Source organism: Chlamydia buteonis (assembly GCF_900634605.1).
Classification (GTDB): Bacteria; Chlamydiota; Chlamydiia; order Chlamydiales; family Chlamydiaceae; genus Chlamydia; species Chlamydia buteonis.
The window spans coordinates 1-57671 of record NZ_CAAAFM010000002.1 but is presented as its reverse complement, the minus strand read 5'-3'; the positions used below and the strand labels follow the sequence as shown (position 1 = coordinate 57671).

The window sequence follows — 57671 nt, the reverse complement described above, 5'->3', positions numbered from 1 at the left end:
AATAAAAGAGAATAATGTTAGTGCAAAAATACCCGTAATACCAAAACATAAAAGATACCTTGACCACGGCCGATCTATTTCAGCAGTAGTGCAACTCCGGTAAACTTGCCTACGGTCTTCCATTTGCTTGATCATATGCTCAATTCAAGATATATCTATTATTTTTTAGCTATCACACCAAAGAACAAAACGCTATTTTTTATTCAAAACTAACTTTTCATTCTCTTCACAAACAAACTCTGTCACTTGCAAATAAGAAAACTCTAAAAATCTTATAACAAATGACATCACTTAAAGTGTATTATCTAAGTCGTGAACTTTGCTCTATTTCAATTAAGGATTTCATACTATTGACCATAGCTTAATATATAACAAAGAAAAATGACGCCTATTGACGGGATCCTGCTTTTTACCTAGAAAATATTATCTTCATATCTAATCGACAAATATCTTTATTAAAGAGGGACAATTTCCACCCCTTATACTATAGTGAACGTTAAAATGATCTCTTCCAACTGTGAATTTGTTAATATGTGGATTTTTGGGATATCCAGTCTAGAAATCCTAGAAAAAATAGTCACCCGAATTAAATAAAAAAACTCCTCGCAATCATTTTTAGAGGCACAACAAATGATATCAGCAACATACCAAGTTTCTTCTAGAAAATATCGCCCTCAAACATTTTCCGAAATTCTGGGGCAAGATGCCGTGGTCACTGTTTTAAAAAATGCTTTGCAGTTTCAACGTGTTGCGCATGCTTATTTATTTTCAGGAATTCGCGGAACAGGAAAAACAACTTTAGCAAGAATCTTTGCAAAAGCCTTAAACTGTAAAGAACTTACTCCTGAACATGAACCTTGCAACCAGTGTTGTGTTTGTAAAGAAATCTCTTTAGGAACCTCCTTAGACGTAATCGAAATCGATGGCGCCTCACACCGAGGTATTGAAGATATCCGTCAAATCAATGAAACAGTTCTCTTTACTCCTGCCAAATCACAATATAAAATCTATATCATAGATGAAGTCCATATGCTGACTAAGGAGGCATTTAATTCCTTACTAAAAACTTTAGAAGAGCCTCCGAGCCATGTAAAATTCTTCTTAGCCACTACAGAAAATTATAAAATACCAGGCACAATTTTAAGTCGTTGTCAAAAAATGCACCTAAAAAGAATTCCTGAGACAATGATCATAGATAAGCTAGAATCTATATCTCAAGCAGGTGGTATAGAAACCTCTCGAGAAGCTCTTCTCCCTATTGCAAGGGCAGCTCAGGGAAGCCTACGGGACGCTGAATCCCTTTATGATTATGTCATAGGGCTATTCCCTAAATCTTTATCCCCAGAATTGGTTGCAGACGCATTAGGTTTATTATCTCAAGACACCTTAGCTACATTATCAGAATGTATTCGCACGCAAAAATATGCTGAAGCTTTGCTTCCTGTAACTACAGCGATCAATTCTGGAGTAGCTCCAATCACCTTTCTCCATGATCTCACTGTTTTTTATCGCGATGTACTTCTTAATAAAGATCAGGGAAATTCTCCTCTATCCACAATAGCTATGCACTATTCCAGTGAATGTTTATTAGAAATCATTGATTTCCTTGGCGAAGCAGCCAAACATCTACAACAAACTATTTTTGAAAAAACATTTTTAGAAACAGTAATAATCCATCTCATTCGGATATGCCAGCGTCCCTCTTTAGAAACTCTATTTTCTCAACTTAAAACATCAACTTTTGATACACCAAGAAACATACCTCAGCAGCAAGAACCCTCAAAGCCCATTATAAAACCTGAAAAACACTATCAAGATCAAAGTTTCTTAACTTCACCATCTTCCACTCCAAAAGTTCAGCATCAAAAAGAAGCTTCCCCTTCTTTAGTAGGATCAGCTACTATAGATACGCTTTTACAATTTGCTGTTGTTGAGTTTGCAGGAATTTTAACCAAGGAGTAAACGCATGGGAAGCGGGTATGCAAAAAAGAAAAAAGAAGCAAAAATCATGGAGCAACAATTTTTAGAAATGGAAGCTTCTCTAGAGAAAAAGCAATATGAAGGACAAGCCGGTAATGGACTTGTCTCCGTAGTGATCAATGGTAAATGTGATATTGTCTCTGTAAAAGTAAAGCCTACCTGCCTTGATCCTGAAGATCCCGAAGTTATTGAAGATCTTTTCCGTTCAGCGTTTAAAGAGGCTAAAGATGCTATGGACAAAGAATTGTCTGTAATGCGTGCCGGCATGCCTTTTTAAGCTAACAGGGCCTGAACTTCTGCACAGGTCCTGGCTCTTAATAACTTTTCAGTATGTTCTACACAATCACTGAAATTTAGAGATGCTATTCTTTCTCGCAGTTCTACAATTGCTGGCATAGCCACTGATAGTTCTTGGACTCCTAAGCCTAAGAAAAATGGTGTTAAGGAAAGATTTGCTGCAGCCTCTCCACAAATAGATACGTGAACATCGCGATGTTTCGCGCTAGAAACTACATGACGAATCATGCGCATCACCGAAGGATGCAGTGGATTATCAAGATAATGAGGCAGTATAGTTTCTCGATTATTCCCTAAGGTATATTGCATGAGATCATTCGTTCCTATGGAAATAAAATCACATTCCTGAAGAATCTCATCAATCATCAGTACTGCTGAAGGAAGTTCTATCATGCTTCCCCAGGCAATATTTTCTATGGCATGATCTTTGTTAAAAGAACGACGTATATTCTCTAACCGACGTTTCACTTCTATAATTTCTATAACATCAGCAGTTCCAGGAATTAACACTTTCAAAGAACCTGATACCGAAGCTGTTAAAATAGCACAAAGCTGATCATCAAGCATATGCGAGTTTTTCAATAAATAACGTATTGAGCGCTCTTTAATCGGCCCTTGACCAGGGCAGAGCTTATCTTCACCAAAATCAAATAAACGTAATACAGAGACCCGTTCAGGAAACAATGCTAAAGATTTATAAACTATTGCTTGTTCTTCTACTGTAGGTAAACGATCTTCAGCTATAGCAAGAAACTCAGAACGAAATAACCCGATAGAAGTTTGTGGAAAGAACTCCGAAAGCATGCGAAGCTCTTCAAGGCTTGCAGCATGAGAAGATACTATCGCGTGTGGGGACGGTTGAGGATACGATTTTACACTATATGAGGTACTCTTTTGTTTATAACAATTTTCAAGAGTTTTTGATTTAGGATTAAAAATAATCTCACCACGAATACCGTCTATCAAGACAAGTTTCCCGGTATATCCTTGAATACGTTCCCAGTTTTCCTGAGAAAAATTCGCTAAATAGGGAATATTTTTCGCTCTAGAAACGATAGCTGTATGCGAGGTCGGCGCCCCAATAAAAGAAACAAATCCACGAATATATGAAGGATTCGCACTAGCGACTTCTGAAGGAGTAAGTTCTTTAGAGAAAACTATGATATTTTGATCTGCATCACCTAAAGAACTCTTATGCTGACAGCACAAATGACCAATCACACGATTAGAAATATCATGGATATCCTGAACACGATCTACAGCTAGAGAAGTCCCTTGAACTGCTGTTAATGACTCCTCTATTTTTTCCATAACAGAAGAAAAGACGTATTCGGCGTTTTTACGATCTTTTCTGATAGTATTTACAACCTCTTCTGTCAAAATAGGATCTTTAATTATCTCCAGATGTGCTTGGAGTATTGAAGAGATTTCTTGTTGACCTTGCTTACCCTGAGCTTCTTGTTCTAAGGCAACGATATCAGATTTAGAACGGTTTAATGCTTTATAATAACGGTGTATTTCGTGTTCCACCTCTTCTTGAGGCAAGGTAAGTTCATGAATTTGCAGAGGAGAGGTGCCTAAGAAAAAAGCTTTTCCTATAGCTACCCCAGGAACTAAAGTCATTCCAGGAACTCGCCATTCCTTATTTTGCTCTAGAGAAGGCGTGGGTGTGTTCATTTATAACTCTCCAAAACCTGAGTCAAAGGCATTCTGCACTTTTTGCAATACCCGACCTGCATCTTTCCCTTTAATACGCACTAAAATCTCTCCATTTTGTGGAGCCCCTAGTATAAGTATGCTCATGATACTTTTGGCATTTACCGTCTTCCCCGCATAGGTAAAATTTACTTCACATTCTTCACCATCAAACAACTTTACAATAGCCCCCGCAGGACGCACATGGATTCCAGAAGTGTTTTTTACAACACATATGCATGTTAATTCTTCTTCTTCATTATCAAAATCCACAGGCTCTTCCGGATTCTCGATATCTAAAATACAGCCTCTACATTCATCCACTATACACCTCTTCGCTATGCAAGTAATTTTCTAGCCAAGCCATGAAAGAAGGATAGTGACTTGTAGTTAAATGTAAAAGTTCAATACTTCCTAAAGTTCTATGCTGTAGGCTTTCCTCACTTAACAATATGTTGGGAGAAGGAAAATCCCTACGCACTTCTGGATCAAAAAGAAAACACTGGTAAGTCAAAGGCTCTTCATAACCATAAAAAGGAAAAATCCCCAAAGACGCACAACTGTCTTCATGAAGAATCTTGCCCAAACGGATGAGTAGCTGCCGCAATTTATGTTGTACCTTAGCTAGAGAACGGTAAGAAAAAATCCCCTCATCTTCCCATTTACCAAATCCATTGTGAATGGTAAAAAATTTGCGATAACCGTCATCCCCTAAACTAGGGAAACAATACCCCTCCATATCTAACAAGGGGGGCTCACCTTGAAATCCACAACGCCCATCACTAAAAGTGTAAAGCATTTTGACTCCATAGGGCTCATTAGCAGAGCGATAAATATATACATCTAAACTGTCTAAAAGAGAAAAAAAACGACAAATACCTGGGAATTGATTATCATCTATTCCTAAAATAGTAAGCCAATACTCTTGGCAAAAGTCTAATCTATCTTTTTTCGATAGTCCCATTAGCTCGTACCAGCCTCGGGGCAAGCGCGGAGCCTTCTTGGAAATTGCTTCCCAAGACATTTCCTCTCGTAATTGTTCTATAGAATATACTTCGAGCTGAGGGAAAGAATGAGTTGATGCTAATACGTTTTGAAACTTTTTCATCCTCTGTCCTTGTTCACACCTTACACTCCCTATGGATACAGCTAATCCATTCTTGCCGATACTTTCAACAACAACATCCTTTATTGATTAGTGCATTATATTGGATAACGGGGATAATATCGCGTCCTTACCCTCTATGTGGGGCTATACTCCTTGTAGCTCTTCATCCATTTATCCCCAAACAACCGAAACAACAACTTTTTATAGGGGCTTGCTGGTTTATCCCTCTAATCATTCTATCGGAACCTTCTTCTATTATTCATGGAGGAGTAGCTTCGGGGAGCTTTGTCATTAAATCGGGGAAAGAAAATAGATATTTTGGAGAAGCTATTCACCTGTCGTATCCCTGTGGACAAAAACACCGTCATGTTTCCTGTACTATTCTTATAGATGCGCACTTAGAACTATATAAAAAATACCATCTACAAGGAACGACGTTAAATCATACATCCCAAATTATTTTTAAGTCTAATGGTTGCTATAAAGAAATACAGCCTTCGAGAATAGCACTACTGCACCATAAACTAAGAGAAACATGTCATCGACGTATTCTAAACCTTTTTTCTTCTGGAGAATCAGGAACTTTTGCATCCAGTCTTCTTCTTGGCACTCCCTTACCCAAACACTTAAAAGAAATTTTCAAAAAGAAGGGTTTGGCTCATATTTTTGCTATTTCTGGGTGGCATTTTTCCCTATGCACTTCATTTTTGTTTTTCTTTTTCTATATCTTTCCAACAAGAATAAAATATTTTCTTACCTTTGTTATACTTCTGGGATTAACCCTATTGTTTCCAGGGACTCCTTCAGTATGGCGAGCTTGGATTTCCTTATCTTTACTTTGCCTCTCTCCTTTTTCTTCTGGTGTATGCTCAAGCCTCAATCGTTTAGGTATAGGCTGTATTCTCTGCACATTAATCTTCTCCCCTCTCTCTCCTGCATTCGCTTTAAGCTTCTTAGCTACCTCGGGTATTTTACTTTTCTTTTCTCACCTTTTCCGTTTCTTCTATACACCGTGGAAGCAAATAGCACCAAAATACTCTCTTCCTTTCCTTCGCTATATTTGGGGAGCCTTATCCCTAGGACTATCCTCACAAATCTTTCTCTTTTTCCCTACTGTAAACTTTTTCGGGTCCCTACCTTTAGACGGTCTTATCTTTAACCTCTTCTTTCCTCTGTTCGTGCTTCCTATCTTCTTTCTTATTCTCCTTTCTCTTGCCCTACCATTCCTCTCGCCTATAACAGAATTATGTATCTCCTGGCTAATTGGACATCCATGTCTTCATGGTCACAATTTCCTAATATCTTTCGCACCTTCACCACTATGCCCTTGGCAACTCACTCTATTTCTCATTTTCTTATTCCATATCGGAGTTAACTTAGAAAAAACAAAAACCCCCGAAAATCAATCTCTACGCTCAATTTCTGAGTTATAAAAAATGTGTAAACTCTGCTTTCTATCAAAACTTTATTGTGAATAAAGAGTCCTTATTTCATCATTTTTGGATAAATCTTTTGTGTTGTTAAGCCTAGGTTATATCCATGCCCGTGGTGCATGACACTGATAGAAATCATAATATTCCTTCATTAAATTATGAGTACTCGCTTAGTTGCAAGGTAACGCAGTCGCGTATTCCACAATGGATTGCTACCTTGAGTATGGCATGTTTGCTGGGAGGGATACTAACAATAGCTATAGAACCATTATTTATCTTTTCTCTACCCTTATTTATTGCGGGTGTACTTTTTATGGTTCTTAGCGGGATTATTTTAATAGTATTAAGCAAAAGTCAGTCTATCCCCTCGATTCAATTTGCAGACTTGACTTTATCAAGCGTTGCCCATCGTTTGAGGAATACTTTTACACTGGAACAAGTCTTACCCCGAGCAAATAAAATAAATAGAAATACGGAGTGTGTATATCTACATAATAAAAATACACATCTGCAACTCTGCTTTCATAAAGGCCACCCTCTAACCGATCCTCTATTAAAGCATAAAGACTCTGCTATACTTCTATGCATAAATTCAGAAAGAAATTTCAGCTACGCGATTAACAGAACACTAGCTTTAATCGGGCGCATAGAAAAAGATTGTTGGGATGAGATCACACAACCAGGTTCCAGAACATTCCCTCCCGGAGCGATAGCCTATGGACCCTGGGTAAATAAATCACAAATAACAGCTCCCGCTTCTTATCTGATCTTCATCAATCCCCCCACCATAGAAACACTTATTCATACTAATAAACAATTGTCCAAAGTAATTACTTGGCAAGATTCTACCTACAAGAAAGCTTTTGAAAATATGGTGGATGCGTACCTAAAATGTTTCGATATCTGTCGCAAAAACGGCATTTCCTTCATACAGATAGAGCTTGTAGGACTCAGCGATATTAGATCTTCTCAAGAAGAATACGAACTCTGGTATTCTCAATGTGCTCTAGCCTTATTAGAAGCCATAGACATAGAAGAAAAACGCAAAGAAAAGACATTATTACAAATTACTGTAAACCACCTGAAAGAACTTCCACTATTGTTAGTCCTACAGAAAGCATTTAATGAAAATCCGCAATTAAAACTCTGCTAAACTTTTTGCTGCTTGAAAGATTTTCTCCTTCTGGGGAAGAACTTCATTTTCCAGTATTTTTGAATAAGGAACCGGGGCATGTAATCCCGCAACACGCCTAATAGGTGCATCGAGATATGCATATGCTTGCTCTGCTACAGTTGCAGCAATCTCCCCACCAAATCCACAAAACTCTGACGCCTCATGAGCTATAAGTAACTTACTAGTTTTCTTAACTGACTCTATAACAGTAGAAAAATCACAAGGTACTATCGTACGTAAATCTATAACCTCTACAGAAATATCTAAAGCTGCCAATTCCTTAGCTACTTCCATACTCATAACTAAAGACATTCCCCAAGAAACAATGGTCAAATCTGAACCTACTTGAGTGATAGCTGCTTTACCAAAAGGCAAAACATAATCCGAAGAAAATACCGGACATGCACTAAAAATACGTCGTTGATACAACGCCTTATGTTCTAAAAAAACTACAGGATTAGGATCGCGAATAGCCGCCTTTAACAAAGCTTTTGCATCTGCAGCATTAGATGGATAAGCCACCTTTATGCCCGGGCAATGTGCTAAGAATGCTTCTATACTTTGTGAATGGTAGGGGCCACCTTGTATGTAACCTCCACAAGGAGCTCGAATAACTAAAGGCACTTCCCACTCACCAGCAGAACGGTAGTAAATACTTGAAGCTTCAGAAAATAATTGATTAATACCGGGCCAGATATAATCTGCAAACTGAATCTCAGCAACAGGCTTATGGATCCCATCCATTGCCATACCAATAGCTGTTCCTATAATGGTGGCCTCTGCTAATGGTGTATTAAAACAACGTTCAATTCCGAACTTGTCTGTAAGATTTCTAGTAACACCAAAAACTCCACCTTTATCTCCAGCCACATCTTCACCGAAAACAACAACACCAGAATCTCGGCTCATTTCTTCAATTAGCGCTTCTGTAATGGCATCACGCATAACTTTTGGTTGAGTATCGCGCAAACGCTGAGCTTCTAAAGAATTTTCGTAATCAATTAAAGAAATTGTATGTGGAGAAAATACATCATGGCTCGTAGAACCTTTACTAGGGAAGGGCATGCCCTCAGCGATTTCACAAGCACGAGCGACTTCGGATTCAGCCTCTGCTTTTATTTCTAAAATCTCCGCAGGTGAAATGCCACATTCGTCTATCATCAGCCGTTCTAACCGGACTAAAGGATCATTACTCTTACAATGATCTAAATCTTCACGACTACGATATTTCTCATGATTATCAGAGTTGCTATGCGGCTCTAAACGCATAACATTGACTAGAATTAACGCGGGAACCAGGGCATGTCTAGCTTGATCTACAGCTTTAGAAAAAGTATCTACAAGCTCAAAGTAATCACCACCATCTACTTCATAAACAGACAGACCTTGATAACTCTCCCCTAAACGCACTAAATCTGTAGAACACTGATCTTTAAAAGGAACAGAGATCGCCCAAGCATTATTCTGTACGACTGTAACTAAAGGTAGCTTATGCAATGCAACATAGTTTAACATCTCGTGAAATTCACCCTGAGAAGTTGATCCATCCCCCCCAGAGACATAAACTACTTCGTTAGATTTGGTATGTTTTACAGCCCATGCGCGTCCTGCTGCCTGAAGAAATTGAGAACCTACCACACTCGATTGGCAACAAATGCGGAGTTTTTTATGGGAATAGTGGTAAGGCATCATCCTACCAGAAGAATGATTCGGAGCTAATCGAGCAAGAAACGAAGCAAAAATCTCAGAAAGATCACACCCTAGACCTATAGGGAATCCTTGATCCCTATAATATGGAAAAGACCAATCCTTACCTGGAATGAGGCTTCTCCCGGCAACTACTCCAACAAGCTCGTGACCAGCACAAGACAACTGGAAGGTCCCTCCAGAATCGCTCTGGCGAGAAAGAAGGAGCATCTTGTTTTCAGCAAATCTTAAACTCCAGACTAATTTCAGAACTTCTTTAATAGAAGATCCTAATTCATGCTGTATTGCTACCATATTTGCTCCTCGGATAGACCCGTGCTATCCTTATCTATACGGTGAAGTCAGAAAAAAAACCCTTTATTTTATCCAAGAAACTACGTTTCTTAGGGAAATTTTCTGCTTTTTCCGTAGCTGCAAACTTGCGAAGTAATTCCTTCTGTTCTTCCGAAAGATTTTGTGGAGTTTCCACAGAAACGCGCACAAGCAAGTCTCCACGTCCTCTGCCGTGGACATTAGGGAATCCTTGATTTTTAATCTTAAGAATTGTTCCGCTTTGAATCCCTTCAGGCACTGTGAGGCGACAAGCACCCTCCTTTAATAAAGTGGGTATTTCTTTCTTCATTCCTAAAGCAGCGTCAACAAAGCCGATGGGCAATTCTAAAATTAAATCATCCCCTCGCCGCTCGAAAACAGGATGTGTTTCTACATCAATGAAAACATAAAGATCTCCGGCAGGGGCACCATTTTGTCCAGCATCTCCATAGCCTTCCATCTTTAAACGCATTCCAGAATCTACTCCCGCAGGGATTTGCACATGAACACTGCGTTTATCCTTGATTCTTCCTTGCCCTCGACAATTTGAACAAGGATCTGTAATAATACGGCCTTCTCCGCCACATTCAGGACATGTCGAGGCCATAGAAAAGAAACCGCGACTCTGAACAATTTGCCCAGAACCTTTACAACGGTCACAACATTTGATTCCCTGCTTACTAGCGGCACCGCTACCGGAACAAGTGTCACAAGTCTTGTATCCAGAAACAAGAAGTTCTTTTTCTACACCGCGAGCGGCTTCTTCAAATGTTAAAGTGATGTGAACCTTCTTACTAGCTCCCTGACGAGCTCCTGCTGGATCTCCTCGCATACCGAAAGCTTCACCTAGACCACCAAATAGGCCTTCGAAAAAGCTTCCGCCACCGCCAAACTCTCCGCCAAAAGCCCCCATAAAAGTGCGCAAAGCATCTTCCATATTGCCCATGCCCGCACCACCGAAACCCCCGGCTCCGGCAAAAGGCCCATCCTTACCGTAACGGTCATAGGACTCCCGCTTTTGAGGGTCGCTTAATACTTCATAAGCTTCTGAAACTTCTTTAAAACGTTTCTCGGCTTCAGTATCCCCTGGGTTTTTGTCAGGATGATACTTAACAGCCAACTTACGATATGATTTTTTAATCTCCTCAGGAGAGGCAGTTTTAGAAACACCTAAAACATCATAGTAATCCATAAATCAAACACCACTAGAGAGGATATTTTCTAACGACTGCGGTATTTAGCTGCGGCTTTAGATTTCGCACGCTTCTTTACTGAAGGTTTATCATAAAACCTATGAGCTTTAGCAGCCTTTAAGATCCCTTCTTTATCGACTTTCTTTTTCAAAATTCTCAGAGCTCGATCTACTGGCTCACCAACTCTAACTTTAACACTGGGCATGCATTACCTTATTTTGCATAATAATCACTGTTAAGCCTAAAACAACACAGGCATACGTCTCACTCTGATATGTTAGAGGCGCCTCGATTGTATCATCAGATCTATTACCCTTCAAGAGTTAGTTGACTCACAACGTGCTGAAAAACTGGGTTATTGATTGTATCCACTCGCCCTGCCAACGAAAATTATGTTGAGGCTAAAAAAAACAAGAACAACTGCGGTAATCTGGAGTCAGCTGCTGACTACACTCTAAAATCATAAGTTGAGAAACTACATTTCTTCTAATGTGGTCTATAGAGGGTGCAGCTTTTTCTATACGAATTCTATTTGAAAAACTATCAACAAAAAGTTGTGGATTAGGAGAGATAACGTGGTAGCAGTTATTTGCTAAACAATACTTAGAGGCCTCTCCGTAAGGCAATAAAATTCCGGGACCCACCCCATTCTTTTCATGAATAAACCCATCCTCTGAGAGATCTGAACTAAGAGTTAACACTCCACCTTTTTTCCCTAAAGGAAGCATCAAAGCTTTCCCCCTATCCTTAGGAGTCAAATATCCCTCTAAAGAACTGTAGCCTATCATCGGCACTTTTCTAGATAACGCCAACCCCTGAGCAAAGGATAATCCAACACGGGTTGCAGAAAAGTTCCCAGGCCCTGCAGCCACTCCGATTCCTTGGAAACTTAAAGAACTATTTTTAAAAATAAATTCTAAAACCAGTCCTTGGTCTGGACCGACGGGTAGATCCCATTGTTTTAATACCTTCTGATGATCTACATAAGCTAAAAATGGTTGATACCCTGATGTATCAATAATAACGTATCTATGAAAATGCATAATCCAAATTAGAATCGAACAGAAAAACTATATCAACTAAAAAACTTTTAATCAAAAAAAATAACAAATAAGTAACTTTTAAAGATTTAGAATTATTTAAATTCTGAATATAAACACAGGATAGATTGGTTATACTCACAAAAAGTTAAAAACTTTTTATCTATAAAAGACCATTATTTTTGATTGAAAGATCGCGCATTCTCTTTGTAGAGAAAATTCAGCAACACCATGCACCCGCTAGAAAACCGATAAAAAATTCGTGAATTATCAAAAAACTTTTTACGAGCCCCCACAATCCAAGTAATTAGTAACGAAGGTGATCCCGATAATCTGTGAATCATTCTAAATTAAAATATGATAAAAAAACATGAGAAATTATTTAATATGGAACATATAGAAAGAAATATTCAGCGATTATTTTTGTTTAAATCAGGAAAAACGATTTGCGTTAAACCCTCGTCTTTTTTAATTCTTATTCCTTAGCTCTGCTATTTCCCTTAGTGGTTGTGTAGGTGCACGAATTTCGATTATTTTGTAATATATCGAAAAGAGGATCTTTATTGTTGAAAGTGCTACTATCAATAAGTTATCAGAGCAACTTAGATAAAAGTATCCGACGATTTTAGTATAAGGACAATTGTGGACTCTACAATAAATAACGACTCTCAGATCTTGGATCCTAATCCTGAAGAAGTAGAAAAACTCTTAGATGAATCCGAGGAAGTCGAGGAAAAATCAGATGATCGCTCCTTGCCTTCCGATTTATTTATTCTCCCGCTAAACAAGCGTCCTTTTTTCCCGGGTATGGCGGCTCCGATTCTTATAGAATCGGGACCTTATTATGAAGTTCTAAAACTTCTCGCTAAATCCTCACAAAAATACATAGGTTTAGTTCTTACTAAAAAAGAAGACGCCGATATTTTAAAAGTAGGTTTCAACCAACTTTATCGTGTAGGCGTTGCCGCGCGTATTCTTCGTATTATGCCTATAGAAGGAGGCAGCGCACAAATATTATTAAGTATAGAAGAGCGTATCCGCATTGTAGAGCCCCTTAAAGATAAATATCTCAAAGCACGCGTCTCCTACCATAAAGATAACAAAGAGCTAACTGAAGAATTAAAAGCGTATTCTATTAGCATTGTTTCAGTAATTAAGGATCTTTTAAAACTCAACCCTCTATTTAAAGAAGAACTTCAAATCTTTCTTGGCCACTCCGATTTTACAGAACCGGGGAAGCTTGCAGATTTTTCTGTAGCTCTAACTACTGCAACAAGGGAAGAACTCCAAGAAGTCCTTGAAACAACAAATATGCACGATCGTATTGACAAAGCTCTGATTCTTCTAAAAAAGGAACTAGATCTTAGTCGTCTGCAAAGTAGCATCAATCAAAAAATCGAAGCTACAATCACAAAAAGCCAGAAAGAGTTCTTCTTAAAAGAACAGTTAAAAACGATCAAAAAGGAGCTAGGATTAGAAAAAGAAGATCGCGCTATTGACTTAGAGAAATTCATGAACCGGTTAAAAAAACGTCAGGTTCCTGATTACGCGATGGAAGTTATACAAGACGAAATAGAGAAGCTTCAAACCTTAGAAACATCGTCCGCTGAATATACTGTTTGCCGCAACTATCTAGACTGGTTAACCATTATTCCTTGGGGCATCCAAAGTAAGGAGTATCACGATCTCAAAAAAGCTGAGATTATTCTTAACAAGGATCACTATGGTTTAGAAGATATTAAGCAACGCATCTTAGAACTGATCAGTGTTGGTAAATTATCCAAAGGTCTTAAAGGAAGTATCATTTGCCTAGTAGGCCCTCCAGGGGTAGGTAAAACAAGCATTGGTCGCAGCATAGCAAAAGTCTTACATCGTAAATTTTTCCGTTTTTCAGTAGGCGGAATGCGAGATGAAGCTGAAATCAAAGGGCATCGACGCACGTATATTGGTGCTATGCCTGGGAAAATGGTGCAAGCTTTAAAGCAAAGTCAAGCGATGAACCCGGTTATTATGATAGACGAGGTTGATAAAATTGGAACAAGCTATCACGGTGATCCCGCATCAGCTTTGTTAGAAGTTTTAGACCCAGAACAAAATAAAGATTTTTTAGATCATTACCTAGATGTACGTGTTGACCTATCGAATGTTTTATTCATTCTAACTGCAAACGTTTTAGATACTATTCCCGATCCACTTTTGGATCGTATGGAAATATTACGTCTTTCTGGTTATATCCTTGAAGAAAAATTACAAATAGCCACGAAATATCTGGTGCCTAGAGCACGTAAGGAAATGGGATTAACAGCTCGAGAGATTGTCTTCCAACCCGAAGCTTTAAAGCATATGATTAACAACTATGCTCGAGAAGCTGGTGTGCGCACATTGAATGGCAATATTAAAAAAGTTCTAAGAAAAGTGGCGCTTAAGATAGTTAAAAACCAGGAAAAAGCACATCCAAAACACACGCAATATAAAATTAATGTAAGAAACCTTCAGGACTACCTAGGCAAGCCTATTTTTTCTAGTGACCGTTTTTATGATCATACACCTGTAGGTGTTGCTACTGGGTTAGCCTGGACATCACTAGGCGGAGCAACTTTATATATCGAAAGTGTTCAAGTTCCCTCAATGAAAACAGACATGCATCTCACGGGGCAGGCTGGAGATGTTATGAAAGAGTCTTCTCAAATTGCATGGACATATCTTCATAGTGCATTAGAGCGCTACGCTCCAGGTTATAGCTTTTTCTCAAAATCTCAGGTACATATTCACATTCCTGAGGGAGCAACTCCTAAAGATGGACCTTCAGCAGGTGTAACAATGGTCACATCGTTACTTTCCTTGCTTTTAGATACACCTATTTTGGAAAACTTAGGTATGACAGGAGAAATTACCCTAACTGGTCGCGTATTAGGAGTCGGGGGTATTCGAGAGAAACTCATTGCCGCTCGTCGATCCCGACTTAACGTGTTAATTTTCCCAGAAGATAACCGTCGTGACTATGAGGAACTTCCAGCCTATCTAAAAAAAGGACTGAAAATTCATTTTGTGGCTCATTACGATGATGTTTTCAAAGTGGCCTTTCCACATGTTAATTAACTCTCACAAGATAATTTAGAACCGTTTTTTTTTAATTAATGGCTCTAAATTATCATTACAAAAAAAACTGTATATTTACAAATGTCTTTAAAATTTCTAAACTACGCACCCTTAAAATAAACCTGCGTTATAGCTTTCATGACTTCGTCTAGACTAGTCCCCGATGCCACTGTTCCCAAAAATCAAACTAGCTATGCTATAACCCAAAATTCAGCACAAAAAACAGAAAGCACAAAAAGAAACAGCCTTGTTACTTTGATCTCTATGCTCGTCATAGCTTTACTAACTGTGATAATGATAGGAGGATTTCTAGCCACCCCATTCTTTCCTGAAGGAATCTATATTGGCATCTCTGCCCTAGTCTCCCTTCTTATTAGCTTGGTCCTCTTTCCTTTAATAATAAGCTGCTTATCCAAACCACCTGCTCATGTACGGCCTAGAGATTTAGATCTCTCTAAATTAGATGCACGACACAATCGCTTACTTCATGAAATCATCAAAGAAGATGAAAAAAAATATACTCAAGAACAAGAAGTAAAACTACAAAGAAGACAAAGAAGAAGTTTAAGATCCCTTCCCCAACGGAGGCAAGTAGAGGTAACTTCATCTGATGAAATACAAAAACGTCGCAGAAAAACATCCCCAATCTTAAATCTGATTCGTCCTAGCAACTCTTCATCTGCATCTTCTAATTCATCTTCTCTTGATTCAGATTCAAGTTCCAGTGATCACCAAACTCCACAACCCGTTGTAGTAACTCGACCCGTGTTCCCTAAAAAATACCCAAATTACATGGATTGCGCAGATTAAATTAAAAAGAAAATTCACCACGCCCTCAGGCAAGTTCTAGTAGAGTATTTTTACTAGATTGGTTTATTCTATTTCTTTTCCCGAACACTTTCTCCTAAATTTATGAGCTGTAGAGAATTAGTTATTTTAGGTTGTTCCAGTCAACAACCGACGCGAACTCGCAATCAAGGAGCCTACTTATTTCGATGGAATAACGAAGGTTTGCTTTTTGATCCTGGCGAAGGAACACAAAGACAATTCATTTTTGCTAATATTGCTCCCACGGTTGTCTCAAGGATCTTTATTAGCCATTTTCATGGTGATCATTGTCTAGGTTTAGGCTCTATGCTGATGAGGTTAAACTTGGATAAGGTTACCCACCCGATACATTGTTATTATCCAGCTTCGGGGAAAAAGTATTTCGATAGATTGCGCTACGGCACTATTTATCACGAGACTATCAATGTTATTGAACATCCTATAGATAAAGAAGGGATTGTTGAGGATTTTGGAAATTTCCGTATCGAAGTGCGTAAGCTCAATCATCTTGTTGATACTTTAGGATGGCGAATCACCGAACCCGACACTATAAAATTCATTCCAGAAAAGATCAAAGCTGCGGGATTGCGTGGCCCTATTATGCAAGACCTTCTTCGTAATGAACAAGTCACAGTAAACGGAAAAACCTTATATCTCAAAGACCTAAGCTATATTAGAAAGGGTGATAGCATTGCTGTTATAGCAGATACACTTCCCTGCCAATCCATTGTAGATTTAGCTAAAAATGCAAGAATTATGTTGTGTGAAAGTACTTATCTTGAAGAGCATTGCCATTTAGCAGAAAGTCACTACCACATGACAGCCAAGCAAGCAGCTACGCAAGCCTTAGCTGCTGGAGCACAACAGCTCGTGCTTACACACTTTTCTGCACGCTACTTAAATTCTAAAGAGTTTGAAATAGAAGCAGGGAAAATTTTCCCTAATGTTGCTGCAGCTGAAGAATTCCGTAGTTATCCCTTCCCTAAAAACCCTTCTTCTAAATAAATCCCTATATAAGGATACTTCAGAAAAAGTGTTTAGGAACATTATGGTCTCAGCTTTTTATGCTTTTCTTGATTATCTAAAAAATATAAAAACTGCCTCCCCTCATACTTTAAGAAACTATTGTATCGATTTAAATAGTTTTAAAAACTTTTTAGAAAAACACGGTGAGCTCACCCCATCCCCTCCAATCTGTTTACTCACAAAAGAAAGACAGGGAGCTGAGCTTCCTTTTTCTCTACTAACAAAAGATACTGTGCGTCTCTACATTTTAAAACTAATGCAAGAAAACAAAGCAAAACGCACAATAAAACGTCGACTTTCAGCAATTAAAAGCTTCTCACAGTATTGTGTGAAAAATCGTATTCTTCCTGAAGATCCTACCGAAACCATTCAAGGACCTAGATTACCTAAAGAACTGCCCTCACCCATCACTTATGAGCAAGTAGAAATACTCATGGCAACTCCGGATCTATCGAAATACACAGGATTTCGTGATCGCTGCTTATTAGAATTATTCTATAGCTCAGGATTACGTATTAGCGAAATTGTTGCTATAAACCACTGGGATATTGACTTTACCTCCCATCTCATTCGCATCCGAGGGAAAGGAAAAAAAGAACGTCTTGTTCCTATCACTCCTCATGCAGCTCAATGGCTACAACAATACCTAACTCATCCTGCGAGAACAGGCATTGAAAAAGATTCGCAAGCAATTTTTTTAAATCGTTTTGGGCAAAGATTAACTACTCGCTCTATTGATAGAAAATTTCAAAAATACCTTCGCCAGTCAGGTTTATCAGGGAACATTACCCCCCATACAATCCGCCATACAATTGCCACGCATTGGCTAGAGAATGGCATGGATTTAAAAACCATTCAAGCTCTTCTCGGTCATAGTTCTTTAGAAACCACAACTATTTATACTCATGTATCTATGAAGCTTAAAAAGCAAACACATAATGAGTCCCACCCCCATAGCTAAACCTTAGGCAAACCTCTTGTGCTCTAAGCTCCTCTTTGTTATGCTATGCGCTATGAGCATTGTACTTGACAAAATTGGCAAAACCTTAGGCACACGCGTACTGTTCGACGACGTTTCTGTCGTCTTTAACCCAGGCAATCGCTATGGGCTAACAGGACCCAATGGTGCAGGAAAATCTACCTTATTAAAAATTATCACAGGCTTTGTAGAACCTACTCGTGGCTCTATTTCTTTACCTAAGAAAGTAGGTATCCTACGCCAAAATATAGATAGCTTTGGTGACGTTTCCGTTTTAGATTGCGTAATCATGGGTAACGCACGGTTGTGGGATGCTTTGCAAAAAAGAGATGCTTTGTATCTTGAAGAGTTTACTGATGCTATTGGCATTAAACTCGGTGAAATAGAAGAAATCATTGGCGAAGAAAATGGTTACCGAGCGGAATCTGAGGCTGAAGAACTGCTTACAGGAATTGGAATTCCAGAAGCATTATTTAACAATAAAATGTCCACGATTCCTATAGACCTACAATTTCGTGTGCTTTTATGTCAGTCTTTGTTTGGTCACCCTGAAGCTCTTCTTCTTGACGAGCCTACCAACCACTTGGATATTCATTCTATCAACTGGCTGGGAAATTTTTTAAAGGATTATGATGGGACTGTGATTGTTGTTAGCCACGACCGGCACTTTTTAAATACCATTACTACCCATATTGCTGATATTGACTATGACACTGTCATTATCTATCCTGGAAATTACGACGCTATGGTAGAAATGAAAACAGCTTCTCGAGATCAAGAGAAAGCTGATATCAAATCCAAAGAAAAGAAAATAGCCCAGCTTAAAGAGTTTGTGGCTAAATTCGGAGCAGGCTCTCGAGCAAGTCAAGTACAATCGCGCTTACGAGAAATTAAAAAACTCCAGCCTCAAGAATTAAAGAAATCAAATATTCAGCGTCCTTACATACGTTTCCCTTTATCAGAAAAAGCTTCTGGTAAGATTGTCTTTTCTCTAGAAGGCATTACCAAAAATTATAATGACGGAAATCCCCTATTCCAACCTTTCTCTCTAGAGATATATCAAGGAGATAAGTTAGGAATTATTGGTAACAACGGCCTTGGGAAAACAACATTAATGAAACTGTTAGCCGGTGTAGAGTCCCCTACTCAAGGATCTATAAAAACTGGTCATCAAGTTGCTTATTCCTATTTTCCTCAAAATCACTATGACGTCTTAAAAGATTGTGGGGATGAAACTCTATTCGAATGGTTGCGTAATCGTAAAACGGGAATTAACGACCAAGAGATCCGTAGCGTTTTAGGTAAGATGTTATTTGGTGGCGATGACGCTTTTAAGCAGATTAAGGCTTTATCCGGAGGGGAAACAGCTCGTTTGCTTATGGCTGGAATGATGTTGGAAAACCACAATACACTTATTCTTGACGAAGCCAATAACCATTTAGATTTAGAGTCTGTTTCTGCACTAGCTTGGGCTATCAATGATTACAAAGGGACATCCATATTTGTTTCTCATGACAGAACCCTCATCGAAGAATGCGCTACGAAATTATTAATTTTTGAAAAAGGTAAGATTACTTTCTTTGATGGGACAATGGTGGACTATACAAGCAGCAGCAAGCTATAGCCTAAGTAATGTAAGTCTAGGATATATTTTATTGAGGGCGTATGGAACCAAAGTTCATCCTGGGTTCTTCTTCTCCACGAAGAAAATCGATACTAGAATACTTTCGTATTCCTTTTACCTGCATCTCCTCAAATTTTGAAGAACATTCGGTTCCTTATCATGGTGATCCTATAGCGTATTCTCGAGAATTGGCTATAGGCAAAGCCGAGTCTATAGTAAAGGAACACAATCCTGAAGGTCTTATTCTTACTGCTGATACAGTTGTGGCGTATAAAGGGAAAATTTTCAATAAGCCGGGTTCTTACGATGAGGCTATTGAAATGTTAAAAACATTAAGCGGTCAAACCCATTCCGTAATTACAAGCATCGCGCTTCTGCAAGATAGGAAATTAGTAACCGGAGAAGAGACCACATGGGTAACATTTACCCAACTACCCGAAGCGTACCTGGGGAGGTATGTCAAAGCATTTTCTACCCTAGATAAATGCGGAGGCTACAGTATTCAAGAAGGCGGTGGATTGATTATTCATAATATCCAAGGATGTGCATATAATGTCCAAGGTCTTCCGATTAAAACACTGAAACACCTCTTGTTGGAGTTCAACGTTAACTTATGGGATTATCTCGTTTAATCATACCCCTAGGACTATGTTTAAGTTTTCCTAGTTTGGTTTTTAGTAGTTTCCCAGATCCTGTAAGTCATAAGATCCTTTATACCAGCCAAAAATCTGTAGAACAAGCTCTTACCGCCTATCTAGACGCCTTAGAAACGCAAGGAGACCATGATTTTGCGTTATTAAGAAAAATCTCTGAGAACTGTTTAAAACAGGGTTTACGTTCTGATGATCCCTATATTCGAAAAAGCACGATTATTGGGGCTGGTATTGTAGGTTCTGCAGAAGCGTTTGAGATTCTTTCGCAAGCAATGGAAACCAACGATCCTTTGCAACAATTGTTGGTATTATCAGCGTTATCTTCACATTTAGGGAAAAGCTCTGACGAACTTTTATTCAAAGCTCTGGCCTCAGCCTATCCTGTAATTCGTTTAGAAGCTGCTTACCGTTTGGCGGGATTAAAAAATATTAAAGTCATTGATCATCTCCATTCTTTTATTCATAAGCTTCCTGAAGAAATCCAATGTCTCTCAGCTGCTATTTTCCTAAGATTAGAAACTGAAGAATCGGATACGTATATCCGTCAGCTGCTCTCTTCACCAAAAAGTACTACAAGAAACTATGCAGCTCTGTTGATAGGGGAATACCAACAAAAACGGTTCTTACCAACACTACGACATTTATTAACAAGCGCTTCCCCTTTAGATCGTGAAGCTGCTGTATATGCTCTAGGAATGTTAAAAGATGGTCAGAGTTACAACGCTATAAAAAAGCTGTCGGAGAAACACGATCCCGACTTATCTTTAGCCTCTGCTCAAGCGTTGCTTGCTATTGGTAAAGAAGAGGATGCGCTTCCTATTTTCGAAAAGCAGATACAAGAAGAACACTGTAGAGCTTTATACACAGCACGATTACTATCTAAAGAGATAGGGATTCCTTTAGTACTTCCTGTATTTTTAAATACTAAAAACAGCGAAGCAAAGTTAAATGCAGCTCTAGCTTTGATACATTTAGGCTGCGATCATCCAGAACTTCTTGAATACATTACAGAATGGTTAGTTCAGCGACAATATACCCGAGCATTAGTGCCTACATTTTCCAAAGGGCGTGCAACACAAGCGTGGAAATGCCGAGCAGTAATCCTCCCTCAAAATCCTACAGAACGTGCCAAAGCCTTATCCGCCATTCAACATTCTGAAGAACAGATCCTTGTTTCTCTTTTACAACTACCTAAAGAGGCGTATCTTCCTTATATAGAAAAAATACTCTTAAGTCAGAAAACAGCACTTGCTTCTAAAGCAATCTCTTTTTTAGCACATTCTTCTCATCAACAAGCTTTAGATATCCTTTCACGAGCGTCCCAACTTCCTGGAGAGCCTGTAATCCGTGCTTATGCCGATTTAGCATTATACAACCTTACTAAAGACCCTGAGAAAAAATTATCCCTACATCGTTATGCTCAGGAGCTCATCCAAGAAACGTTATTGTTTATTGATACAGAAGATAGACAACCACACCCTGATTCTCCTTATCTTCGTTATCAAATTACTCCAGAAATACGAGCAAAACTCATGTTAGACATTCTTGAAACTCTTGTGGTATCAAAGACACATGAGGATATTCGTTTACTTATTCAGCTGATGACACAAACAAAAGCAAAAAATTGTCATATCTTAGCTGGGTTATTGATGAAAATGATAGAATAGTGGAAGACATATGAAACGTTGTTTCCCCTATTTCCTTCTATCAGCACTACTGTTGTGTTCATTTTCTGCAGAAGCGTTAACTCATAAAGAAGCTGCAAAGAAAAAAGTATCCTATCTAAGCCATTTTAAAGGGCTATCCGGAACTTTAGATATCGAAGATGGCGTCCTCAATATTCATAATAATCTGCGTATACAGGCAAATCGTGCCTACGTAGACAATGTTCCCGAACGTGGTATGAAATTAATTGCTCATGGAAATGTCATGGTCAATTATCGAGGAAAGACATTAGTTTGCGATTACTTAGAATACTATGAAGATACTGATTCGTGTCTTTTGACCAATGGTAGATTTGCAATGTATCCTTGGTTTTTAGGCGGGTCTATGATGACATTGACTCCTGAAACTTTAATTATCCACAAAGGATATATATCCACCTCAGAAGGTCCTAAAAAACATATTTGTCTTTCCGGAGACTACTTAGAATACTCTTCAGACAGTGTACTTTCTATAGGGAAAACAACATTCAGTATTTGTAATATTCCTTTATTATTCCTCCCGCAATTTTCTATTATGCCAATGGAAATTCCTAAACCTCCAATTAATTTCCGAGGAGGTACGGGAGGATTTTTAGGTTCTTACTTAGGGATTAGTTACTCACCTATTTCTAAAAAGCATTTTTTATCTACATTTTTTTTAGATAGCTTTTTCAAGCATGGCATAGGGGTTGGCTATAACATGCACTTTTCGCAAAAAGAGAAACCTGAAAATGTCTTTAATATGAAAAGTTACTATGCCCACCGCTTAGCGATTGATATGGCAGAACCTCGAGATCGCTACCGCTTCCATGGAAATTTTTCTCTAGCACATAAACAGACAAAATTATCCGGGGAGTATCATTTAAGCGACAGCTGGGAAACGGTTGCTGATATTTTTCCTAATAATTTCTCTTTAAAAAATACTGGTCCTACACAAGTTCGCCTTACCTGGCATGATGCGTTATTAGACGGCCGACTATCTTCTTCCGTGAAGGTAAATCCGTTCCAGAATGTGAATCAAGAACTTCCCTATCTCTCTTTGAAACAACACCCTGTGAATATTAAAAATACAGGGATTTTCATTGAGAATCTGTTTGAATGTGGCTATTTAAACTTTGCTTTTAGCAATAACATTGCTGGTTCCAATTTTTCTTCACTGCGAGCTGCGGCCTCTCCTAAGGTATACCGTGCTATTCCCCTACTTATAGGGACGCTGACACCCACGGTATCAGCATCAGCGATTTATTACAGCAACGTCCCAAAAACATCTCAACGTCATTGCCAAGCTTCTGCGCAAATAAATTTAGATTATCGTTTTTCAGCGTATAAGAATTATCTACACACTAAGCATATTGTAGAGCCTTTTGTTTCATTTACATCGGCAACACATCCATTAGCAAAGAACCACGAACACTATATCTTTTCTATCAATGATGCTTTCTCTTCTCTACATTTATGTAAGATAGGTATTGAATCTTTTATATTAAATCGTGTTTCTCCTAGTGCTCCACGAGCTTCCGCCAAAGTTTGGACAACACAAATTTTTAAAAATACATTTGCAAGATCGACATTTCCCAAAACAGCATGCATGATCTCCTTACCTTTAGATCGTAAAAATACCTTATCTCTAGATGCTGAATGGATATGGAAAAAACATTGCTGGGATCATATGAATCTGCTTTGGCAATGGGTAGGAAGTGATAATATCGGTTTAACTTTAGAATTCCTGCATAGAAGCAAGTATAGCCTTCTTAAATGTGATAAGGAAAACTATATTCTAGATGTTAGTCGCTCTCCTGAAGAACTTTTTAATTCTCCTTTATCAGATCGTCGGAATCTCATTTTAGGGAAGGTCTTTGTTCGTCCGCATCCCTGTTGGAATTATCATCTGACACTACGATATGGCTGGCATAGAACCCAGACACCTAGTTATCTAGAATATCAAATGATTTTAGGAACCAAAGTATTTGAGCACTGGCAGTTATACTCGGTATATGAGAAAAGAGAAGCGGATAACCGCTTCTTCTTTTACCTCAAACTAGATAAGCCAAAACATCTAAGTAATCAGTAATCTTTTACTAAAATGGTTAGGGCTTCTTTTGAACTTGAAGAAATCAATAAGACAAGCAAGTTTTAGACAATAACACACGACTAAGAAGCTTTGTCTGTTATATGGTTATTATAACGACGGCGAATTTTTTCTAGGGCAGACTTAAACTTCTTATAATCCTTAGGCTCTTCCATCTTATCAATGTATAAAATTCCATGGAGATGGTCATTTTCATGCATGATAATACGCGCAGGAAACCCTTCTAAATGTTCTGTGAATTCCTGACCATCGAGATTGATCGCTTTTACGGTAATGCGACGCGGACGGTAAACATCAGCTCGCAACCCGGGAATCGATAAACATCCTTCCCTACCTAAAACAAGATCCTCAGAAACATCAGAAAGTACAGGATTAATATACACCTTGGGGAAGTCACAAAAAATCAGATCCCCATCCTCTGTTTCTCCCTCAACACACATAACAAAAAGACTTACGCTTTCCCCTACTTGAGGAGCTGCTAAACCCACCCCCTTATGAGCTACCATAGTCTCATACATATCTTGAGCCAACTGACGAATCTCGTCAGTAATTTCAAGAATAGCATCAGCCTTTCTACGTAATGTAGGGCTACCGTAATATTCTAATTCTCTAATCATGATTTATCACCCCGCAGATTAGCTACTAATCGCGTCTTCTATTAAATAAAAGGGACAGAGACTGTAGGCAATGGCGAAGGGTACTCCATCTCTTCTTGAACTTTTTCTACTGAAAATATTGTAGAGCCAGGTAGTAGACCATAGAGACAAAATATATAAAAGACTTTTTTCATAAGATGATGACTGTTTTAATTTTATTTCCAAGAAATAGATGGGGTACTTTAGGTAAAAGTCGATAACCTCTAGCGAAGCTTTCTATTCGCTAGAGATTTCTTCTCCATCTGAAGAAACTTGTTCTAGAACATGTACAGGAGGTTCTTGAGAACTTTTCCCCAAGTATGTTGTCGCAAAAGATAGAAACAAACAACTAAAACAGAAAACTACTGCCAGCCAAGCGGTGACTTTCTTTAAAATATCCGGGGTAGATACACCAAAAACGGAATCTCCTGAATCCACGCCAAAAGAAGAACCGAGTCCCATACTCTTGCTTTCTTGAATCAAAATCAGTCCGCAAAGAATTACGCACAAAAGAAGAAAGATAAATAAAAACGAATAAAACAAGGCGGTCACAATGCTTCTCCTAAATCAACAAACCTATCTGAGGTGAATTCCTAGCCCTTTAATTTATTAGGATTTTAAAAATTTCTTTCTAATCCAGTGTCTCTATAGACTGTAAAAATCCCTAAAAGGCCCTGGGGATATTCTCGTATAAAACTAAATTAATCACCATATTGAAAAACATTTTATTGCTTTGGAACACTGTTCTCAAACAAAACCTTAGTGTAAATTCTATGAAAATATTTCACACAACATAGCCAAAAAGCTAATATAATTTTTACTAGCTAACGATTAAAATTCGTGACAACATCGGCAAAAACTTTAGGATCTAAAGAAGCGCCTCCTACTAACAAACCGTCTACATCAGGACAACTAGCAAATCCTTCAGCATTGTCCGCCTTTACAGATCCTCCATAAAGAATAGAAATTGCCTCTGCTTTCTCTTTGGAAAATATATTGCCAAGAACCTCTCGACAAAAAGCATGCGCCTCTTGCACATCAATGGCTGAAGCTACTTTCCCCGTACCAATTGCCCATACCGGTTCATAAGCAATGATTACAGAGGCAGTTTCAGGAAGTTGAGCAAGCCCCAATATCAACTGGTTAGATAACATATCTTTCGTCGCACCCTTTTCTCTAACTTCTAAAGTTTCTCCAATACACAAAACGGGAATAATTCCTTCACGAGATGCGGCGCCAACCTTAAGCGCAATTGTATTGTCTTCTTCATGAAAAATGTGACGGCATTCGGAATGACCTACAAGTACAAAATTAACATTAAATTCTTCTAGCATAGGCAAGGAAATCTCACCTGTAAAGGCTCCAGAGGTATCCTGATGGACATTCTGCGCTCCCAGCCAAATAGGGCTGTGAAAAAATTTTATAGATTCACAGCAAGCATATAAGGCTGTAAATGCGGGAGTTATACCCACACGAGATATAGGAGCAACTTCTTCAAGGAGAGGGCATAAAACAGACAAATAATCTTTAGCCTCTTTAGCTGTCTTATGCATTTTCCAATTACCAAAAATATAACGCTTACGTGCCATCTACGTCCTCAATTTGTTAGCTCGTTCATCTCCCACTATAGACATGATTTCACGATTCTTGCTAGTTTTTTACTAGGAAGGTACTTTATTTTAAAATAATAGAACTTGAAACCTTTCTGTATTCTAGGGCATGGCAATTTCATCTCCTCCTCAAGCAGTAACGGCTCTTACCGAGTCTATAAAAAATCTACTCGAGTCAAATTTTTGTCATATTGTGGTCAAAGGAGAGTTAAGTAACGTCTCTTTACAGCCTAGTGGGCATCTATATTTTGGTATTAAAGATAGTAAATCTTTTTTAAACGGTGCTTTTTTTCATTTTAAAAGTAAGTATTTTGACCGTTGCCCTAAAGATGGAGACTCTGTGATCATTCACGGGAAACTTACTGTTTATGCACCAAGGGGTCAATACCAAATCGTAGCCCACGCCTTAGTTTATGCAGGGGAAGGCGATCTCTTGCAAAAATTCGAAGAAACTAAGAAGCGTCTCGCAGCCGAAGGGTATTTCTCTATAGAAAAAAAACAGCCCCTTAAGAGAATTCCAAAATGTATTGGCGTTATTACTAGCCCAACAGGAGCAGTAATTCAAGACATCTTACGTATTCTTTCTCGTCGTTGTCATCAATACAAGCTCCTAATTTATCCTGTTACAGTACAAGGAGCTACGGCAGCAAAAGAAATATCTCAAGCTATTGAAGTAATGAATAGAGATAAGCTTGTTGATGTTCTTGTCATAGCTCGCGGTGGTGGCAGTATTGAAGATCTTTGGGCTTTTAATGAAGAAATCGTGGTCAAGGCCATAGATGCAAGCAGAATCCCTGTTATTTCTGCTGTTGGACATGAAACAGATTATACATTATGTGATTTTGCTGCTGACGTGCGTGCTCCCACCCCCTCAGCTGCTGCAGAAATCGTCTGTCAAAGTAGTCAGGAACAAATTCAAATATTTAAAAGTCATTTACGCTATCTGAATGCTCATGCACAGCAACTGCTTGCAGGGAAAGCAAAGCAAATTCAGCAATGGAAGCGTTACTTAGATCACGTAGATTTTTTCCGTCCTCCCCACCAGTCTTTAGACTATCTTCGTGTATCTATAGAACGGTCAATACAAACAAAACTTTCACAAAGCAAGCAACGCTATATGCAATACACGCGCTGGTTGCAAAGCGATATTTTAAAACGTGTGACTTACCGTCTCCAAGATCTTTGGAAAATGATCAATCTAGCTTTCCAAAATCGTTTGCTCGCTTTAAAACACCACTGTGTACATATTAAAAAAAATCTTATCATTCACAACACACAGCAGTATAGGCAGAGATTAGATCCTTGGAGAGATCAAATTCACAGAGCTTTATCTCAGCGTTTAGGATATTTTCATCAATCTTTAGCCCACAAGCAAACGTTATTAAAACATTTTACAACCAAAATTAATCAATTATTTATTAAAGAAAAATATACCCTTAACCTCTTAAAAAAGCGGTTAAATAAAGCTTTCGTTTATACAGTATGCGAACGTAGGGAGCATTTTTTATACTCTAAAGAAAATCTCTTACTTTCCCTAAACCACCTTGTGGAAAGACATCGAGAAAAATACCACACTATTTCTAAACAGTTGATTTCATTAAATCCTAAAAATGTTTTAAAACGCGGGTATGCTATGCTCTTTGACTTTAATGAAAATTTGGCTATCATTTCGGCGAAAAGTTTACATAAACATAGTTGTGTAAGGGTAAGACTACAGGATGGAGAAGCCACTCTTACTGTGACGGATGTTCAGAATTTTGAAACTCAAGAGTTCTAAACTATGGAAGAAATTCCCTTTGAAAAGGCTATGGAAAGGTTAGAAGAGATCGTGGATCTTATGAATCAACCTTCAACATCTTTAGATGCCTCTTTAAAATTTTATGAAGAAGCAGATGCCCTAATGCGTATATGTGAATCACGGATCCGTAAAGCGGAAGAACGTGTACGTGAGTTATCTGAAAAACGAAATGAAGATTTTCTTGCAGAAGAAGAGTCTTTCGTACATTAACTGTAGAGAGCGCGATGCCTTGTAATGATGTAGATACCATAATTCAAGAACTTAGTTCGTTACAAAATCAGTTAAGCGCTCTCGACTCTCTTGATGTTATTTTAGTTGTATATGAAAAAATGTTTTCCCTGATACATCAGGGTTTAGATAAGATCTTAGTCAAAGATCAACAATGTTATCTCCTTTCTGTTCAGCCTAATGGAACTCTTCTAAAAGATACATTAGATCAGCCTGTTCTACAAACATTCTCTATGACTACACAACCATGACTTCTCACACTTCCTCTATTTTAAGTCAAATTTCATCTCCAGAAGATCTTAAGAAGCTTTCTTTTGCTGAGCTTTCTCTTCTTGCTGAGCAAATACGTCATAAAATTATTTCTGTCCTTATTAAAACAGGGGGGCATTTAGCTTCCAATTTAGGAATTATTGAATTAACAATAGCTTTACATTATGTCTTTTCTTCTCCAGAAGATAAATTTATCTTTGATGTTGGGCATCAAACGTACCCTCATAAACTGCTTACAGGGAGAAACATAGAAGAATTTGAACGCATTCGTCATGATGGAGGATTAAGTGGATTTACCTCACCTTTAGAAAGTGCTCATGATTTATTCTTTTCAGGTCATGCAGGCAACGCTTTATCTTTAGCTTTAGGTATGGCAAAAGCTACTGAGAAGTCTAGAACACACGTACTTCCTATTCTTGGTGACGCAGCTTTTTCCTGTGGATTGACTTTAGAAGCTTTAAATAATATTCATGCCGATCTATCCAAATTTATTGTCATTTTAAATGACAATAACATGTCGATTTCTCAAAACGTGGGTGTAATGTCCAAAAGCCTATCACAATGGATTCACCACCCCAAATTTAGTTTGCTTTCACGCAAACTAGAAAGGTCATTATCAAAGATTCCCCGCTACGGCAAAAGTATCGCTAGGTGCTCGCATAAGGTTTCCACTTGTTTAAGGTCTTTATTTTGTCCGATTCCTATTTTTGAGCAGTTTAACTTAGCATATATGGGTCCTGTGGACGGTCACAACATAAAAGAATTAGTATCTTTATTTCAGAAGGTACGTGATTTACCCTTCCCTATTCTTATTCATGTCTGTACAAAAAAAGGAAAAGGTTTAGAGGTAGCTCAGGAAAATCCTACAAAATACCATGGAGTAAAGGCCAATTTTAAACTTACAGCGGAAGATAAATTACTTCCAATGATTAAACCGCAGCTTACTTATCCTGATATTTTTGGGAAAACTATATGCAAACTTGGAGAAACCTCTCCGAATTTGCATGTGATTACACCGGCGATGTCCTTAGGATCACGGTTAGAAACATTTAAAGAAACATTTCCTGAGCGTTTTATCGATGTAGGCATTGCTGAAGGTCATGCTGTGACGTTTTCAGCTGGAATTGCTAAAACCAATACTCCTGTAATTTGTTCTATTTATTCGACATTTTTGCATCGTGCTATGGATAATGTTTTCCATGATGTATGTTTACAGAATCTCCCGGTGATCTTTGCTATAGATCGTGCAGGTTTAGCATATGGAGATGGTTGTAGCCACCATGGTATTTATGATTTGAGTTTTCTTCGTGCTATGCCCAACATGATTATCTGTCAGCCGAGAAGCTCTATAGTTTTCCAGCAACTGCTTCAATCTTCTCTACATTGGAAAAGGCCTTCAGCAATTCGTTACCCCAATATTACAGCGCTTCAAGGTGACCCTATCACTACCGATATAACGATGTATCGAGATCCAGGATTAGGAGAAATATTGAGTCAGGGTGAAGATGTTTTGATCGTAGGTCTGGGGCACATGTGTAGTGCGGCGTTGTCTATAAAATTGCAGTTACTTACCCATGGAATTTCTGCATCTGTCGTAGACCCTATATTCATCAAGCCATTTGACAACAATCTCTTTAGCATCTTATTGATGCACCATTCCAAAGTCATCATTATAGAAGAACATTCTATTCGTGGAGGATTGGCATCAGAATTTAACGATTTTCTAGCTACCTATAACTTCAAAGTTGACATCTTACACTTTGGGATTCCCGATAGTATCTTTTCTCATGGAGATAAAGAGAATTTATTAAAAAGAGTGGGACTAGATGTAGACAGTATGGTTAAACGTATTCTCACATACTTTAACTTCCGCACAAAGAAAGCTCCGTCTAACAAGTTGAGTATTGTCTAGTCCTTCATCAGGGGATTATGTACTATTTTTTCCCTACTTAACCTGTTACAGAAGCTACAAATTTAGTTTCCCTGCAGCAACGACTAAAAGGTGATAGGTATAACGTAGGAAGACACTGATCCGCTTGCAAAATAACTGGCGACAACACCGGAAGGCAGGGAATATAATTACGTGTACGCACTTTGCAATAGTATAACCAAGTCTCCATGAAAGATTCCTAGAGTATGTATTCTGAATATTTACTGACCAACAGAATTTAAGGAAGTAAACCCCTCTCTTCTATTAATCTTGATGAGAAATAATACCATATTAGACTTTCAATTTCTTCATTAAAAAAAACGCCTTTATAAAAATAAAAAATCTCTTATAAAAACATATAAATTAAAATCTTGTGAGTTTAATTTATATTTTTCTCTTGTATAGAAAAAGTCTGCTTTAACGATAGCCTGAGATTGACTCAGGCATGCAATGAGAGAAGGTCAAATAGTTTGAGATAGTCATCGAGAGACAGGGTCTCTGGACGAGTTTTGTCAGAAAAATTTAGTTGGCTTAAAGCCTCAAAAACGCGTTCTTTAGGATAAAGATCTTTAAGAGCATTCGCTAATAGTTTTCGTCTCTGCCCAAATGCAGCTCTAGTTAAAGAAAAGAATTTCGTACGAAGAGGTTCTTCAAGAGGAAAGCTATCTTTTACTGTCATATGAACAACCGCTGAGGATACCTTCGGTTTTGGTAAAAAGCATCCTGGACTAACTTTAAAAGCGTAGCGCACATCCACGAAAAATTGTAAAAAGATAGTTAACGATCCGTATTCTTTACCTCCGGGTTGCGCTGTAATACGTCGCGCGACTTCATCTTGGATCATTACCGTAACAGTTTTCCACTGGTTAGGAACTTCTAAAAATAACTTTGTTAATAAAGGTGTGGTAATATGATAGGGCAGGTTAGCAACAACTCGTCCTTTTCCTTGCCAGCCTTTATCTTGAAGTTGTGATAAAGGATATTTACAAGCATCTGTGATTTCGAGATTTATGGGAAGTTGCTTTAATGTTTCCTCAAACATAGGATCCTTTTCTAAAGCAACGACATGAGCTCCTTGATTAATGAGTACTTCGGTAAGAGCTCCAAATCCGGGGCCTATTTCTAATACCCAATCCCCATCCTGTACACAAGAAACAGCAAGGATCTTCCTTAGAATATTCCCATCTATCAAAAAGTTCTGTGAAAGGCCTTTTTTAGGATGGCCATGAACTTCAGCTAAAAAGCGGCTAAGTTGTTCAGGAGAACTGCGTGACAAACGATCTCCTAAAGTAATGAAAATAGAGGTGGGGCTTCTTCAGAAAGCAACTTAGCAATCATCGATGAGTCAAAGCCATAGCGCGCACGCAATTTCCTTTTATACTGACTTTCTATACTCTCAGCATAGTTCATAAATAACGTTTGCTTAATCTGAGTTTCTATTTCTTCCAAAGGCTGCATAGGCATTGTAGATTTCTCAAGAAGCACATAGAGCTTATGCCCTGATTTATGAGCTTTAGGTTGACTACACATAGCCAGGGGATAGTTCACACTAGATAATTCCATTTTATGAGCATCTGACAATTCTTTATCATTACGTATGAACTCTTCAGAACAGACAAATTGTCCCCCTTGAGATAGAGCCAGAGCAGATAAGCGCTCTTTATTCCAACTTTGTGTTTCATTTAAACGCGCGCATATCTTATCGGCAATTTGACTAGACAAGGATTCTGTGGCGGCTTTAATCGTAACTACTCGGTATTTCCATAGTGTAGTTTTTGCAGCTTCTTCAGCCAACTGGTTGTAATGCTCTCGGATTTTCCCTGGAGTAATTTTAAGCATTACCTTAGAGCGAACCATCATTCCCATCACTCTTTGAGCTATCAATGTACGATGAACTACTTTAAATATATCGTCAGGGGTCATATCGAAATGAACGTAAAAGAAAGATAAATCTCTACCAAACATAGCTTCGACTTCCTGATTAACTGCAGTAGGGTCTACTTGGATTTTTTTAGCTTTAGCGTCGGCAACCATAAGAAATTCGTCAATTACAGATTCTAAAACTACCGGCCACATAGCTGTGTAGTACTGCGAACGTGCAGGGTAAGACTCTATAAGTTGAGGGTAGGAAGAAGCAAAAAGAAGATTTAATTTCTGGATAACATCTAAAGTAGTAACAACAGTATCGTCATCTATTTTAAATAACACACGATCATGAATAGCTATTCCTGCGGGTTCCTCAGGGATCTTTTCATTAGGGTAGGGGTACTCGCGCTGTTTAGTAGGAAGAGAACCTTCATGCCCTATTAAAAATCCCGGTAAACAAACCAAACCGACCAAAGAGAAAACGCTTAGTGTTTTGTTCTTCATGATTTGCTACTCCCTACTGGTTGACATGTCTAGGGACTAACTATAAGAAATTAACCAAATTTTGACCACTTCGAGAAGAAATCTTCTCACAAATAAATGGAAGGTAAAGAGTTATTTTGAATTCATATAGGTGCGAAACTCTTCAATGTTGGAGAATTTCCTCCCTACCCCCGACTCTAATAAGCAAATAACTGTAGATGTTTGCCCTTCCTTAGGGATCAGACAGTGTTCATATTCAGGAAGAATCTCTTCTAATGATTCACGCTCTTTTTCCCGCATCCAAACAATAGAGATATGAGGAAGAAACAATCCTGCTAAGCAGGATAAAATTGCCTCACAATCATGATCATTGGCTAAAGAAATAAGGATTTTTTGATGATTACGTGAAAAATATGCTTGTGCGGCCATGAGATTCCCTAAAGAAGAAAACTTATGGGTATGCCATCGAGCTTGCGCAATCTGTAGGATATCTTCCGCATAGGTAAGGTAATGTTTTTTTTCTGTAAGCATATGCAATTTGATTAAAGCTTGGCAAACAAGAGCATTTCCCGAAATGGCTTCACCATCAGAGAGGTTTTCCTGTTTTAACAGTAATGCAGAGTCTCTACCATCCGTGGTGTAAAATCCCCCACTTTCCGAACGGAAGGATACAATTACCTCTTTCATAAGATCTTCAGCTAACAATAACCACTGAGCTCCACAACCAGTTTCATAAAGAGCTATGGCTCCTAAAATCACCCCGGCGTAGTCTTCCAATCCTCCTGAGTATTTTGCGTCGCCATCTCGCCACCTACGCAATAAAATGGAATGCTTGCATAAATTTTTACAAATAAACTCGCCACACTTTTTAGCAATACCGATGTAAGAAAAATCACCGAGGATTCTCCCTGCATACGCTAGTGTGTAGACCATCCAACCATTTTGAAAGGCAAGAGATTGGTCATCTTTGAAAGGCCGTGCTTTCTTATTTCTATGTATGAACAATTTTTCTTTAAGCCTATCGATAATCTCATGGAATTCTTCTATTGTGCAACCATACTTATCCGCAATCTCTTCGATATCAATATGAGAAGGAATATGAAGAATGTTTCTTCCATTACAAAACCCCTCTCTAGAAATCCCATAGTATTCACAAAAGATCTCGGCATTTTCTCCAAGCACTTCGCGGATTTCCTCTCCGGACCAAGTGGCGTATCCTCCCTCAGTATCCCCCCAACGTTCTCCATGTTCTGAAGTATAGAATGCTCCCACCTCAGGATTATAGAGTTCAGAAAGAATATAATGGAGCGTTTGCTTAGCTATAGAACGATACTCAGGTTTTTTCATACATACCCAAGCATCCAAATAATCTAATAACAAGAAAGAGTTATCGATCAGACGTTTTTCAAAACATGGAATTAACCATTTATCATCAATGGTATAGCAATAAAATCCCCCACCCAAATGATCGAAAATCCCTCCTTTTGCCATCATTTGCAAAGAACGATCTACAAAAAATAAACTTCTATTATCTTGATACTCTACACCATAACGCAAGAGAAACTGGCTCAACAAAGCCGGTGGGGTTTTTGGAAACGCTTTTACTCCTCCATAATGGGGATCAATATCGTGATATATTGCCTCTACTGTTTTTCGGAGGATACCTTCTTCTAATATTTCTTTTCTTGCGCATCTCTCTATAAATGAAGCAATCTCAAGAATCTTATGAGCTTGACGAACAAGCACATCTCTTTCCTCAGGATTCTCCCACATCAAATTCAGCCTCTCTATCGTCTGTGAAAACGACGGTAGCCCTAATTTCCCTTCTGCCGCCAAATAATTTGCGGAGAAAAAAGGCAGAAGATCTGGAGTTAAAAATACATTTAGTGGCCAAGAAGGAGAACTCTGATGCTCTTCTGATATCGAAAGCATTTGTGCAAGATCAAAATAAAGATTCGCCACATGAGGCAATTCTTCTTTATCTACCTTAATATTAATAAAATGCTCGTTGAGTATTGCAGCAATTTCAGGATTTTTGAAGCTTTCCTGAAGCATAACCTGACACCATCGAGAGTGTGCACAACCAATAGAAAGGAAAATTGGCTTATCCTCTTTCATAGCCAGGTCAAAAGCCTCGCTACACCAAGGATACCAGTTTACCGGTGTATGAGCATAAAGAAGCAAATACGGTGATTTTTCAGTAATAAGTCTGTTAGTATATAGAGGCTGCGACATGATAAAATAAAAAAACCAAAAGTCTATACTCCATTTTAGATCAAACAACGTACTTTTAATATGATTTTTATCATTCGATTTTTATTAAATTATTTATACATAAAGCCATAATTCTAATTAATTTCATTTCTATTTAAACAAATAATAATAAAAGATTCCTATCTCATTTATTTTCAATAAAATCGCTCTTGAGATTACTGTAGGACTTCTCCAACAACATTACAAGATAGCAAGGCACATTAGCTTGTTTTTAGCGTTTTAAGAATACGAGAAAATTATGGTTGGGCTTGATTTCCTAGCGAGGAATGCCTAAACTAGTCCTCTCAAGGAAGAGTGGCAGAGTGGTCGAATGCATCTGATTCGAAATCAGAAGTTCTCTTAAAGGAACCGGGGGTTCGAATCCCTTCTCTTCCGTTATCTATTTCTTTCTAAAGAATTAAATTTTAGGGAATGAGCCCTCCATTTTATCCTAAGGGCTTTTCCCTAACTTTTTTAAAATACTATCCTTGACCCTCTGGACCAATGACATAGGTCAGCAAAGACTGAAAGTACCTATCGGATAGTTGGTTACATAATTGCAACCACTGTAGGTTAGCAACTTCAGATTTATAGCTCTTGACGCGTTTTACAGCTGGATTATAGAGCATCCCTATAAAATAAATATTTGCTCGTTTGCATGCTGCTTCTGCAGAAATCAGGTTCTCCTTATTCTGATCCAAATATATCACTTGTTGTGGCAACGTTTCTAAAGTTGAAAATAAAGTAGAGAGAACTTCTTCCATAGAGATTCCGTTAACAAGCCCTCCAGTAAAGAGGATTTGCTCTTCTATAAACATCACATGTTGAGGTCTACCAAGTGTTTTTAGATGTGGCATCCACCCATCACTACGGGCTGGTAAGCATGAAGAAAACACTACACCTAAAGCTTGGGCAGAACGAAGAAAATGATTCGCCATAGGGATAGGAAATTGAGACACTCCCATTACCCAAGCTTCAGATAAAGCTAAAGTTTCTATAGCTTTAGGAACTTCAGGATGAATAAGCTCATACTCTACCGCAAATGACACAGCAATTCTTTCGCAAAAAGCCTTTGCAATAGGATCATAATCAGACTGTTCTTTTTTTAGATTTTCTAAACGCTCGTTAAACCAAGAGCTGGTTCCAAGCATTTGTTTAGGGAAGACGAGAGTTTCGTCCAAGCCTAATAAAACTAACGAACCTTTTCTTGCGTATTTATTCACAGCTTGTATATCAGACACTTTGATAATACTTGCTTCTAAGGAAAATACTGAAAAGAAAACTGAGATAAAAAATATTACCTTCATAGCAATGCTCTCAAAGACAAAAAATTGTTTTATTGTACGGAGCATCTCTTTAGGAAGAAATATTTTTTTATATAAAGCTACCCAAGGATTAAATATGTTAGCAAAACTAAAAAAGGGCCCCAAGCACCCTCTCAGGGGGACAGAGAGGATACTATAAGGCTTGTTTCAAATAAATAATATTAACTCTTTTGATTAAGAGAATCTAGCGATAATTGCGCTGTAACATCGGAGATAACTGCAAACGCATGTTCTTCTTGAATCTCGACCGCTGCCGAATAAGGGTAAACATAGGAAAATATGCTTTCTGCAGCAGGATAATATACTAAGCCAAAAAATTTGATCCCCAAATCTATACATTCTCGTCCTAAAGTTTTGATTTCTTCAGGATTATCAGTTAAAAATACTATGTTCTTTGGCATTTTATTTTCATAGATAAACAACAACTTCATAGCTTCTGGAAACTCTAAAGTACTACAAAATAAAACACCCTCTTGTACTAATGCAGATGCACTACACCTCTGTGTAGTTTCCAAAAAAAAGTCTTCTGTAGGAAATGCTCGCGAATGCAATTCTATACCGCATTCTTTTAGGCTCTTTAATGTTGAAGAAACGGATTCGATTCCTAATGAAGAAATTCCCAATAAAGAACATGAACATTCAGAAAGTATCTGAGAAAACCGATCCGCCACATTTAACTCTAAACATTCTTTGCTTACTAATGTATCTATGAGCACCTGTTCTTCAGCCACCCGTTTTTTTGCCTTAAAAAAATCTCCAAAACGCTTAGAAAGCCTTGACAACCTGTTTTGATACCAGCCCGGAGAACCTATATATTTATGCTGAATTACACTATCTACGTTAATACAAAATAAAGTATCCTCTTTGTTTTTTTCTAAATGTGTAAAAACCTCGTCAAAAGAATACGCCATTGTCATCGGCACATGCTTTTTCTTTGCTGCCTCAGCTGTAGTCAATGTACCTAAGATAGCTACTGTAAGTATGGACACCTTAGGGAGATATTTCAGCAGACTTGTCACGTTTATCACATCTTGGTTATATAAGTGGGGAAGTCATAAGAATTTTTTGAAATAAAATCAACAAGAAAGATTTTATCAGCCGAAAAAAATTCGTCCCACACTCCTATTTCAACGATTTTTCCACTTTCATTATTACCACTAAATTCCTTCGGAAAATTTCGTATTTCCCCTTTTCACCCGTTCAAATCCATAAAGTATTTTAAAAAAAATTCAGAACAGAGTCCCATAGAGATCATCCCAATAGTCTTTGGAAGGTACTAGCGAACCAATTCTATCTTTATTAAAAAATGCTCAAAATAACCCTCAGACAACTAAAATACAAAAAGGTTGCAAGACCTTCTCGGGCCAATGTAGCTCTCCTAGTATTGCTTGTTGCGAATAGTTTGAAGTTGGTTATATTCCTGTAAATAAAGAAAGTGTGACTAAAATTAATCCTCAGGATGATGATATTGCATAGCAAAGAATCTGTGTTCAAAATGCCAGCAATTTAATCGCATTACTCTCTGCTAGAACAATATGTTAGACAAAAAATGAAAATAGACACTTAAAACCTTATAAAGCGGCTTTTTATCGTACAGGAAGCCCTCTTGCATTCAAAAATTTTTTATAGACTTAAAATATTTTTTTGAACAAAATTTGCCCCCTAAATGCTTTTTAGCTCATAAAATGAGGATAATTCTCACATTGGTTGTTTCAAATTTTCTCCAAGATTAACAATGTAATCTATCTATTTTACGTAAGAGTAACAACTCTTATAAACCCTCTCTACAAAATGTCAAAAATGCATAAAGCCATTTAGCAGAAGAATAAGAACCATCAACAGTATAAGGGTTCTTAGTAAACCACGTTGTTATTTATGGAGTAAATTATGTGCTGCCCTGGAATTAGCATGAGCTGCCGCTCAAAACAAGATGCCTATGAAGAAGAAACTATTTCTTTAAATGGGATTACAAAACAACCTGGATGCGCTTCAGAATTTAGTTTAAAAGTGGGTGATCCAACATTACTAGATACCATTCGTGCTGCTGGAGACCTTCTCTCTGATGCTTTAAATTCTGCAAGAATACAACGCACCAGCCAATTCTGCCAAGATTCTTGCAGGCCTTGGTGTGCAGACAATTGCTGGAGTCCTTTCCTATGTTTCTTCGATTGTCTTTGCACATGCATGATTACTCCTGATGAACATCTAGGATCTGAAGAAAAATACGATGATTTAACTGATTTTATCCAACAACAAAGAGATGAGTACGGCCCTATTTGCGTTGGTATCGCAATGAAAAACGGCCCTTGGGATATTGCTAAATTACTAGCAGAAGGTTTTACTTTATCTTCTGAGCAGAAAACTCTATTTTCAGAAAAATGCGAAGAAGCAAAAAATCAGTTAGGTAGATGCTTAAAAGGAGGCTCTCAACAAGAACTCTTCAAAGTTGCTAATGCTGCGCATCAACTTCCTTCAAAAGGTTCTACAGAATTAGAAAATGTGAAACACTCTTTAGAAGAGTCTATCAACATCTCAACTCCTCCTTCTCTTCCAACATGTTTAATTCTTTATCCTTCTGAAAGCCATGAAACAGCTGCTAATGAACAGAGATCTGGGTACTCTCTGAATATCCAAAGGTTACAGCACCAACTTAGCCAACTAGAAGTTTTAGATGTGAATTCTCAAACGACCGGTTTCTTAGGATTTCAATCCCGAGCTGCTGTAAATATTTTGTTACTCACTTTAAATAAGTATGTAAATGAGGAGAAAAATATTTTTGATCACCCAGGATTTGGATTGAGCATAGAAGAATCAAAATATCGTACTTTACTTCTTCTTGCATTATTAGCTTTAGGTTTTATTCCTTTAGGTGCAGAACAAGAAGTTCCTACATCTTTAGAACAACTAGAAAATACAAGTAAAGAACTTCGCACAAAAGAGAAAAGTACGTTTGTATCTTCTGTGGATTCACGATCTTTTGGAACGGAAGTCAAAGTAAACGCAGGAACACACCATCTGCCTAAATACGGACAAAGAGTTGTTCTTAACGGTCGTTTGACTGAAAGTGCGGAAAGATCGTGTGTTGACGGGGCAACACCTGAAAACATAAGAGGTGCTCAGCTTTGGGATTTCACAAATCCTAAAGCTCAAGAAGCCCTTCTCAAAACGGCTAAAAACGTCACAGCTATGACTTCAAGTCTATTTTTAAGATAATCATCAACACACAATTTAGGGGCGGCTTCCTCCGCCTCTGCTATCCAACAAGGCTTTCAACTTATACAGATATCTCACAATCTTGACTAAGTGAAAAGATTAAAATTTTTACGTAATTCCGTGCCAACCACAACCTCTGCAAATTTTTACCCTATCCTCCATATGTTCAGCCACCTAACAAAAGAAATTCTTGGTAAAAAAAGCACTTTTTGAAACCATGGAAGCCATTTTAATCTCAAGAGTTAGGATACGACGAGTATCCTAACTCCCTATCTTTTGTTATCGGGAGATATCATATGTGCTGCCCACCTGGTGGATGTAGTTGCAAGTTGACTCTGCAAGAAAGAGGCGGAGACTCTTCACAAGCAAATATACCACTACAACAAATGGTGGTTACCCAACAACCTGGAAAGCGAGTTTCCTTGGATCTTCAGGTTGGAGACACACCAATATTAGAGACTATACAAAAAGCAGGAGTAATAGCGACTTCTTTGTTAAATGCACCTCAAACACAACGCGGTGCGAATTATTGCCATGAACATTGTAGCCCTTGGTGTGATAGCCATTGCCCAAATTGGCTTTCCCATTGCTTTCATTGCCTATGTACCTGCATCATAAATCCCCCCCCTGATCAACCATCAGGAGCTCATCCTGATCTTCTACAGTTCTTAGATACTATGAAACATAAGCACGGTCCGATTGTTTTAGGGATGGGAGCACAGCAAAGCAATATGAATTGGCCTATTCTTCTTGCTGAGGGGCAAACCTTACCTGAGAATCAAAAAGCAGAATTCGATCAGTTGTGTCTGGACATAAAAGAAAACTTAAAAAAACTCTTGGCAGGTGGAATACAACAAGAACTCTTTGATCTAGCTAATGATCCTAGTGAAGTCCCTAAAATCAACGAGACTGACACCATAATGACAAAACGTGGTTACGGTGATTTTCTCTGCAAAAGACAAGATACACCTCCACCATGCTGGATTATCTATAACAAGGGCGAGGAGCAAGCTCTAGAGACCGCACAAAGTGTCTCTGCAATACATTATACTAAACAGATCAATTACAGCAAGCTCCTATCTCAGCTTTACCAACTTAACGTTATGGATTTATGCAGCGGAGACACGTTCCCTCTAGGTGGAAAAGACGGGAAAAATGCTCTATGCATATTGAAAAACACCCTAAGTTGTTTAGTTGGAAACGCTCCATGCTTTGCTTATGGAAGAGACGGTTTTAGCCTTAGTCTGCACCCTAAGAAATTGTTAAAACTGATTATTCTTGTACTTTTAGCTTTAGGTTATGTTCCCATAAGTAGTGGAGGAGAAAGTCCTAAGGCAACACTTGATGAACTAAAAAAAGTATCCGAATTCTTAAAATTGCAGTGGGACGCGTACGGCCGAGCTTTTCTTCCGGGAGATCCTGATAATCCTTTTGACGACTCAGAAGTAGATGGTTTGGAAACTGATTCCTCTCGGAATCATCAACTAAACTCTACGGATGAAACAGATTCGGACAAAGGTGATGACGATTGGCTTTCAAACAGCGCGCAGGAGCAGCTACTCGGAATGACTCAAACAATCAATAGCCTCTTGGCATTACTTGGATAACAATAAAGATAAAGAGGCAAAAATTGCCTCTTTAGCATAGGTTATCCGTCTGCTATTAAAAAATAGAGAGTAAGGACCCTAGCCACCAAATCCCAATACCACTGACGACGATAAGTCCTGCCCACCAAAGATTAAATAAACTACGAATCGCTTTCTCTGGGGAGTTTCTTCCTCCCATAGACTCTAAATCTAAAAGCATCTCCATATTATGCTCTGAAAACTCTTTGAAGATTTTCATAACATAGGGATGATCTTGAAGAATACGCTCACCATCTAATCCTAGGTACGCGGCATATTTCTTGATAAATCCCTGCGCATAAATTGGGGAAATTAGCTTGCCTAAATAGCCGTTTTCTATAGCTTCTAAACATGAATAACGTATGGATGTTGCTGCTTCTACATCTTTTAAAGATAAGGATTGTTCTTCACGTTTTGTGCGAAATACCTCGCCTAAATGTAACAGTTCTTTATGAATTTGTTCTACCATAGAGATTCCTTTGCAGGTACCTAAATGCTAAACTCTAGATCTTTTCTAGAGCCCCTATCTCATTTATAGAAAATGAGACCTTCTCCCCTGTTTCAAGATCCTGCTCACTTGCGGGAATATACAGGATTAACGTTTAATTTGTACTTCAAAAACCGCATATACACTATACATCCTTATGTTATGTATAGCATAACAATAAATATACCCAGTAAAAACATAGACAGCGATAGAGATCCCTATCCTGAGTACGACAAGATAATTCGACGCTTTTTTTTATGTCCACACCGTTTGTTACTACACTCTCTCCTTCTCTGCATGGCCTACTTAAAGATCGTCTTGAGGAAAAGGGTTTCATTTTAACGCAACCACAGCACACTATTTTCCAAGCACGTTCTCCCTCGGTAAGCTGTACTCTCTATAACTCAGGGAAACTCGTTGTTCAGGGGAAAGGTTCACAAGAGTTCATTGATTTTTTCTTAGAACCAGAAATTTTACTGACATTTACCCATAACCGTATGGAGAAGGATCTGCGTCCTCGCCTAGGCGTAGATGAATCGGGGAAAGGAGATTTTTTCGGTCCTCTATGTATCGCGGGAGTCTATGCTCGCGATGTGGAGACTTTGAAAAATCTTTATAAAACAAAAATCCAAGATTCAAAAATGCTCAATGATAATCAAATCCTATCATTAGCAAAAACCATTCGAGCATGTTCTACATATGATGTGATGATTCTTTATCCAGAAAAATATAACGAACTTTATGCAAAGTTCCATAATCTGAATATTCTTCTAGCCTGGGCTCATGCTACTATTATCGATCAACTTGCTCCGCGTCCCTCTGGAGAAGTTTTTGCTATCTCAGACCAATTTGCTTCATCAGAAAGTATTTTACTTCAAGCATTAAGAGAAAAAAACACTGATATCTCGGTAATTCAAAGAGTTCGCGCAGAACAAGATATCGTTGTTGCCGCAGCCTCTATACTAGCAAGAGAAGCCTTCATTAATACTATAACCAAACTAGAACAACGTTTTTCTGTAAAGCTACCTAAAGGAGCCTCTGCTCATGTGAAATCTGCAGGGAAAACCATATTAAACACTCAGGGAAAAGAGATTTTATCGCTTGTTTGTAAGACGCATTTTAAAACATTCTATGAAATTTGTGGCTCTACAGATATATAACAAGGCGATATGGAAAACAAAGTACAAACTGTAGAAATAAAAATCGACTTATAACGTACTCTTGTGAAAATGAGTAGTAATCTATCCTATGAAAGTATAGTCTAATTTTCATTAAGATAGGTCAAAATAGTTAATAATCGTTTTCAAAAAAGGACAATCTCTCCTTCTTAAAAACATTGCTGAGAGGATAGTTTCTTGTAGGAGTTGTAAATAGAGATATGTTGAAGTTGTTATTTCATGTGATGACTCTAGCTGGTCATCTGCTCTCCACACCCATCTACATTATTCATGATGCTTGCGGTATCGACAAAGAAACTCGTGAAGCCTCTCCTAAATCTCATCCTTTTTCCCTACAAACTCAATACCTACAAGTAGAAAAAGCGGACTTTAAAAAATTACCAAATCAATCCCTTGGCTACCGTCAATTTGACACAACTGTACTTTGTACACTTCCAATCACATCACAAACCGGCGCCCTCTTTTCTACAGGGTATGTAGGAGCTCATATCCTTTGGGATGACGCTCAGCCTGTAGTTGGAGATCCCAACTCTTTAGGATACTATACCTTCCAAAAGAAATCGTATTATAGCTATATCTTGCTGTCTGCAGGGGTTTACACCTTGTCATTAAAAAATTGGCAATGGTCTGCAGTTGTGTCCAGCCTTATTGATCCGGAAAATATTGAGGCAGGCTATAGCCTATACCAAGCAGTACTCTCTGGAAAATACCAAGCTACACAACAACTATCTGTTATTTTTGGTGTAATTAATGAAACAGGACTACATCAAGAAAAGGCCTGGCCTTTACTAGGTGCCACTTATAAACCTAATGACAAACTTACAATCAACTGTATCTATCCGGTAAACTTCTCTGTAGAGTATAATTGCACCTCTGTTTGTGATTTTGGCGCTGCCTATCGCCTCACTCGATTAAGAAAAAAACTCCATCCCAATGATCTTCCTTCTTCCGAGGGTATCTTTGAATACCAAGGGCGGGAAATCGAGGGCAATGTTAAACTCTATCCATGGCCAGGAAGCTTCGTGAAGTTATTTTATGGGTGGTCTATCGGTAGTGATATTTCACTTGCTGATAGCCATAATAATAATGTGACGAATTATCCGTTTAAATCTTCGGCTTTCTTTGGTGGATCTGCTGTGCTTTCTTTTTAGAAGAAAACAAAAAGCATCTATTTTTCACAAACCGACTATATATAAAAAAACTTTTACTTCTATACTTTTATAGATGTCTTTCCAGAACCATCTATTTAAATTAGAATTTCGATTGTAGTAAATTTTAAAACTATTTAAAATGTTTGCATTCTAAAATGTGAGTGCATTTTTAAGGTTAAAATGAATTGTCGTGAAGTTTGTAAAAAAAGCTCACAGATTTATTTCGATTCTACTTTTCCCGAGAGGGTTTTAGCGCGTCGCTGTCAAAATAAAGCTCAACAATATCCAAAGACAGCCATGACCATTGAAGTGTTAGCCTCTGTTATTTTTGGTACACTTAAAATTATCACTTTCCCTCTAATGACATTCTCAAACTTAATATTAATCCCGCTTACCTTGATAATAACAAGCATCCGATCAAGAGACTGTAGCCAAGCTCTTTCTTATTTCACCGCTTGGGTGATTAGTTTGCTAGTTTCTGCAATGATCATCGGCGCTATTTTCGGTTTGGTGATGATCTCTCCGCAAGTAGTTTTCTTTATGATCGGTGTCTTCGGAGCCCTGGGCGCTAGCGCTACTCTTTTAAACATTCACAGGGGATTATTTCCTGTAAAATCTTTACAAACTCAAGAGATTAAAAGAACTGCAAGCTTAGAAGAAAGCGCCTCTTCTCCATCCATCGCAGAACTCTCGCCGACACTTAACCAGCAAAATTCTTCTGAAGCCGCGAACCTTGATGCGTAAACTCCAGAAAACGAAAATGTTTAATTTTTCATTTTGTTCTTACTAGGTCATATCTTGGAAAGTCCTCACCTGAAGTTTTGATAAAGAGAGGATCTTTACCCGAAATTAACATAGTTAAAGAATAAAATTATCACAACTAAACGAAGATAACTTTTATAATATAATCTATCAGCTATTAACTAAATTATTAAAACTGTTTTAACAACTAAAGACTATACAAAGAAAAAAATAGAGCTAAATACATGGGTAATCCTTTAGATCCTTTAGGGCAATCACACCAACCTATTCCAAGAAATCAAGTGCCCGCATCGCATACCGGCTCTGGTAAGCGTATCGGAGCGACTTCCCTAGGATTTTTTGGAAGGCTGCTTTCTCTTCCCGATCGCAATCCTAAGATGCGTTACACCTTTGACATAGGGATTATTGCTATTGCTATTATCTCGATCATTGGTATTCTTGTCGCCTCTCAGGGACAGGGTTTATTACTATTTGGATTAATTCCCGGCTTTATCTTTGGTGCTTTGGGATTGACTATGCTAGTTTCCGATATTGCCAACACACCAAAGTCACAAAAAATTGCCGATACGATCACAGCTGTCCTTTTACCCTTTATTCTTCTAGGCATTGCTTCGGCTTTAATTGCCTCAGCATACTTCACTGTTGGGGGAAGTACGCTTATTCTGGCGAATCCTCAATTCCTTATGGGCTTTATGACTATAGGTCTGGCTTTAGTATCATTGAGCAAGGTCACATTCCAACACTTTAAAACTCAAGCTTTAATAAAGGCCCAGCAAAAAGTTATAGATATTTCTGAACAGTCTATAACTCCAAATGTGCCTTCTGAAAGGGATGTAAGACGTGTTTCTCAGGAAAGAAGGCGGGATTTTGCTTCCGAAGCTCGACGTGAGCATGAAGATCAAGAAAATCGTACGCATACACGGCATAGACATATCAGCAAAAACTCCCAAGGAGTACTTCATCATACATTTAGAAATCACTCAGAAGTCTCAGAAGCCCATTCCGACTCTATATCCGTAGAAAATAGAGAACACCCCCTATTTTTAAAGAGTGATTTCGAATTCCTCCATGACGCATATAATCCATTTTCCTATAACTACAAGGCTCCCTCCTCATTACCTCTAGAGGAATCGTCATCTTCTGCACAGAATGTTCCTTTAGGTCAGCCTGTGGCTGGAGAGCCTGTGGGCCCAGGGCCTCTCACCTCCACACCACGGAGGGTAAGTCGCATAGAAGCAGTATCCTCAACAAGATCTCGTAGTAGAGACGAAGAACAACAAAGTAAAGATCCGAGTCATAGTAGCGATGACGAATCTTCTGATGCGGAAGGTTCGGAGCCAGAAAACAAACAAAATAGGAAAAAAAGAAAGAAGAAAAATTAAGTTTTTTGGATTTCTGTTCAGACAAAATAAAAGAGCTCTTTTGACGTTTTTAACTTCAAAAGAGCCTTCGTTCCCTTAGATACTCAATAGCATACGAAAAACTATTGGATTTTTCAATTATTATTTACCTAATTCCACAAGCAAAAGCTCATTCACCCTATTTGGAGGGGCCTTGCCCTGGGTACGTTTCATAATTTGTCCAACTAAAAATCCTAAAGCCTTGGTCTTACCACTTTTGTAGTCTATAACAGACTGCGGATTCGCGGTAATCACTTCACAAATGATCGCAACTAATGCACTTTCATCTGTCATTGGCAACATTTCAGGATTCTCTTTGAGGATAGTCTCAGGACTCTTTTCAGGACATTCCATCATCATGTCCGCGATATCCTTAGCAATCTTTCCAGTAATCACTCCCTTATCAATAAAATTAACAAGCTGAGCTACACTACTGGGAAGGATACCTGAGAAAGCTAGATTCTTACCCTTGAGTTTACAACGTCCGGCAAACTCAACAGTTAACCAATTAGAAAGGGCTCTGTAGTTTTTACATTCTCGAGCGGCTAATTCAAAGAAGTTGGCAATATGCTTATCACTAATTAAAATCGCTGCGATGTCCTCGGCAAGAGTATATTCGTGCAAATACCTTTGGTATTTGTTAAAAGGGAGCTCAGGAAGCGTATTACGAATTTCGTCAATATAAGCTTCTGTTAACTGCAACACTGGAAGATCAGGCTCTATGAAATATTTGTAATCTTCAGCCCGTTCCTTAAGACGCATCAACACTGTTTTTTTCTTTTCGGGATCCCAACGGTATGTAGCTCCCGGAATAACAGTTTTGGGGTCTTTATTTGGATTTTCTAAATACGCATCAATCTGACGACAACGCTCTGCTTCTAAAGCTTGCGCCATAAAAGCAAAGGAGTTCATGTTTTTAATCTCTACTTTATTGCGCAGTTCTTCGCTACCTTTAGGACGTACTGATATGTTTACATCAAAACGTACCGAACCTTCTTCCATATTACAGTCAGAAATGCCTATGTAGTCTAATAAAGATACCAGAGCTGTGGCATAAGCAACAGCATCATCAGCACAAAACATGCAGGGCTTAGAAACAATCTCTATTAAAGGTACACCTGCGCGGTTATAATCTACTCCAGCAAATTCTCCGAAATGTTTTAACATACCGGCATCATCTTCGATATGCGCTTGAGCAAGTTCAAAACTACGTTCTTCACCTTGAACGATAGCTTTTATATGTCCTCCTCGCACAATAGGATGTTCAAATTGGGTAATTTGAAAATTCCTTGGGCTATCGGGATAAAAATAGGACTTTCTATCAAAACGGCTTAGCAAAGCTACTTCACCCTCAACAGCACACCCAAATAAAACTGCCTTTCTCACAGCCTCTTTATTCAGTACAGGAAGTGACCCCGGCATGCCGGTGCATACAGGAGATATATTTGTATTAGGCTCGTCTCCAAAACGGTTGCGTGCACAACTAAATAATTTGGATTCTGTGTTTAATTCTACGTGGACTTCAAGACCTATGACGGATTCCCAATCAGCATAAACATTGCTCATTATTTCACCTCTCCATCAAAAAGTTTGTTACATCCTTTAGGGTATAAATTTTTAATTCCTGAATGTTCTTGGAAGCTATAGCCTACCTGGCACACCTGCTGATCCTTACCCTTTTGCCCAATCACCTGAAATCCTAGAGGCAACCCTTCTCGAGAAAACCCTGAAGGAACTGCGATAGCAGGGAGGTAGGCTAAGTTCATAGCAACGGTATAGATATCCTGGAGATATAAAGAGGTAGGATCAAGAATTTCGCCATCGGCGAATGCTGGGCATGAGCATACTGGCATCGCAATAACATCACATTTTTCATAAGCTTTTTGAAAAGCTTGAATGATTTTTACTCGAATCGCCGATCCTTTCTTATAATAGACACTTTGACGCTCAGCTGATAACACATAGTTACCTAAAAGAATCCTACGCATGACTTCCTTACCGAAACCTTGCACGCGAGAAATCGTATAAATATCTTCTATACTATGAGCTTCTGGAGCACGATAGCCGTAACGAATACCATCAAATCTTGCAAGATTTGTTGCAGCTTCTGCAGAAGCTACAATGTAGTAAACAGACACAGCGTGATCTAAGATGTTAAGATCAACTTCAACAATGCGGCTACCCTGACCCTCTAAAACACTTAAAGATGCAAAGAAATTCTCTTTAACATCATCACGTAAACCATCTAAAAATCCCATAGGCACGCCGATCAAACTCGGAACTTCTAAAGACAACGCCTCTTGGAAAGACCCTGTAAAAAACTTCTGAGAAGTTGCATCCCTGTTATCCTTACCTGCCAATACGTCCATAGCTAGGGCGACATCTTCAACAACTGTTGTTAAAGGGCCTATCTGATCTAATGAAGACCCAAAAGCGACTAAACCATAACGGGACACCGCTCCATAGGAAGGCTTAAATCCAACAACTCCACAAAATGCCGCTGGCTGACGTATAGACCCACCCGTATCAGAACCTAACGCTATAGGACAAAATCTTGCAGAAACTGCTGCGGAAGATCCCCCTGAAGATCCTCCTGGCACACAGGATAAATCCCAGGGATTTTTCGTAGGATGAAAAGCAGAATACTGCGTTGTAGATCCCATGGCAAACTCATCCATATTGAGTTTGCCTAAAATCACCCCATCTTCAGCCTCTATCCGTTCGACTACTGTAGCATCAAAAGGGGCTGTATAGTTTTCTAACATTTTAGAAGCACAAGTAGTGCGCAACCCCCGAATATGAATATTATCTTTTATTCCAATGGGGACACCCGCGAGTTTCCCCAAAGGTTCTCCTCGCGCACGTTTCGCATCTATGATAGCTGCTTTCTCATAGGCTCTTTCTTCACAAAGAGAAAGAAAAGCTCCTATCTGATTGTCTTCTGTTTTTATTCTATTATAAAAATACTTTGCTATTGCTGTAGCCGAAGACTCTCCACTAACTACGGCATTTCTTAACTCTAAGGCACTCTTCCGATACATATCTTCCTAAAACTGCTATCTCTACTTAATTACTGTGGGTACTTTTACTAATCCCCCTAAAGATTCAGGGACATTAGTAAGAAACTCCTCACGAGAGAAACTTGAGGCAACGATATCTTCTCGTAAATCTTCGGGACTGATAACATGCGATAAACCAACCTCAATAACCACGTCTGTTACATCCATAGCAATGGACGCTGCCATAGTTTTAATGACTTCATTCAAAGAACTTTCATACTCTTGAATAAGCTCTTCGCTTAATTCCAGAGCTGAACTCTTCGCCAAAAGAATAATTTCTTCTCTAGTTACATAGGGTTGTGTCATTTTCCTAATCCCGGTATTTCATTCCGATGAAGCTAATATTCACTTTTAGTTTTTATAAAAAAAACTTCTTGCACAACTTAACTCCTTGTATACAAAAAGTCAATGTCTCCCCAATAGCCTGAGAATAAAAAAAAACTTTATTAAATTATAAAAAAGATTAAAAGATGGAATTAAATATACATCACTTAGGAGAAAAGCAATGCTAGGCAAACTCGTTCGGGGACTATCCTCTCTTATTGTTGTTCTTTGTGCATTGAACGTAGGAATTATAGGATTAACTCATCATAAAGTAAACCTTATTGCTCGACTATGCGGAGGCGCAAGTGCAACAGCAACACAAATCACTTACATTATTATTGGAATCGCTGGGATTATTTCTTTAATAAGTTTTTGTGGTTGTTGTTCTAAGAAACACCAAAATGGGGATTGTTGTTCTAAAGGACATTCATCTCATCATTGCGATCCCAAAAATTAAACTCCCTTCTTAAGAAAATCGAGATTTCTTCCTAAAATAATTCTCCTAGTTTTATAGAAGTTAAAGAGAAATTCAAAAGCCGCGAGATTTTGCGTGGCTTTTGATATTTTTCATTTTCAATATCCCAAGCCATTTCCTTTTGCCACTCTTCCAATGTCTCTTGATTTTTTAATTTCTACCACCTATTGCGTGGAGAAATCTTCCTTATCACCAAAAGAACCTTGTTATGAAGTCTTCCATTCCTTGGTTGTTAATCTCATCAACGATTACATTCCCACTACCATCCGTTGCCACTGAAAAAGCAATAATCCAATCCTCTGCATCTCTAAAAACAGGAGAACAAACACTAAGCTCTAACGATAATTACAATGGAAGCAATTCTACCGAAACGCCTTTTACATGTAAAAATTCCTCTATCTCGACAGGAACTACTTATACTCTTGACAGTGATGTATCATTTATCAACGTAAGCAAAACTCAAGCTCCTGCATCACAAAATAACTCTGAAGATACAGATACGATTGAGACTAGTTCTCAATCAGCAGACCAAGGCTCTGATACAAAAGATAATACGGATCCTGCAGGAGCAGATCATCATCCAAGCCCTGTTTCACCGGAGCCATCCCCTGTAGTGAATACAAGTGGAGATTCCACGTCTCCTACTGAGGCTTCAGGAACTTCTGAAAATACACAAGATAAAGAATCTTCTAAAGACGCGGACAGTACAAAAGCAGAAGAAAAGACAAAAACAGATAACGAAGTTACAGAAACTAAAGAAGCAAAGAACACTTTAGAAGTTTCAATAAAAATACCCAATACATCATTGCCCTACACCTCGTCTAAAACATTAAAATCTGATGTTGCAAGTGAGAACAGCGCTCCAAGTCCTGAAACCAAAACACCACCGGCTTCGATAACAGGGCAAGCTAATGGGGAAACTTCTGCAAGTTGTTTCTCCAATACCGATGGCTCTCTTACTTTCGTTGGAGGAAATCACTCTTTAACTTTTAGTAATATTAGCGTAACAGCCCGAGGATCTGCCGTAAACAATAGCGCGGGATCTTCACTAACATTTTCAGGATTTAAGAACTTATCTTTTACTAGTGCTACAAACCAAGATCAAACACAAGCAAATAGCGCAATCTACGTGGGTCCAAAAGCAGCTAGTGCTAATGGACAAAGTTTAGAATCAACGAAAACCAAAGCAAATCCACATCCTGAAGGTAGTGTTAACAAAGAGGCTTTAGTAAAGTATTCAGGAATATCTTCGGATGCTTCTTCTATAACTGAGGGATCTAGTCAAGATACAGCTAAAAATGGAGAAACTTCCACAAATAATGCAGATGTAGCACAAGCTGTTGCGGAATCTTCCCCCAACATTATCCTTACACAAAATGTTAATATCACATTTAATAGCAACTCCTCTAAGACAGCAGGTGGAGCTATCAATGTTTCTGGATCAGCAACTATAGAAAATAACACTGGCACGTGCACTTTCTCGAACAATAATGCTAAAGATCAAGGCGGGGCGATCTCTGTTAATGGCAACTGCAATATCACAGGGAACAAAAACGTTGTCTTCTCTGGAAACCAAGCTCAACAAATACCTGCCCCTTCAACAGTCACCGTAGAAAAAGCTATTGTCAATGAATCAGTGGTGGTAGCGGCTACAGGAACTGGAGGCGCTATTTATTGTTTAACAGCGACACCTTCTCTGCCTGCTCTTGATAACATCCAAGAAAAACAACCTTTAAAACAAACGCTTCCATCTCCAGAAATAGCCTCACTAGTAGGAGAAACTAACGCTAAAATAGCACAAAAAGCAGAACCTTCTGCTGATCCCTGTTTAACTATTTCAGGCAATACTTCAGTTACATTTAATAATAACTCTTCTACAACTACAGGTGGAGCTATTCACGCTAAGAAAGTTGTTTTATCCTCTAGTGGGAATATCACTTTCTCTAATAACTCCTCAGGAAAAGGTGGGGCTATTTATATTGCCGATGGCGGTGATATCAGCATCACTGCTGCTACGGGATCAATTACCTTCCAAGGCAATAAAGTTACAGCAGCTGATCAAATTACTCTTCCTACAAAGACAGAAGCAGCTGCGGCTGCTGTACCTACTAGAGAAAAGCAACAAACCGGTGATCAATCAGATTCTTCTAAAGCGCATGGTAGTGAATCTGCAAAAATTACCTCAGCATTTATGACTTTGGCTAACAAAGCTGAAATACAAGCTGAAGGGAGTAATACACCTACTTGCAACTCTATTCATTTAGCTAGTGGCGCCACCATTTCACAGCTACGTGCTCAAACAGGACAAACAATCTTTTTCTATGATCCTATAACGACTACTGCACCAGCTGCTGCTATTACCGTAGCACAACCAGAGGCTTCGGTTGCTAAAGCGACCTCTAGGATCTCAGCCTCGGCGTCCGCAGTATCTGCGCCCGCCCCTGCTGCAGTAAAAACTCCTCTAAAAATCAATGCTCCAGACACACTAGATCCAGAAATACAAAAAGTTACGGTTGGAACAGCTCAACAATCTGCGGTGTATAACGGAAAAATTGTATTTTCAGGAGAGAAGCTCTCAAGTGAAGATGCTCTAAATCCTTTGAATACAACGAGTGTTATTCATAACGATGTATCTCTTGAAGCTGGGACTCTTGTTTTAAGAAGTGGTGCAGGTCTTCTTGTTGATTCTTTCACTCAGAAAGAAGGCTCTTTAATCGTTATGGACGGTGGGACATCGATTATAACTAATGTTGCTGCTGCCAATAGTGGTCTAAAAGCTGGGTCTGCACTGTCTGCCCCTAACCATGCAATTCCTGGAATAAGAGCTATATCACAATTAATAGCGTCTTCTTTAATCAACTTCAAAGAAAGAGGTCGCTCTGCAACAGGATCTGTGGTTCCTAAAGTACAAGAAAGTCCCGAGGGATCCATTACCATTACCAATCTTGCTGTGAACTTAGATTCTTTAGAGAATGGAAAAGTCATCACCCTAGCAGCTAAAGGAGGAACTGGGAATGTTACCCTAACAGGCAATTTGCAATTCCAAGATAGCAGCCAAAATTTTTATGATAACCCCTTACTAAATAAGAACTTCACATTAAATTTCCTAGATATTTCTGTGCCTAATGAAGGGAAAGTAAATACCGAGGGCTTCAACATGATCCCCCAAGGGGCTACAAGTTCTAATCTTGGTTATCAAGGGAAGTGGGAAGTTAGTGAAGTTAAAGACTCTACTGGAAAAGTCTCATTCGAAATGAAATGGTTATCTGCAGGTTACATACCAACAGCTAATCGACGTGCCACCCTAGTCCCTAATAGCTTATGGTGTTCTGCTATTGATATTCGTGCATTTCAAAAGCTTGTTGAAGTTAGCACCCAAGGTGAAGACTTCCACAAAGGCTTATGGATTTCAGGGATTTCTAACTTCTTTCATAGAGACTCTATGAAAGTACAAAAAGGATTCCGCCATATCAGCTCTGGATATGTTGTTGGTGTAAGCACACAACCTATCTCTGATAAAATCATTGATCTTGCTTTCTGTCAAATGTTTGGGAAATCTAAAGATTACCACCTTGCAGATACTAGATCTCATATCTACGCAGCTTCTATTCATACAAAATTTGAGAAGTTACTTAACCACTATAAATTTTCGAATAAAAAAGGAGCTATACTTGAACACAATTCTGAGAAGATCCCCGTAATCTTTGATGCACAACTAAGTTATAGCTTAAGTCATAACTCTATGACGACCAAGCATACTCCAAATCCTTCATCGAGAGGAAAATGGAACAATCACTGCATAGCTGGAGAACTTGGAAGTTATCTTCCTATAATTATTGATAACTCTGCAATTGAAGAACTCTCTCCTTTCGTTAAGCTTCATGTTGTCTTTGTACAACAAGAAGATTTCAAAGAAACCAAAGGAGGAAATGAAAATAGGAATTTCCAAAGTGCGCACTTTGTAAACATTTCCCTACCTATTGGTTTGAGATTTGAAAAAACAAACAAGTACAATATCTATAATATCAGCCTTGCGTATCAACCTGATATTTATCGCGACGCTCCAAAATCTAAAGTATTCCTACCTTCTGTAAATACTGCTTGGTCTACAGGCGCAACAAATTTATCTAGACAAGCCATGATCCTTGATGGTTCTGATCGCCACCATCTAACCGACAACCTAGAAGTCTTTTGCCACGGAGCTTTTGAACTACGTGGATCTTCTAGAAATTACAACGTTGACATAGGAGGTAGGTACAAATTTTAACAGGCGCTCTCCTCTAGAACAGCCGGGCCTCTTACCAAAAATGATAAAAACATGTCAAGTCTTTTCTGTATTAGACTTGCTTTCTTTTGTATCTTTGAGTATTTAACGAAACTGTTTTTTTCATTTCACCACAAGTGTATAAAATGAGGCCTTCTTTATATAAGATCTTAATATCGTCTACCCTGACGATACCAATATCTTTTCACTTCTCGCAATTGCATGCAGAAGTGGCTTTAACTCAAGAATCTATTCTCGATGCAAATGGAGCATTCAGCCCGCAATCTACAAACACTGCGGGGGGAACCATTTACAACATTGAGAGTGATATTTCTATCGTAGATGTAGGACAAGCAGCAGCTCTTGCGTCATCAGCTTTTGTTCAAACTGCAGACAATCTAACTTTCAAAGGAAATAACCATAGCTTATCCATAACAAACGTGAATTCCGGAGCTAATCCCGGGGGCGTTAACGTTAGCACTGCGGATAAGATTCTTACTTTGACAGACTTCTCTAAATTGAGCTTTACGAAATGCCCACCCTCTAAAGTAAATAAGGGGAAAGGAGCTATGGTATCAGGAGGAGCATTAAACTTGGCGAATAACGCCAGTATTCTTTTTGATCAGAACTATTCCGCCGATAATGGTGGAGCGATCTCTTGCAAAGCTTTTTCTCTAACCGGCTCGAGCAAGGAAATCAGCTTCACCACTAACTCTAGTGCGAAAAAAGGTGGCGCAATTTCTGCTACAGAAGTTGCTCATCTTTCAGACAACCAAGGAGCAGTCGTATTTTCTGGAAATACTGCTGTGAATTCTGGAGGAGCAGTATACGCAGAAGCTGCTACAACTATTGCAGGTAACAACTCTGTTGTTTTTAGCAACAATACTGTTTCCGGCACAGGAGATGGTTGCGGTGGCGCCATCCATTGTAGCAAAACAGGTACAACACCGACCCTTACTATAAGAGATAACAAAGTCTTGATTTTTAAGGAAAATACTTCTGCGGCAAAAGGTGGGGCTATTTACGCCGATAAGCTCATATTGACTTCTGGTGGGCCTACGTTATTCGCTAATAACAAAACTACTAACGCTACGCCTAAAGGTGGAGCTATTGGTATTGCTGCTAACGGAGAATGTAGCTTAACAGCTGAGCATGGAAATATTACTTTTGAAAATAACCTTATAGCTACTCAAAACAATGCTACAATAAAAAGAAATGCGATTAACATTGAAGGTAATGGCAAATTCACAAACTTACGTGCTGCTGCTGGGAAGACGATTACTTTCTATGATCCTATAACGGTTGAGGGTGCTGCTGCTGATCTTCTCACTTTAAATAAAGCTGAGGGAGATAAGGTTTACAACGGAAGAATCGTTTTTTCTGGAGAAAAGCTCACGGAAGAACAAGCTGCTGTTCCTGACAATCTTAAGACAACATTTACACAGCCAATAGCTTTAGCTGCTGGTGAACTTGTGTTGCGGGGTGGTGTTGAAGTAGAAGCAAAAACTCTCTCGCAGACAGCTGGGTCTCTGATCCTCATGGATACAGGAACAAAATTATCAGCAAAAATAGAAGATGCTACACTGACTAATCTGGCTATTAATCCAAATACCTTAGACGGGAAAAAATTTGCTATAGTTGAAGCCATTGCAGCTGGAAAAAATGTTACATTATCTGGAGCTATTGGTGTTATTGATCCTACTGGAAAGTTTTATGAGGACCATAAGCTAAACGATACGTTAGCTTTAGGAGGAATTCAACTTCTTGGGAAAGGTGCCGTCACAACAACAAACGTTCCTAGTAGTGTTGTAGGTGTTGCTGAGCAACATTATGGTTATCAAGGAAACTGGTCTATTAGCTGGATCAAAGATAATACTGCTGATCCTAAAACACAAACAGCTGTCTTTACCTGGAATAAAACAGGATACATTCCAAATCCTGAGCGTCGTGCTCCCTTAGTATTAAATAGCCTTTGGGGATCCTTTATGGATTCACGTTCTATTCAAGATGTTATGGAACGTAGTGTTGATAGTATTCTTGAGACACGTCGTGGTCTTTGGGTTTCTGGAATTGGGAATTTCTTCCATAAAGACCGAAGTGCAGAAAATCGCAAATTCCGTCATATCAGTTCGGGATATGTTTTAGGAGCCACCACAAATACCTCTAGGGAAGATTCACTTAGCGTTGCTTTCTGTCAGTTATTTGCAAAAGATAAAGACTACCTTGTAGCCAAAAATGCAGGGAACGTCTACGCGGGTTCCATCTATTATCAACATGTGAGCAAATTTGATGATCTAACACGGTTATTTAACGGGACCAATACCTGTTGTTCAGGGTTTTCTAAAGAAATTCCTATTTTCTTAGATGCGCAAGTTACGTATTGCCATACCACCAATAACATGACAACTTCCTATACAGACTATCCTGAAGTTAAAGGCTCTTGGGGGAATGACACTCTTGGCGTAGCTTTATCGACCAGCGTGCCTATCCCAGTGTTTAGCTCTTCTATCTTTGATAGTTATGCACCGTTTGCAAAATTGCAAGTTGTCTATGCTCATCAAGAAGACTTTAAGGAACCAACAACCGAGGGCCGGGTCTTTGAAAGCAGCGACCTTCTCAATGTTTCTGTACCTATAGGTGTAAAATTTGAGAAACTCGCCTATGGAGAGAGAACAGCTTATGATCTTACACTGATGTATGTACCTGATGTGTACCGTCATAATCCAAGCTGTATGACAGGATTGGCTATCAATGACGTTTCCTGGTTAACAACAGCTACAAATCTTGCTAGACAAGCTTTTATAGTTCGCGCAGGCAACCATATTGCCTTAGCCTCTGGTGTTGAGATGTTCAGTCAGTTTGGTTTCGAATTACGAAGCTCTTCAAGAAATTATAACGTAGATCTTGGTGCTAAGGTCTCTTTCTAAAAAGCTCTCCCCTGCCCAGCTCTGGGCAGGGTTCCCCTTATTCTATCTTGGGCAAACCCCCCTTGACTTTTAATTATTTTTATGATCGATTTGGGCTATCTCAAATCACCCAAAGCATGCATTTATGAAACATCCAGTTTACTGGTTCTTAATATCCTCGAGCTTAATTGCTTCGAACTCATTATGCTTCGCTGAAGCAGATCAAAAAACCTTAACCCCCGCTCATAGCTACAATGGAATCACTAATAGTAAGCCGTTTCAACCATTATCAACAAGCAACGGCAACGGTACAATATACACGTGTACAGGAAATGTATGCATTGCCTATGCAGGGTTAGGTGACACGGGTTTGTCCAGTAGTTGCTTTTCTGATAGCTCTGGCGATCTTTCCTTCATAGGAAATGGTTACACGCTGTGTTTTGATAATATTACTACACAAGCTAGTCACCCGGGAGCTATTAGTGTTAG

General features: G+C 38.6%; 46 protein-coding genes, 1 tRNA gene and 1 pseudogene (1 of these 48 running past the window's edge). 27 read left to right on the top strand and 21 right to left on the bottom strand.

Annotation, left to right across the window (positions count from 1 at the left end):
* Positions 1–135, bottom strand: partial view of an HDIG domain-containing metalloprotein gene (locus E1N70_RS03670; protein ID WP_131744201.1) — the beginning only. 1962 nt of this gene lie to the left of the window's left edge; 135 of the gene's 2097 nt are visible here — the first part of the coding sequence; it begins with the start codon at positions 133–135; the stop codon falls past the left edge of the window.
* Between the two features lie 495 nt (positions 136–630).
* Here E1N70_RS03670 and dnaX point away from each other — a divergent pair, with 495 nt between their 5' ends.
* Both dnaX and E1N70_RS03660 read left to right on the top strand, forming a co-directional pair.
* Entirely contained in the window at positions 631–1962 is a 1332-nt protein-coding gene (dnaX, locus tag E1N70_RS03665; RefSeq protein WP_131744200.1) for a DNA polymerase III subunit gamma/tau, read from the top strand.
* A 4-nt stretch (positions 1963–1966) separates the two neighbouring features.
* Entirely contained in the window at positions 1967–2257 is a 291-nt protein-coding gene (locus E1N70_RS03660) for a YbaB/EbfC family nucleoid-associated protein (protein ID WP_131744199.1), read from the top strand.
* Here the strand turns inward: E1N70_RS03660 and ptsP are convergent.
* The 3 genes from ptsP to E1N70_RS03645 are packed head-to-tail and all read right to left on the bottom strand — an operon-like array spanning position 2254 to position 5080.
* Positions 2254–3954 carry a phosphoenolpyruvate--protein phosphotransferase gene (gene ptsP, locus E1N70_RS03655; RefSeq protein WP_131744198.1) on the bottom strand — a complete coding sequence of 567 codons (1701 nt, stop codon included), beginning with the start codon at positions 3952–3954 and terminating at the stop codon, positions 2254–2256. The two genes, E1N70_RS03660 and ptsP, sit on opposite strands and share 4 nt — an antisense overlap.
* Positions 3955–4266, bottom strand: a complete 312-nt coding sequence (locus E1N70_RS03650; protein ID WP_244201114.1) for an HPr family phosphocarrier protein — start codon at positions 4264–4266, stop codon at positions 3955–3957. It abuts the gene before it with no gap.
* A gap of 22 nt (positions 4267–4288) precedes the next feature.
* Positions 4289–5080 (bottom strand): hypothetical protein, encoded by a 792-nt coding sequence (locus tag E1N70_RS03645; protein WP_131744196.1) that lies wholly within the window; start codon positions 5078–5080, stop codon positions 4289–4291.
* Here E1N70_RS03645 and E1N70_RS03640 point away from each other — a divergent pair.
* Positions 5053–6513 carry a ComEC/Rec2 family competence protein gene (locus E1N70_RS03640; protein ID WP_131744195.1) on the top strand — a complete coding sequence of 487 codons (1461 nt, stop codon included), beginning with the start codon at positions 5053–5055 and terminating at the stop codon, positions 6511–6513. The two genes, E1N70_RS03645 and E1N70_RS03640, sit on opposite strands and share 28 nt — an antisense overlap.
* A 106-nt stretch (positions 6514–6619) precedes the next feature.
* Complete coding sequence (locus E1N70_RS03635) at positions 6620–7666, top strand: macro domain-containing protein (protein ID WP_131744194.1); 1047 nt, start codon at positions 6620–6622, stop codon at positions 7664–7666.
* On the opposite strand, the gene E1N70_RS03630 is transcribed toward E1N70_RS03635, so the two are convergent.
* The 4 genes from E1N70_RS03630 to E1N70_RS03615 form a co-directional block, all read right to left on the bottom strand.
* Entirely contained in the window at positions 7652–9688 is a 2037-nt protein-coding gene (locus E1N70_RS03630) for an alpha-ketoacid dehydrogenase subunit alpha/beta (RefSeq protein ID WP_131744193.1), read from the bottom strand. The genes E1N70_RS03635 and E1N70_RS03630 overlap by 15 nt on opposite strands.
* A gap of 34 nt (positions 9689–9722) precedes the next feature.
* Positions 9723–10898, bottom strand: coding sequence for a molecular chaperone DnaJ (gene dnaJ, locus E1N70_RS03625; RefSeq protein WP_131744192.1), 1176 nt, complete (start codon positions 10896–10898; stop codon positions 9723–9725).
* A gap of 29 nt (positions 10899–10927) precedes the next feature.
* Positions 10928–11104: a 30S ribosomal protein S21 gene (gene rpsU / locus E1N70_RS03620; protein WP_006343002.1), complete on the bottom strand. Its 177-nt coding sequence runs from the start codon at positions 11102–11104 to the stop codon at positions 10928–10930.
* Positions 11105–11300: 196 nt separating this feature from the next.
* Complete coding sequence (locus E1N70_RS03615) at positions 11301–11942, bottom strand: tRNA threonylcarbamoyladenosine biosynthesis protein TsaB (RefSeq protein ID WP_131744191.1); 642 nt, start codon at positions 11940–11942, stop codon at positions 11301–11303.
* A gap of 639 nt (positions 11943–12581) precedes the next feature.
* Here E1N70_RS03615 and lon point away from each other — a divergent pair.
* The 8 genes from lon to E1N70_RS03575 all read left to right on the top strand — a co-directional run bounded on the left by lon (position 12582) and on the right by E1N70_RS03575 (position 23922).
* Positions 12582–15038, top strand: a complete 2457-nt coding sequence (gene lon, locus E1N70_RS03610; protein ID WP_131744190.1) for an endopeptidase La — start codon at positions 12582–12584, stop codon at positions 15036–15038.
* A 138-nt stretch (positions 15039–15176) separates the two neighbouring features.
* Positions 15177–15848, top strand: coding sequence for an IncA family protein (locus tag E1N70_RS03605; protein WP_131744189.1), 672 nt, complete (start codon positions 15177–15179; stop codon positions 15846–15848).
* 102 nt (positions 15849–15950) lie between these two features.
* Positions 15951–16871, top strand: a complete 921-nt coding sequence (locus tag E1N70_RS03600) for a ribonuclease Z (RefSeq protein ID WP_131744188.1) — start codon at positions 15951–15953, stop codon at positions 16869–16871.
* Positions 16872–16914: 43 nt separating this feature from the next.
* Positions 16915–17853 carry a tyrosine recombinase XerC gene (locus E1N70_RS03595; RefSeq protein WP_131744187.1) on the top strand — a complete coding sequence of 313 codons (939 nt, stop codon included), beginning with the start codon at positions 16915–16917 and terminating at the stop codon, positions 17851–17853.
* A gap of 52 nt (positions 17854–17905) precedes the next feature.
* Positions 17906–19495 carry an ABC-F family ATP-binding cassette domain-containing protein gene (locus E1N70_RS03590; protein WP_131744186.1) on the top strand — a complete coding sequence of 530 codons (1590 nt, stop codon included), beginning with the start codon at positions 17906–17908 and terminating at the stop codon, positions 19493–19495.
* A gap of 41 nt (positions 19496–19536) precedes the next feature.
* Positions 19537–20127 (top strand): Maf-like protein, encoded by a 591-nt coding sequence (locus tag E1N70_RS03585; protein ID WP_131744185.1) that lies wholly within the window; start codon positions 19537–19539, stop codon positions 20125–20127.
* Entirely contained in the window at positions 20109–21815 is a 1707-nt protein-coding gene (locus E1N70_RS03580) for a HEAT repeat domain-containing protein (RefSeq protein ID WP_131744184.1), read from the top strand. Before E1N70_RS03585 ends, E1N70_RS03580 begins: the two co-directional genes overlap by 19 nt.
* Positions 21816–21825: 10 nt before the next feature.
* The gene (locus tag E1N70_RS03575) at positions 21826–23922 is read left to right on the top strand and encodes a CT351 family outer membrane beta-barrel protein (RefSeq protein WP_131744183.1); all 2097 of its coding nucleotides are present in this window, start codon (positions 21826–21828) and stop codon (positions 23920–23922) included.
* Positions 23923–24002: 80 nt separating this feature from the next.
* On the opposite strand, the gene def is transcribed toward E1N70_RS03575, so the two are convergent.
* From def to tpiA, 3 genes are all read right to left on the bottom strand, one after another.
* Positions 24003–24557, bottom strand: a complete 555-nt coding sequence (gene def / locus E1N70_RS03570) for a peptide deformylase (RefSeq protein WP_131744182.1) — start codon at positions 24555–24557, stop codon at positions 24003–24005.
* A 255-nt stretch (positions 24558–24812) separates the two neighbouring features.
* Positions 24813–25127 (bottom strand): preprotein translocase subunit SecG, encoded by a 315-nt coding sequence (gene secG, locus E1N70_RS03565; protein WP_131744181.1) that lies wholly within the window; start codon positions 25125–25127, stop codon positions 24813–24815.
* Positions 25128–25399: 272 nt separating this feature from the next.
* Positions 25400–26164, bottom strand: coding sequence for a triose-phosphate isomerase (gene tpiA / locus E1N70_RS03560; RefSeq protein ID WP_131744180.1), 765 nt, complete (start codon positions 26162–26164; stop codon positions 25400–25402).
* Positions 26165–26294: 130 nt separating this feature from the next.
* On the opposite strand from tpiA, the gene xseA reads away from it, so the two are divergent.
* Genes xseA through E1N70_RS03540 form a run of 4 tightly spaced genes read left to right on the top strand, consistent with a single transcriptional unit; the run spans position 26295 to position 30393 of the window.
* Positions 26295–27962 carry an exodeoxyribonuclease VII large subunit gene (gene xseA / locus E1N70_RS03555; protein WP_131744179.1) on the top strand — a complete coding sequence of 556 codons (1668 nt, stop codon included), beginning with the start codon at positions 26295–26297 and terminating at the stop codon, positions 27960–27962.
* Positions 27963–27965: 3 nt separating this feature from the next.
* The gene (locus tag E1N70_RS03550) at positions 27966–28193 is read left to right on the top strand and encodes an exodeoxyribonuclease VII small subunit (RefSeq protein WP_131744178.1); all 228 of its coding nucleotides are present in this window, start codon (positions 27966–27968) and stop codon (positions 28191–28193) included.
* Between the two features lie 14 nt (positions 28194–28207).
* Positions 28208–28462 (top strand): hypothetical protein, encoded by a 255-nt coding sequence (locus tag E1N70_RS03545; RefSeq protein ID WP_131744177.1) that lies wholly within the window; start codon positions 28208–28210, stop codon positions 28460–28462.
* Complete coding sequence (locus E1N70_RS03540; RefSeq protein ID WP_131744176.1) at positions 28459–30393, top strand: 1-deoxy-D-xylulose-5-phosphate synthase; 1935 nt, start codon at positions 28459–28461, stop codon at positions 30391–30393. The genes E1N70_RS03545 and E1N70_RS03540 overlap by 4 nt, the downstream gene beginning before the upstream one ends.
* A gap of 37 nt (positions 30394–30430) precedes the next feature.
* Here the strand turns inward: E1N70_RS03540 and E1N70_RS05125 are convergent, their stop codons facing one another.
* The 4 genes from E1N70_RS05125 to E1N70_RS03525 all read right to left on the bottom strand — a co-directional run bounded on the left by E1N70_RS05125 (position 30431) and on the right by E1N70_RS03525 (position 34995).
* Positions 30431–30601, bottom strand: a complete 171-nt coding sequence (locus tag E1N70_RS05125; RefSeq protein WP_014946532.1) for a hypothetical protein — start codon at positions 30599–30601, stop codon at positions 30431–30433.
* A gap of 249 nt (positions 30602–30850) precedes the next feature.
* Positions 30851–31687: a 16S rRNA (adenine(1518)-N(6)/adenine(1519)-N(6))-dimethyltransferase RsmA gene (gene rsmA / locus E1N70_RS03535; protein WP_131744175.1), complete on the bottom strand. Its 837-nt coding sequence runs from the start codon at positions 31685–31687 to the stop codon at positions 30851–30853.
* 8 nt (positions 31688–31695) lie between these two features.
* Positions 31696–32781, bottom strand: coding sequence for a hypothetical protein (locus E1N70_RS03530; protein WP_131744174.1), 1086 nt, complete (start codon positions 32779–32781; stop codon positions 31696–31698).
* Positions 32782–32892: 111 nt separating this feature from the next.
* Positions 32893–34995 carry a thioredoxin domain-containing protein gene (locus E1N70_RS03525; protein ID WP_131744173.1) on the bottom strand — a complete coding sequence of 701 codons (2103 nt, stop codon included), beginning with the start codon at positions 34993–34995 and terminating at the stop codon, positions 32893–32895.
* 327 nt (positions 34996–35322) lie between these two features.
* Between E1N70_RS03525 and E1N70_RS03520 the strand changes: the two genes are divergently transcribed.
* Positions 35323–35409: transfer RNA gene (locus tag E1N70_RS03520), tRNA-Ser, on the top strand.
* 86 nt (positions 35410–35495) lie between these two features.
* Here the strand turns inward: E1N70_RS03520 and E1N70_RS03515 are convergent.
* Both E1N70_RS03515 and E1N70_RS03510 read right to left on the bottom strand, forming a co-directional pair.
* Positions 35496–36320 carry a DUF2608 domain-containing protein gene (locus tag E1N70_RS03515; protein WP_208638307.1) on the bottom strand — a complete coding sequence of 275 codons (825 nt, stop codon included), beginning with the start codon at positions 36318–36320 and terminating at the stop codon, positions 35496–35498.
* 179 nt (positions 36321–36499) lie between these two features.
* Positions 36500–37357 (bottom strand): DUF2608 domain-containing protein, encoded by an 858-nt coding sequence (locus E1N70_RS03510; RefSeq protein ID WP_131744171.1) that lies wholly within the window; start codon positions 37355–37357, stop codon positions 36500–36502.
* Positions 37358–38225: 868 nt separating this feature from the next.
* Here E1N70_RS03510 and E1N70_RS03505 point away from each other — a divergent pair.
* On the top strand, positions 38226–39551 hold the full coding sequence (locus E1N70_RS03505) for a hypothetical protein (RefSeq protein ID WP_131744170.1): 1326 nt from the start codon (positions 38226–38228) through the stop codon (positions 39549–39551).
* A gap of 296 nt (positions 39552–39847) precedes the next feature.
* Positions 39848–41158 (top strand): hypothetical protein, encoded by a 1311-nt coding sequence (locus E1N70_RS03500; protein WP_131744169.1) that lies wholly within the window; start codon positions 39848–39850, stop codon positions 41156–41158.
* A 55-nt stretch (positions 41159–41213) separates the two neighbouring features.
* On the opposite strand, the gene E1N70_RS03495 is transcribed toward E1N70_RS03500, so the two are convergent.
* Positions 41214–41645 (bottom strand): helix-turn-helix domain-containing protein, encoded by a 432-nt coding sequence (locus E1N70_RS03495; protein ID WP_131744168.1) that lies wholly within the window; start codon positions 41643–41645, stop codon positions 41214–41216.
* A 275-nt stretch (positions 41646–41920) separates the two neighbouring features.
* Between E1N70_RS03495 and rnhC the strand changes: the two genes are divergently transcribed.
* The 4 genes from rnhC (at position 41921) to E1N70_RS03475 (ending at position 46136) form a co-directional block, all read left to right on the top strand.
* Complete coding sequence (rnhC, locus tag E1N70_RS03490; RefSeq protein WP_131744167.1) at positions 41921–42823, top strand: ribonuclease HIII; 903 nt, start codon at positions 41921–41923, stop codon at positions 42821–42823.
* A gap of 218 nt (positions 42824–43041) precedes the next feature.
* Positions 43042–43992: a hypothetical protein gene (locus E1N70_RS03485; RefSeq protein WP_131744166.1), complete on the top strand. Its 951-nt coding sequence runs from the start codon at positions 43042–43044 to the stop codon at positions 43990–43992.
* A gap of 180 nt (positions 43993–44172) precedes the next feature.
* A complete protein-coding gene (locus tag E1N70_RS03480; RefSeq protein WP_131744165.1) occupies positions 44173–44736 on the top strand; it encodes a DUF5422 family protein in 564 nt (187 codons plus the stop codon).
* A gap of 242 nt (positions 44737–44978) precedes the next feature.
* Complete coding sequence (locus tag E1N70_RS03475; protein WP_131744164.1) at positions 44979–46136, top strand: IncV family inclusion membrane protein; 1158 nt, start codon at positions 44979–44981, stop codon at positions 46134–46136.
* A gap of 120 nt (positions 46137–46256) precedes the next feature.
* On the opposite strand, the gene gatB is transcribed toward E1N70_RS03475, so the two are convergent.
* From gatB to gatC, 3 genes are read right to left on the bottom strand one after another with little or no spacing between them, the layout of a single operon-like run.
* A complete protein-coding gene (gene gatB / locus E1N70_RS03470; RefSeq protein WP_131744163.1) occupies positions 46257–47720 on the bottom strand; it encodes an Asp-tRNA(Asn)/Glu-tRNA(Gln) amidotransferase subunit GatB in 1464 nt (487 codons plus the stop codon).
* Complete coding sequence (gene gatA / locus E1N70_RS03465; RefSeq protein WP_131744162.1) at positions 47720–49195, bottom strand: Asp-tRNA(Asn)/Glu-tRNA(Gln) amidotransferase subunit GatA; 1476 nt, start codon at positions 49193–49195, stop codon at positions 47720–47722. Before gatA ends, gatB begins: the two co-directional genes overlap by 1 nt.
* Before the next feature lie 21 nt (positions 49196–49216).
* The gene (gatC, locus tag E1N70_RS03460; protein WP_014944882.1) at positions 49217–49519 is read right to left on the bottom strand and encodes an Asp-tRNA(Asn)/Glu-tRNA(Gln) amidotransferase subunit GatC; all 303 of its coding nucleotides are present in this window, start codon (positions 49517–49519) and stop codon (positions 49217–49219) included.
* A 199-nt stretch (positions 49520–49718) separates the two neighbouring features.
* Here gatC and E1N70_RS03455 point away from each other — a divergent pair, with 199 nt between their 5' ends.
* The 4 genes and pseudogenes from E1N70_RS03455 to E1N70_RS03440 form a co-directional block, all read left to right on the top strand.
* Entirely contained in the window at positions 49719–49994 is a 276-nt protein-coding gene (locus E1N70_RS03455) for a DUF378 domain-containing protein (RefSeq protein ID WP_014944881.1), read from the top strand.
* Between the two features lie 226 nt (positions 49995–50220).
* On the top strand, positions 50221–54279 hold the full coding sequence (locus tag E1N70_RS03450) for a polymorphic outer membrane protein middle domain-containing protein (protein ID WP_131744161.1): 4059 nt from the start codon (positions 50221–50223) through the stop codon (positions 54277–54279).
* Between the two features lie 143 nt (positions 54280–54422).
* Positions 54423–57203 (top strand): autotransporter domain-containing protein, encoded by a 2781-nt coding sequence (locus E1N70_RS03445; protein ID WP_131744160.1) that lies wholly within the window; start codon positions 54423–54425, stop codon positions 57201–57203.
* Positions 57204–57327: 124 nt separating this feature from the next.
* Positions 57328–57671: pseudogene (locus E1N70_RS03440) on the top strand (chemotaxis protein); the annotation flags it as partial.

What these genes read in the sequence shown, in the direction of transcription:
- dnaX (WP_131744200.1), top strand. Translation starts at nt 631, where the DNA reads ATGATATCAGCAACATACCAAGTTTCTTCTAGAAAATATCGCCCTCAA.
- E1N70_RS03660 (WP_131744199.1), top strand. Translation starts at nt 1,967, where the DNA reads ATGGGAAGCGGGTATGCAAAAAAGAAAAAAGAAGCAAAAATCATGGAG.
- ptsP (WP_131744198.1), bottom strand. Translation starts at nt 3,954, where the DNA reads ATGAACACACCCACGCCTTCTCTAGAGCAAAATAAGGAATGGCGAGTT.
- E1N70_RS03640 (WP_131744195.1), top strand. Translation starts at nt 5,053, where the DNA reads ATGCTAATACGTTTTGAAACTTTTTCATCCTCTGTCCTTGTTCACACC.
- E1N70_RS03645 (WP_131744196.1), bottom strand. Translation starts at nt 5,080, where the DNA reads ATGAAAAAGTTTCAAAACGTATTAGCATCAACTCATTCTTTCCCTCAG.
- E1N70_RS03635 (WP_131744194.1), top strand. Translation starts at nt 6,620, where the DNA reads ATGCCCGTGGTGCATGACACTGATAGAAATCATAATATTCCTTCATTA.
- E1N70_RS03630 (WP_131744193.1), bottom strand. Translation starts at nt 9,688, where the DNA reads ATGGTAGCAATACAGCATGAATTAGGATCTTCTATTAAAGAAGTTCTG.
- dnaJ (WP_131744192.1), bottom strand. Translation starts at nt 10,898, where the DNA reads ATGGATTACTATGATGTTTTAGGTGTTTCTAAAACTGCCTCTCCTGAG.
- rpsU (WP_006343002.1), bottom strand. Translation starts at nt 11,104, where the DNA reads ATGCCCAGTGTTAAAGTTAGAGTTGGTGAGCCAGTAGATCGAGCTCTG.
- E1N70_RS03615 (WP_131744191.1), bottom strand. Translation starts at nt 11,942, where the DNA reads ATGCATTTTCATAGATACGTTATTATTGATACATCAGGGTATCAACCA.
- E1N70_RS03605 (WP_131744189.1), top strand. Translation starts at nt 15,177, where the DNA reads ATGACTTCGTCTAGACTAGTCCCCGATGCCACTGTTCCCAAAAATCAA.
- E1N70_RS03600 (WP_131744188.1), top strand. Translation starts at nt 15,951, where the DNA reads ATGAGCTGTAGAGAATTAGTTATTTTAGGTTGTTCCAGTCAACAACCG.
- E1N70_RS03595 (WP_131744187.1), top strand. Translation starts at nt 16,915, where the DNA reads ATGGTCTCAGCTTTTTATGCTTTTCTTGATTATCTAAAAAATATAAAA.
- E1N70_RS03590 (WP_131744186.1), top strand. Translation starts at nt 17,906, where the DNA reads ATGAGCATTGTACTTGACAAAATTGGCAAAACCTTAGGCACACGCGTA.
- E1N70_RS03585 (WP_131744185.1), top strand. Translation starts at nt 19,537, where the DNA reads ATGGAACCAAAGTTCATCCTGGGTTCTTCTTCTCCACGAAGAAAATCG.
- E1N70_RS03580 (WP_131744184.1), top strand. Translation starts at nt 20,109, where the DNA reads ATGGGATTATCTCGTTTAATCATACCCCTAGGACTATGTTTAAGTTTT.
- E1N70_RS03575 (WP_131744183.1), top strand. Translation starts at nt 21,826, where the DNA reads ATGAAACGTTGTTTCCCCTATTTCCTTCTATCAGCACTACTGTTGTGT.
- def (WP_131744182.1), bottom strand. Translation starts at nt 24,557, where the DNA reads ATGATTAGAGAATTAGAATATTACGGTAGCCCTACATTACGTAGAAAG.
- tpiA (WP_131744180.1), bottom strand. Translation starts at nt 26,164, where the DNA reads ATGGCACGTAAGCGTTATATTTTTGGTAATTGGAAAATGCATAAGACA.
- xseA (WP_131744179.1), top strand. Translation starts at nt 26,295, where the DNA reads ATGGCAATTTCATCTCCTCCTCAAGCAGTAACGGCTCTTACCGAGTCT.
- E1N70_RS03550 (WP_131744178.1), top strand. Translation starts at nt 27,966, where the DNA reads ATGGAAGAAATTCCCTTTGAAAAGGCTATGGAAAGGTTAGAAGAGATC.
- E1N70_RS03545 (WP_131744177.1), top strand. Translation starts at nt 28,208, where the DNA reads ATGCCTTGTAATGATGTAGATACCATAATTCAAGAACTTAGTTCGTTA.
- E1N70_RS03540 (WP_131744176.1), top strand. Translation starts at nt 28,459, where the DNA reads ATGACTTCTCACACTTCCTCTATTTTAAGTCAAATTTCATCTCCAGAA.
- E1N70_RS05125 (WP_014946532.1), bottom strand. Translation starts at nt 30,601, where the DNA reads ATGGAGACTTGGTTATACTATTGCAAAGTGCGTACACGTAATTATATT.
- E1N70_RS03530 (WP_131744174.1), bottom strand. Translation starts at nt 32,781, where the DNA reads ATGAAGAACAAAACACTAAGCGTTTTCTCTTTGGTCGGTTTGGTTTGT.
- E1N70_RS03525 (WP_131744173.1), bottom strand. Translation starts at nt 34,995, where the DNA reads ATGTCGCAGCCTCTATATACTAACAGACTTATTACTGAAAAATCACCG.
- E1N70_RS03515 (WP_208638307.1), bottom strand. Translation starts at nt 36,320, where the DNA reads ATGAAGGTAATATTTTTTATCTCAGTTTTCTTTTCAGTATTTTCCTTA.
- E1N70_RS03505 (WP_131744170.1), top strand. Translation starts at nt 38,226, where the DNA reads ATGTGCTGCCCTGGAATTAGCATGAGCTGCCGCTCAAAACAAGATGCC.
- E1N70_RS03500 (WP_131744169.1), top strand. Translation starts at nt 39,848, where the DNA reads ATGTGCTGCCCACCTGGTGGATGTAGTTGCAAGTTGACTCTGCAAGAA.
- E1N70_RS03495 (WP_131744168.1), bottom strand. Translation starts at nt 41,645, where the DNA reads ATGGTAGAACAAATTCATAAAGAACTGTTACATTTAGGCGAGGTATTT.
- rnhC (WP_131744167.1), top strand. Translation starts at nt 41,921, where the DNA reads ATGTCCACACCGTTTGTTACTACACTCTCTCCTTCTCTGCATGGCCTA.
- E1N70_RS03485 (WP_131744166.1), top strand. Translation starts at nt 43,042, where the DNA reads ATGTTGAAGTTGTTATTTCATGTGATGACTCTAGCTGGTCATCTGCTC.
- E1N70_RS03480 (WP_131744165.1), top strand. Translation starts at nt 44,173, where the DNA reads ATGAATTGTCGTGAAGTTTGTAAAAAAAGCTCACAGATTTATTTCGAT.
- E1N70_RS03475 (WP_131744164.1), top strand. Translation starts at nt 44,979, where the DNA reads ATGGGTAATCCTTTAGATCCTTTAGGGCAATCACACCAACCTATTCCA.
- gatB (WP_131744163.1), bottom strand. Translation starts at nt 47,720, where the DNA reads ATGAGCAATGTTTATGCTGATTGGGAATCCGTCATAGGTCTTGAAGTC.
- gatA (WP_131744162.1), bottom strand. Translation starts at nt 49,195, where the DNA reads ATGTATCGGAAGAGTGCCTTAGAGTTAAGAAATGCCGTAGTTAGTGGA.
- gatC (WP_014944882.1), bottom strand. Translation starts at nt 49,519, where the DNA reads ATGACACAACCCTATGTAACTAGAGAAGAAATTATTCTTTTGGCGAAG.
- E1N70_RS03455 (WP_014944881.1), top strand. Translation starts at nt 49,719, where the DNA reads ATGCTAGGCAAACTCGTTCGGGGACTATCCTCTCTTATTGTTGTTCTT.
- E1N70_RS03450 (WP_131744161.1), top strand. Translation starts at nt 50,221, where the DNA reads ATGAAGTCTTCCATTCCTTGGTTGTTAATCTCATCAACGATTACATTC.
- E1N70_RS03445 (WP_131744160.1), top strand. Translation starts at nt 54,423, where the DNA reads ATGAGGCCTTCTTTATATAAGATCTTAATATCGTCTACCCTGACGATA.